The organism is Pandoraea sp. NE5 (assembly GCF_024363545.1).
GTDB lineage: Bacteria > Pseudomonadota > Gammaproteobacteria > Burkholderiales > Burkholderiaceae > Pandoraea > Pandoraea cepalis.
In genome coordinates, this window is record NZ_AP025517.1 from 1,139,073 (window position 1) to 1,195,466 (window position 56,394).

The following is a 56,394-nucleotide window of genomic DNA, read 5'->3' on the forward strand; positions in this document are numbered from 1 at the left end:
CGATCGGATTCAATCCGTTTTGACTCGCCGGCGCCCGCTTTGGCTTGCGTGCGTGTCGCGCGCCGGTCCATAACCGCCGATTTTACTGCTTCTGCTTGCGCGGACGGATGTAACCCGTCTTCGCTTCCTGCGTCTTGCCGTTGAGCACCAGCGAATCTTCCGGCGTATCCTTCCACACCGTGGTGCCGGCAGCAATCGTCGTGCCGCGCCGCACCGTCACCGGCGCCACGAGCTGCGTGTCCGAGCCGATGAAGACGTCGTCCTCGATCACCGTGCGATGCTTGTTGGCGCCATCGTAATTGCAAGTGATGGTGCCCGCGCCGATGTTGACCCGCGCGCCCACCGTCGAGTCGCCGACATAGGCCAGATGGTTGGCCTTCGAGCCCTTCGCGAGCGACGCATTCTTCACTTCCACGAAGTTGCCGATGTGCACTTCGTCGGCCAGATCTGCGCCCGGTCGCAGACGTGCATACGGCCCCACGTGCGCGTCGGCGCCCACCACGGCGCCGTCCAGATGACTGAACGCCTCGATGTGCGTGCCCGCGCCGATGGTGCTGTTGCGAATCACGCAGTTCGGACCGATGGTCGCGCCATCGCCAATCGTCACTCTGCCTTCGAACACGCAATTCACATCGATCGAGACGTCGGTGCCGCACGCGATCTCGCCGCGCAGGTCGAAGCGCGCCGGATCGATCAGGGTCACGCCCGCCGCCAGCAGCGCGCCCGCCGCATTGCGCTGGTAGTCACGCTCCAGCTCGGCAAGCTGCGCCTTGTCGTTCACGCCGTTGGGCTCCCACGCGAAGGCCGGCTGCGTGGTGACGACCGGCACGCCGTCCGCGACCGCACACGCGATCACGTCAGTAAGGTAGTACTCGCCTTGCGCGTTCTGATTCTTCAAACCGGCCAGCCAGCCCTTGAGTGCGCGCGTCGGCGCCACGATGATGCCGGTGTTGATTTCGCGAATGGCCAGTTCAGCCTCGTTGGCATCTTTCTGTTCGACGATGCGCAGCACGTTGCCCGCCGCGTCGCGCACGATCCGGCCATACCCGGTCGGGTTGTCCAGATCGACGGTGAGCACGCCCAGCTTCTCGCTGCCCGCAGCGTCGAGCAGCCCCTGCAAGGTCTCGGGGCGCGTGAGCGGCACGTCGCCGTAAAGCACCAGCGTCGGCACCGACTCGTCGAGCAGCGACGCCGCTTGCTGCACGGCGTGTCCGGTGCCCAGCTGCTGCGCCTGCTCGGCGAAATGCACACCGTCGCCGGCCACCGCGTCGCGCACGGCCTCGCCACCGTGACCTATCACCACGATGAGCTTGCCCGGCGTGAGCTTGCGTGCGGTCGCAATCACGTGCGACAGAAGCGGCCGGCCGGCCAGCGGCTGCAACACCTTGGGCAGCTTCGAGCGCATGCGCTTACCCATGCCGGCGGCGAGAATCACAATATTCATGGCGTCGTGACGATTCGAGAGTGGAAATCCGTGTGTCGGGGTCGGGCGGCCGCGCCGGTTCGTCCGGCAGGCTGCGTCAGGTTTCAATGCAGCGAGTGGGGTCGCTCGCGATCAGTCGTCGAATTGCGTAATACGGATGATGCCCGCGTCGTTCTCGTCGCCGCACGGCGCTTCGTCGAACGCAATATCGCCGAGCGGATCGGGCTGCCCCGTCGCACGCAGATTCTTGAAGTCATGAAGGTTCGTATCCATCAAATGCGACGGCACCACATTCGACAGCGCACTGAAAATCGATTTGATGCGCCCGGGATGCTGCTTCTCCCACAGGCGAATCAGCGACTTCATCTCGGCGCGCTTCAGGTTCGGCTGGCTGCCACACAGCGTGCACGGAATGATCGGGAACTGCTTGTACTCGGCGTAACGTTCGAGATCCGATTCGCGCACGTAGGCGAGCGGGCGGATCACCACGTTCTTGCCGTCGTCCGACTGCAGCTTCGGCGGCATGCCCTTGAGCTTGCCACCGTAGAACAAATTCAGGAAGACGGTCTCGATGATGTCGTCGCGGTGGTGGCCCAGCGCAACCTTGGTCGCGCCGAGCTCGCCCGCCACGCGATAGAGAATGCCGCGACGCAGGCGCGAGCACAGCGAGCACGTGGTCTTGCCCTCCGGCACCACGCGCTTGACGATCGAGTACGTGTCCTGGTTCTCGATGTGGAAATCCACGCCGATGGAACGGAAGTAGTCGGGCAGCACATGCTCCGGGAAACCCGGCTGCTTCTGGTCGAGGTTGACGGCCACGATCGAGAAGTCGATCGGCGCACGCTCGCGAAGCTTGAGCAGGATGTCGAGCATGGCATAGCTGTCCTTGCCGCCGGACATGCACACCATTACACGATCGCCCTGCTCGATCATGTTGTAGTCGCCAATGGCCTGTCCCGTCAGACGGAACAGCCGCTTCTCGAGCTTGTTGTTCTCGAACGCGAGCTTCTGCGCTTTCTTCACGCTATCGGGGGCGACGGTTCCGGTCGCGACCAGCGGCGCGCTGGTCTCGGGCATGACGGCACTCATGTCAGGCATCCTTCATCTTGAACACTTCGATGCCGACCGAGTGGCAATCGGGATAGACGTCGGGTTTCTCGGTCGACACGCCCACGGCACGCACGCGCGGATGCGCGAGCAGCGCACTCGCGACGTCGTCGCACAGCGTTTCCTGCAGGTGGATATGGCCCAGCCCCACGCGTTTGGCAATGGTCTCGCGCATGAAGTCGTAATCGACCACTTCGTCGAGCTTGTCCGCCAAGGGCGTGCTCTCGGCGAGCGGCACGAACAGTTGCACATTGATCAGCACGCGCTGCTCGCCACGCTTCTCGTAATCGTGCACGCCGATGTTGATGAACACTTCATAGTCGCGCAGGAACATGCGGCGGCAGTCCATCAGGCGAGGGTGAGAAAGAGCGCTATGCATTTTGAAAACTCTTAATGACAATCAACGAGACCGGTCGGCATCGGCCGGCTCGGTCAGAAATTTCACGTCACGCGACGAACTCGCGAGATGTTGCCCACCATCGACATACAACACGGTGCCGGTCACCGCTGGCGCGTCGGCCAGATACGCCACCGCCTGCGCGATGTCCTCCGGCGTCGACGATGCGCCCAACGGCGTGGCCGCATGCGCCGCCGCAAAGCCCGTCGGGGTCTGGTCGACCGACAACAGCGTCACGCCAGGCGCCACGCCGACCACGCGCAAGCGGGGCGCGAACGCCTGGGCAAGCAACGTCGTCGCCACCGCCAGCGCGGCCTTCGACAACGTGTACGACAGGTAATCAGGGTTCGGATTCGCCAGCTTCTGATCCAGCAGATTGACGACGACGCCTCGCCCCGACTCGCCCAATGCGGCATGCATCTCGCGCGCGAGCACGAGCGGTGCGCCCGCATTCACGCGCATGTGGCGCTCCAGCGCCTGATAGCCGAAATCGCCCGCGCTATCGTACTCGAAGCGCGAGGCATTGTTGACAAGGCAGGTGGGCACGCCCAGCGCCTCGCTACACCGGCCGATGAGCCCTGCCGTGGCGGCTTCGTCCGCGAGCGATGCCTGCAACGCGACTGCCCGGCGCCCCAGCGCCTCGATGGCCGCGACGGTCTCGAGCGCCTCGTCATGCGAACGCTCGTAGTGAACGGCCACGTCCCACCCCACACCGGCGAGGCGCAGCGCGATCGCGCGGCCGATCCGGCGCGCGCCGCCCGTCACGAGCGCAACACGCGGCACCGGCGGTACAGCCGGCGGGCAGGCGGCATCACCTGCGGCGGACGTAGGGCGTGGCGTCGATGCAACGGTCATGCGGCGAATTCCTGTCAGAGGGCGGTTGGGTCGATGCACTTCGGACGGCGATGGGCTTGAATCAATGCTCGGTGCCGTCGCGCGCGACGCCCTCGCGCAGCATCCATGCAACGGACATGCATCGCAAACACTGGCGAAAACCGCGAAAAAACGACTGAAAATTGACGAAAACCGGCAAAAATTACCCAGAAATCGTCCGCAGACGCGTCAATGCCAACCAAAGCAGCCAGCCGACACTGTCTCCGCTACAATGCCCGCATGAATCAGGCCGCACCGAAACCCCATAGTTTACCCGTTCCCGAGCCAGACGCGCTCGAACACTCGCGCCGCCTCACGGCCTATCTTGCCGACGCCATCGACGCGGCCGGCGGCTGGCTGCCGTTCGATCGCTTCATGGAACTGGCGCTATATGCGCCCGGCCTCGGTTATTACGCTGCCGGTGCCGCGAAATTCGGGCGCCTGGCCGCCGACGGAAGTGACTTCGTCACCGCGCCGGAGCTCACGCCGTTCTTCGCGCGCACGCTGGCCCGCCAGATCGGTGAGATCTTCGAACAAACGGGCGACGCGCAAGTGCTGGAATTCGGCGCGGGGTCCGGACGTCTTGCGGCCGACCTGCTGCTCGCGCTCGACGCCGAAGGCACGCCCTGCGAGCGCTACTCGATCATGGAACTCTCCGGCGAGCTGCGAGCGCGCCAGCGCGAGACCATCGCCAACGCCGCGCCACATCTGCTCGATCGCGTCACGTGGCTTGATAGGTTGCCCGACGCCTTCCACGGCGTGATGCTCGGCAACGAAGTGCTCGACGCCATGCCGGTGCGCCTATGGACACGCCGCCCGGACGACGCCGGGCAGCCGGTCTGGTTCGAACGCGGCGTAGTGCGTACGCAAGACGGTTTCGCCTGGGAAGCTCGTCGCCATACCGGCCCATTGCCGCAGGCCCTCGACGCGCTGGCCGATCTGCCGCCGACGCAGGAATATCGGACGGAGACCCACGAAGCCGCCTCGGCTTTCGTGCGCAGCGTGGCCCCCCTGCTCGCGCGCGGCGTCTTGCTGCTCGTCGACTACGGCTTCCCCGCGCGCGAGTACTATCATCCGCAGCGCGCAGACGGCACCCTGATGTGCCACTACCGCCACCACGCGCACGACGATCCGTTCTATTACCCCGGCTTGCAGGACATCACGGCTCACGTGGAGTTTTCAGGGATTGCCGATGCCGGCGTCGAAGCCGGTCTCGATCTGCTGGGCTTCACCTCGCAAGCCCGATTCCTGATGAACGCCGGCATCATCGAGCTGATGAGCGCGCTCGATCCGTCCGATCCGAAGGTGTTCCTGCCGGCGGCCGCCGCCGCGCAGAAGCTGCTCTCGGAAGCCGAGATGGGCGAACTCTTCAAGGTCATCGCGTTCGGTCGCGGCATGGACGAGTGGGCGGGCCTGCTCGGCTTCGCCACCGGCGACCGCAGCCACGCCCTCTGACCCCCCTTCACCGCGAGGCCACCCCGATATGTTTCGCTGGATGTTCACGATCTTCATCGCGATCTGCATCCTCTCGGCGGCCTCGCCGTGGCTTACCAAGCTCGGCATCGGTCGATTGCCCGGGGATCTGCGCCTTCGCTGGCGCGGCCGCGAGATGGTGTTCCCGTTCGCCTCGACCGTCGTGCTCTCGCTCGTCTTCAATCTGCTGATTCGCCTGCTGTAGCCAGCGGCGGCGACGCAACACCTGTTGCAACGTCCGTCAGCCCCACACGCGCCTCGCGGTTCCCCCCGGCGCCGCCAGCCCCCGCTCCGCGCGGCCCCCCCCCGCGGCCCCGATTCGCGGCCGATCGCCGGCCCGACGCATGTCCGCGTGCGTCGCCGTCACAGCGGCGCGCCGGACGGCAGCCATCGCTAGGGTTAACTACGATTTGATCATTTGTTGCAAAAAATTTACCATGCAACAAATGATTCAATCATGAATCAAAGTGAGGCCATTTCAGGAGCAGGACATGATCAAGATGCGATTGACCGGGATGATGTTGGGCGTAGCGATGGGTGTCGCCACGGGAGCGGCGCTGGCGCAGCCCGCTTCGGCGACGCTGCAGAAGATCGAGAGCAGCGGCGTGATCTCGATTGGGCATCGCGAGTCGTCGATTCCGTTTTCGTACTACGACAACAATCACAACGTCATCGGTTATTCGCAGGACCTGTGCAACAAGGTCGTCGATGCGGTCAAGACGCGCCTGAAGAAACCTGACCTGCAAGTGCGCTTCATCCCCGTCACTTCGCAAAACCGCATCGCCCTCGTGCAGAACGGCACCGTCGATATCGAGTGCGGCGTGACGACGAACCTGAAGGCGCGTCAGGCGCAGGTCGATTTCTCGAACACCTTCTTCGTCGCGGGCACGCGGTTGCTCGTGAACAAGCACTCGGGCATCAAGGACTTCCCGGATCTGGCGGGCAAGCCGGTCGTGACCAATGCGGGCACGACCTCAGAGCGCATCCTGAACAGGATGAACAACGAGAAGAAGATGAACATGAGCGTGATCTCGGGCAAGGACTATGGGGAATCCTTCACCATGCTCCAGGGCGGTCGCGTGCAGGCGTTCATGATGGACGACGTGCTGCTCGCCGGCGCGCGCACGATGGGCCGCAACCCCGACGACTGGGTCGTCACGGGCACACCGCAATCGTTCGAGGCCTACGGTTTCATGACGAGACACGGCGATACCGAGTTCAAGAAACTCGTCGACGACACGCTCGCCGGCGTGATGAAGAGCGGCGAGATCAACACGATGTACAAGAAGTGGTTCGAATCGCCGGTGCCGCCGAAGCAGATCAACTTCAACTTCGCGATGAGCGAACAGCTCAAGCAGCTCTACGCGAATCCGAACGACAAGGCGTTCGAGTAAGCGACCTTCGTAGGTCGCGGGCATGCGCAGACGCGAACGTCTCGCATGCCCCCAGCGACTCAGTTCCCCTCGCCCCCGAGCCCCGCCGCCTCGACCGCATCGATTCTTGCGGCCTGCACGGCGTCGCGAATCTTCACAGGATTGTCGGCATACCGTCGCGCCACCGCGCCCGCATCGATGCTGCGCGCCGCGCCAAGCGCCGCCATCAACCGATCGCGTTGCGGATAGGGTGCCGTGGCGAAATCCCCGCCGCGCCCACGCGCATCGGCTTCGCAGGCCTGAAGTATCTCCACGAACCGGTCGGGCTTGCGCAGGGCGTCGCACCGCTCAAGCAGACGCACGAGCGCCGCCGCGCCAAACTTCGGACTTGCGTGGATGTTGCCATGCTCGCGTGCCACGACCTGCGCCAGCTCACGGCAATCGACCGGCACGCGCAAACGCGCGCACAACGGCTTGAGCAAGTCGACACTGCGCCCCTCATGCCCGATGTGACGCGGCAACACGTCGTCAGGCGTGGTGCCTTTGCCGAGATCGTGCGTGAGGGCGGCGAAGCGTACCGGCAGCGAATAGCCCTGCGTCGCGGCGTAGTCGAGCACCATCATCACATGCACGCCGGTGTCCACTTCGGGATGGAAGTCGGCGCGCTGCGGCACCCCCCATAGCCGGGCCACCTCGGGCAGAACGCGATCGATCGCGCCACACGCGCGCAAGACATCGAACATGCGCGACGGCCGATGCTCCATCAGCCCGCGTGAAATTTCCTGCCAGACCCGCTCGGCCACCAGCGCATCGACCTCGCCGTTGGCCGTCATCTCGCGCATGAGCATGAGCGTCTCGTCGGCCACCGAAAAATCCGTGAAGCGCGCGGCAAAACGGGCGCACCGAAGAATCCGCACGGGATCTTCCGCGAAGGCCTCGCCGACATGGCGAAACAGCCTCGCTTCCAGATCGCGCCGGCCGCCATAGGGATCGACCAGTTGATCCGACAGACTGCCGTCGGGCATGACCTCGCGCGCCATCGCATTGATGGTGAAATCGCGTCGCACGAGGTCTTCTTCGAGAGTGACTTCGGGGGCGAAGTAGAACGAAAATCCGTGATAGCCGCGCGCCGTCTTGCGCTCGGTGCGGGCGAGCGCGTACTCGGCCTGCGTCTTGGGATGCAGAAACACCGGGAAGTCGCGGCCCACCGGTTTGAAGCCCTGCCGCACCATCTCCTCGGGCGTCGCACCCACCACCACGTAGTCCCGATCCTTGACCGGCAAACCCAGCATGGCGTCGCGAATCGCGCCGCCAACCGCGTAAATCTTCATGGACGCGCTTCGTAGTAAGCCACACGCTGCGTCTCGCCGCGTCCCGCAGCCACCCACGCCTGCACGGCCGCCAATTCGCGAATGCGATCGACATACGCCTGCGCGCGCGCCGACAACGCCGGCTCGAACGTTGCGAAACGCATCACCACAGGGGCGTAGAACGCATCGGCAATGGTGAAGTCGCCAAACAGGAACGGGCCGTCGTAGCGCGCGAGGCAATCCTCCCAGATCGCTTCGATACGACGGACATCGGCAAGCACTTCATCCGTCGCGGCTGCCCCCGGCCAATGCACGCCGACGTTCATCCACATATGCGTGCGCAGGGCGGTGAATCCGCTGTGCATTTCGGCACAAACGCTGCGCGCATGGGCTCGCGCTTCACGCGACTTCGGCCATAGCGGCAGATGCGGATAGCTCTCTGCCAGGTACTCGCAGATGGCCAACGAGTCCCAGACGGTAATGCCGTTGTCGATCAGGCACGGGACTTTACCGGTGGGCGAATAACGCAGAATCTGTTCACGCGAGTCGGGCTGCGCGAGCCAGACGTTGCATTCTTCGAAGGCGATGCCGAAGTGCTTGAGCACGACCCACGGACGCATCGACCACGACGAGTACCTCTTGTTGGCAATGATCAGTTGCATGAAGACGTTCCTTGCGCGCATGACGCATCGGGGAGTGACGCGCCGGATTGAAAAGAGTGAGGTGTCAGCGCCCCGCGTAACGCCGGTAGTCAGACAGACGACGCTCCTCGCTATCGCCGTCGAGATAATCGACGGCAATCTCGAGCCCATTCGGCACAAGCCCGAGTTCGGGCGCCAGCGGGCCGCTCATGACGTTATCGACACGCATCGAATCGAGGTTGTCGCGCGTGATGATCGGCTCGCCCGGTAGCCGCTCGAAAAAGGCGGCCTGCAGGCGCGCGGCGCCCTCGGGCAATCGCAGGATCGGCCGCTCGCAGCCGCACGCGGCGCCCGCAAAGCGAACGAGCGCTTCAAGCGTGTAGACCTCCGGTCCGCCCAGTTCGTACGTCTTGCCAAGCGTCGCGTCGTTGTCGATCGCACTCGCGAAGGCCTGCGCCACATCCATCACGTAAATGGGCTGAAAGCGCGCCGTGGCGCACGCGAGCGGCACAACGGGCAAACGCCGCTGCAGCGCCGCGAAGGTATTCAGAAAGTGGTCGCCCGGACCGAATACCACCGACGGACGAAAGATCGTGACGGGAATGCCCGTCGCTCGAATTGCGACTTCGCCGTCGCCCTTCGAGCGCTGGTACATGCTCGGGCCATTCGAATCGGCGCCCAGGGCGCTCATGTGGATGAGCCGCGCGATGCCCCGGTCGCTGCACGCTTGTGCGATCTTGCGCGGCAGCTCGACGTGCGCGCGCGCGAACGCGCGGCCATAGGGCGTGCCACGGTCGCTGTGCAGAATGCCCACGAGATTGATGACCGCGTCGCTGCCCGCGATCACGCGCTCCAGCGCGCGCGGATCGTGCACGTCGCATTCGACGAGTTCCACACCCGGCAGCACGCCGAGCGCCTTGGCGGCGTCGACGCGCCGCGTTGGCAGGCGCACGGCGTATCCCATCGACACCAGCCGGGCCACCAGATGGCTGCCGACGAAGCCGGTGCCACCCACGACACAAACGTTATGGCGCATGCGTCACCTCCGCGACATGACGGTGGGTTCGCGGCTCCGACCGCTGCCGGGTCACTGGGGCAGAATGATGCCGAGCCGCTCCTTGAGCGATTGCGGACGACCCGTGATCAGGGCCGAGTAGTACGTGGTGTTCGACAACACGTTCTCGACATAGGTGCGCGTCTCGTTGAACGGGATCGTCTCGGCGAAGATGGCCCCCTCGACCGGACGATCCAGCGTGGAGCGCCACGTGCGCGGACGTCCCGGGCCGGCGTTGTAACCGGCCGACGCCAGCACCGCCGAGCCGTCGAACTTGTTGTAGATATCCGCCAGATAGCTCGTGCCCAGACGGATATTCGTGTCGATGTCGTGCATCATGCCCGGCTGGTAGTCCATGCCGATCTGCCGCGCGACCATCTTCGCGGTGGCCGGCATGATCTGCATCAGACCGCCTGCCCCGACCGACGAGCGGGCATTGATGATGAAGCGCGACTCCTGCCGGATCAGACCGTAGGCCCACGCTTCGTCAAGATCGACGGCCGCGGCCAGCGGCTCCACCTTGTCGCGGAACGGCATCAGGTAGCGCAACGTGAAGTCGTGCTCGACCTTCGTGCGATCGGCCGTGTTGACCGTGCGGTCGAACAGTTCGATCTGGTTGGCGTACTGTGCGGCGGCGAGCAACTGGCGGTCGGTCATGTTGCGCAGTTCCCAATTCCACTCGCGATTGCCTTCGAAACGCAAACCGAGATCGTAGAACTTCGCGGCGCGCCGGAATCCGGCGTTCGCCTGGTTCGCATCGACCTCGGCCTGGGTGACGGTCGTGCGCGGTGGCAGCGACGTCTTGTTGCCCAGTTCCTCGTTCGCCAGTTGTCCGTAGAAGTTGGGCTGCATGGCGATCTTCTGGAATTGCGCGCGCGCGGCATCGCCCTTCCCGGCTTCGCGCAGCGCACGGCCGTACCAGTAAGTCCAGACACCGTCGTCGCGCAACGCCGCCGGCATCGCTTCAATGCCGGTGCGCACGAGATTCCAGTCGCCCGCGCGCAGCGCCGCACGAATCTTCCACTCCTGCGCCGTCACCGAGAGCTTGGCGTTTCCGGCCTGACGGTACCAGGTGATCGCCATCGGATTCTGCGACAACGCCCCGCGCATGCCGATGCTGCCCCAGCCGATGGCGCGCTCGTCCGGCGACAGACTGCCCGCGACGCTGGAGAAACTGCTCGCCGCCAGCATGGCGTCGCTGCGGGCCATGCGCACGACGGCGAGCAGCGTGAGCTGGCGCGACGCTTCCGAGCCGTCCACCCCACGCGCGAGAATCTGCGCCGGACGCGTGGCGGCCATGTCGAGCAGGCTGTCGTCCGGGCGCGTGGCGCCCAGCGCATCGGCGATCTGCTTGCCGAGCGAGGTGTAGTTTTCCTCGTAAGCCAGGCGAATCTGGTGCCAGACCTCCTTGCGCGGCAACTGGCCGCTTGCGGCCAGCGTATTGATCATGTCGACGCAACCCTCGCCGTAGTATTTCGGCGTGGTCAGCAGGTCGGTAGCGGCCTGCGTGACATTTTCGCCACGCGCGGCACGCGACATCAGCGCGTAGCATTTGACCTGCGTGTCATCGTCGAGCACGAACTTCGGATATTCGGCATCGAACGTCTGCCAGTCGTGACGCTTGCCCAGCACCAGCAACCAGTCGTTGCGCAGACGGTCGGCGATCGCCTGACCGTCATACGTGCGCAAGAAGGCGCGGATATCATCGTCCGGCGCATCGATGAGCGCCTTGCCCGAGCGGTCGAACATGCGCGGCTTGATCTGGAAGTACTGGACGTAAGACGGCACGTCGTAGCCGGAGAGCATGGCTGCGAGCGCCGTGGCGCGCGGCGCGTCGTTGGCGCGAGCCGCTTCGCGCAGTTGCACGAAGATGTCGTCGGGCGAGCGCTGCGAGAGCAGGTCGGCAGATGCCGTTGAACGGCTTGCCGCCGAATGCGCCTTGGCGCGACCGGTTGCCTGGGTCGTGCTGCAGGCAACGAGCGTGGCAGCGGTCAGGGCCAGCGCAACGGCGCGATATACTCGGGTCAAACGATCTGACATCTTCGGGGGAGCGTCGGGTAAAAAGTGAATCCAAGCATAGCACGGGACCCCGCCCAATCGGCGGCCCAAACGTCCGGAAATGGGACCGAATCGGTCGCCGGAAAGGCACGTTTGCGCAAGGCCTTGCTCGACACGCGCACCACGCTCGCCGGACGCGCCGCACGCGACGCCGCACTCGCCGCCCGGCTGGCCGACGAGCTGACGCGTCGCGCGCCGCGCTGTGTCGGCTTCTACTGGCCGATTCAGGGCGAATTCGACGCCCGCGAAGTCATCTCGGCATGGCTCACGCAGGCGTCGCCCAAGGGGTTGCGCCTGGCCGCACTGCCGGTCGTGACCGCCCCGGCCGCGCCGCTCGTCTTTCACCGCTGGACCCCCGATACCCGCATGACGGAAGGCCGCTACCGCATTCCCGTCCCGCTCGAGGCCGACGTGCTCGTGCCCGACCTGCTGTTGATTCCCTGCGTGGGCTTTACGCGCGACGGCCTGCGACTCGGTTACGGCGGGGGTTTCTACGACCGCACCCTGCATTCGATGTCCCCGGCGCCGCAAACGCTCGGCATCGCTTACGACGCACTCGAAATCGACGGTCTCACGGCCGAAGCCCACGATCTGGCGCTCGACGTCATCGTGACCGAATCGACCACCTTCGCGCGCGCCGACACCCCCGCTCGCGAATCCAGTCCCCCCTCGCCATGACAACGCTCAAGATCCTGCCGCTCGGCGACAGCGCGCTCGTGTGCGAAGCGGGCACCTCGCCCACGCTCGCGTCCCAACGCCGCGTCTGGCACGCGGCGGCCCTCGCGAAGGATTGGCCTCACGTGCGCGACGTCGTGCCCGGCATGAACAACCTCACGCTGGTGTTCGACCCGTTGGCCACCGATATCGACGTGCTGAGCGAGCGCCTGCGTGACGCCTGGCAGACGCAGCCCGTCGCCGGGGAAGTCGGACGCGACATCGAGATCCCCGTGCACTACGGCGGCAAGCACGGCCCAGACCTTGCCGACGTGGCGAAGCACGCACGTCTGCAACCGAAGACGGTCGTGCAACGTCATACCGCACCGGAATACATCGTCTACTTCCTGGGTTTCCAGCCGGGCTTCGCCTATCTGGGCGGGCTCGATGAGTCGATTGCCACGCCACGCCGCGCCGAGCCTCGCCTGTCGGTACCGGCGGGGTCGGTCGGCATTGGCGGCAACCAGACCGGCATCTATCCGCTCGCCTCCCCCGGCGGCTGGCAAATCATCGGCCACACGTCCAGCGCGCTGTTCGACCCCACCGCGACACCGCCCGCCTTGCTGGCGCCGGGCGACCGTGTGCGCTTCACCATCGCGAGTCTCGACCTGTGATCGATATCCTGCGTGCCGGCCTGCTCACCACGGTCCAGGATCTGGGCCGCGCCCGTCTGCGTGAATTCGGCATTGCCAGCGGCGGCGCCGTCGATGCGCTGGCCTGCACCGTCGCCAACCGCCTCGCGGGCAACGACCCCAACGCCGCCACGCTGGAAATCACGATGGGGGCGTGCGTGCTGCGCTTTGCGAGCGCGACCCTCGTGGCGCTGGCCGGTGCCGATTGCCATGCCGATCTCGACGGCGTCCCCGTGTGGTCATGGTGGCGCGTCCCCGTCGCGCGCGGTCAGACATTGACGTTGCGCCCGGCACGCTTCGGCATGCGCACTTATCTGGCCGTGGCGGGCGGCGTCGATGTCCCCGAGACACTCGGCTCGCGCAGCACCGATCTGGCGGCCGGCTTCGGCGGCTTCGAGGGCCGTGCCCTGCGCGACGGCGACCGCATCGCCATCGGGCAACCCAGCGCCGCCGCGCGCAAGGCCGCGCCGTTGGGGGTACGTCCGCCGGTGTGGTTGTCCGATCCGCTGGCGCACCGCGTGCGGGTGCTGCCCGGTCCGGAATACGACGACTTCATGGCCGCCTCGCACAAGGGCTTCTGGGAGAATCCCTGGCACGTCACGCCCAACAGCAACCGCATGGGCTACCGGCTGTCGGGCCCGGAGCCGCTCGCGCGCAAGAAGAATCGCAGCCACGATCTGCTCTCGCACGGTGTGGTGCCGGGGGTGATTCAGGTGCCGCCGTCGGGGCAGCCGATCATTCTGATGGCCGACGCCCAGACCACCGGCGGCTACCCGAAGATCGGCGTCGTGATCAGCGCCGATCTGTGGCGGCTCGGACAGGCGCGGCTCGGCAGCACATTGTATTTTTCGGAATGCAGCGGCGCCGAGGCGCGCGAAGCGCTGCACGAACAGCGGCGCTATCTGGCCCAGATCGAGCGCGCGCTCGCGTGGCACGATCACGGCATTCTGACGACATCGCGGCGGCCGGCCATCTCGCGCAAGGCCTGACGCCACGCCCGCCCATCGTCGTCCCCCGCAGGAGAATCCCGGATGAAAATCGATCTTAACGTCGACCTCGGAGAAGGTTGCAACTACGACGAAGCACTCCTCGCCCAGGTCAGCTCGGCCAATGTGGCGTGTGGCTGGCACGCGGGCGACGCGGGCACGATGCAGCAGGTGGTGCGCTGGGCGCTGGCGTGCGGCGTGGCCATCGGCGCGCACCCGAGCTTTCCCGACCGCGAAAATTTCGGCCGCACGGAAATGCAGCTTCCGCTCGACGACATCCGCGCGGGCATGCTGTATCAGATCGGCGCCCTCGCCGCGATCGTGCGCGCCCAAGGCGGCTGGCTCTCGCACGTCAAGCCGCACGGCGCGCTCTACAATCAGGCGGCGCGTGACCCGGCACTGGCCGAGACGATCGTCGAAGCCATTCGCGCGTTCGACACCGACCTGGCGATTTTCGGGCTGGCGGGCGGCGAGTTGGTGAAGGCGGCGCGGGCTGCCGGCATGCAGGCCGTCGATGAAGTCTTCGCCGACCGGGGCTATAACCCGGACGGCTCGCTGGTCAAACGTGGCACGCCTGGCGCGTTGATCGAGCGCGAGGAAGATGCGCTCGCCCAAACGCTGATGATGGTGCGCGAGCAACGCGTGCGCGCCATCGACGGCACGCTCGTGCCGATTCGGGCGCAAACCGTCTGTCTGCACGGTGACGGCGAACACGCACTCGATTTCGCACGGCGCATTCGCGGCTTCCTGCTCGACGAGGGCATCGACGTCGCGCCGGTTCATCTGACCTGACTTCGCCGCCATCCCAAGTCAAAAAACGCCGTCCGAGGGTAGTTCAGATCCCCCGGACGGCGTTTTCATGTCGATGCCGGCAAGCATCGGCACCTGCGCGGCACAGCGTTAGCGCCAATTGCGTCGATTTTGCTGATCGCCGCTTGATCTCCGTTATTGGCCGAGCGTCGGCATGACGAGCGACGACGCGGCATTCGCCGGGCGTCCCTCCGACCAGCGACGCGTGACCACCTTCGAGCGCGTGTAGAAGCGCACCGACTCGGGTCCGTAGATGTGCTGGTCGCCGAACAGCGAATTGCGCCATCCGCCAAACGAGAAGTACGACACCGGCACCGGAATTGGCACGTTCACGCCGACCATGCCGACTTCGATCTCGTCTTCGAAGCGCCGCGCGGCACCGCCCGACGTCGTAAACACCGCCGTGCCGTTGGCGTACGGATTACGGTTGATGAGCGCGATCGCTTCTTCCAGCGTCTTCACACGCACCACGGCCAGCACTGGCCCGAAAATCTCGTGGCGATAAATCGACATCTCCGGCGTCACGTTGTCGAACAGGCACGGGCCGATGAAGAAGCCGTCGTCGCGCTGCGCGACCTTGAGGCCACGGCCGTCCACCACGAGCTTCGCACCTTCGCCGACACCGGCATCGACATAGCCGCGCACCTTGTCGCAATGCGCGCGGGTAATCAGCGGCCCCATCTGCGCGACGGGGTCGGCACCGTCGCCGACCGGCAGCGACGTCGCGGCTTGCGCCAGACGTGCCACCAACGCATCCGCCACGTCGCCGACGGCCACGGCCACCGAGATGGCCATGCAACGCTCCCCCGCCGAACCGTACGCGGCGCCGATCAGCGCATCGACGGTGAAATCGAGGTCGGCGTCCGGCATCACCACGCCATGGTTCTTCGCGCCGCCGAGCGCCTGCACGCGCTTGCCGTGCGCCGACGCCGTGCTGTAGATGTATTGCGCGATCGGCGTCGAGCCGACGAACGACACGGCGTTCACGTCCGGATGCGTGAGCAGCGCATCGACCGCCGCCTTGTCGCCGTTCACGACGTTGAGAACACCGTCGGGCAGCCCGGCGTCCTTGGCCAGGCGCGCGAGCAACAGCGCCGCCGAGGGCACCTTCTCCGACGGCTTGAGCACGAAGGTGTTGCCGCAGGCCACGGCCATCGGGAACATCCACAACGGCACCATCGCGGGGAAGTTGAACGGCGTGATGCCTGCGCAGACGCCGACCGGCTGGTGAATCGAATACGTGTCCACGCCCGTGCCCACCTGTGGCGCGATCTCGCCCTTGAGCAACTGCGGAATGCCCATGGCGAACTCGACCACTTCGATACCGCGCGTGACTTCGCCGCGGGCGTCGTCGAGCGTCTTGCCATGTTCCTGCGTGATCAGTTGCACAAGTGCTTCGCGATGCGTTTCGAGCAGCTCGCGGTACTTCATCATCACGCGGGCGCGCTTCATCGGCGGCGTGGCACGCCAGCCGGGCAAGGCGGCGCGTGCGGCCGCCACGGCGCCCGCGACATCCGTCGCGCCGCCCAGGGCTACCTGGCGGATAACTTCGCCGGTGGCCGGGTTCGTCACTTCGCCGAAGCGGCGATCGGCTTCTCCAGACGCGACGCTTGCGCCGCCAATCCAATGCTCGATACGTTCGGTGCTCACTCGTTGATTCATGTCGATGTCCGTGAAATCGCTGTCGGTGGGCGAGCGTCCGCCCGAGGCGGGCGTTCGCCCTGACTGTCTGAAGGATGGCGGGGCGTCGCGCGGCGGCCGCCCAGCCTTGCTGTGGATGTCGCTTACGCCGTCTCGCGAATGGCTTCCGACACGATGCCGAACAACTCGTCGATCTGCGCTTCGCTGATGATGAGCGGCGGCGAGAACGCCAGGATGTCGCCCGTGTAACGCACCAGTGCTCCCTTCTCGAAGCACTTGACGAAGATTTCATGCGCGCGTGCGCCCGGCTTGCCGTCGCGGTTGGACAGCTCGATGCCGCCGACCATGCCGAGGTTCCGGATGTCGATGACGTTCGGCAGATCGCGCAGACCGTGAATGACCTTCTCGAAATGCGGCGCAAGCGTTGCGGCGCGTTCGAACAGGCCTTCACTCTTGTACAGATCGAGCGCGGCGCACGCCGCGGCCGCGGCCAGCGGATGACCCGAGTAGGTATAGCCGTGGAAGAACTCGATCGCGCCCGAGTTACCGGCGTCGACGATGGTGTCGTGCACGCCCGTCTTCACCGCGACGGCGCCCATCGGAACGGCGGCATTGTTCACGCCCTTGGCCATCGTCATGATGTCCGGCGTCACGCCGAAATACTGAGCGGCGAACGGCTTGCCCAGGCGGCCAAGTCCGGTGATGACTTCGTCGAAAATCAGCAGAATGCCGTGCTTGTCGCAGATCTCGCGCAGCTTTTGCAGATAGCCGTGAGGCGGCACCAGCACCCCGGTCGAACCGGCGAGCGGCTCGACGATCACGGCGGCGATGGTCGACGCGTCGTGCAGCGTCACCAAACGTTCGAGTTCGTCGGCCAGATGGGCGCCCCAGGCCGGCTGCCCCTTCGTGAAGGCCGCCTCCTTGATGTTGAGCGTGTGCGGCAGATGGTCGACCGCCGGCAGCAGTTGCCCCGAATAGGCCTTGCGGTTCGGCGAGATGCCGCCGACCGAAATCCCGCCGAAGCCCACACCGTGATAACCGCGCTCGCGACCGATGAGCCGTGTGCGCTGGCCTTCGCCGCGCGCACGATGGTAGGCCAGGGCGATCTTCAGGGCGGTGTCGACCGACTCCGAGCCCGAGTTCGTGAAGAAAATGCGATCGAGCCCCTGCGGCGTGATCGCGGCGATCTTGCTCGCGGCCTCGAACGCCTTCGGGTGTCCCATCTGGAACGTCGGTGCAAAGTCCATCTCACCGGCCTGCTGGCGGATCGCCTCGACAATCTCGGTGCGACAGTGGCCGGCGTTCACACACCACAGACCGGCGGTACCGTCGAGAATCTTGCGATTGTCCGACGACGTGTAATACATGCCCTCGGCCTTCACCAACAGGCGCGGCGAGCTTTTGAACTGACGGTTGTTGGTGAACGGCATCCAGAACGCCGTCATGTCGAGATTCAGGTCTTTCATGTTCATCGCGGGGTCTCCCCAGAGCTTGGCTCGATCAGAATGTCCCGCGCTCGGCACGACGGCGCGCCACGGGTGGATGGGATCGATCCTACGAGAGACGAACCGATACAGACATGTACAGTCACTCGCAAAATGTATATTCTGTATTGGTCAATCGCCTCAACTGTATTGGCAACAGCCGATGCCCCGATACCATGGTCCAACCGCTTGCCTTTTCCCTGAACCGCGCCCAACCGGAAGCACTCGTCGATCAGATCGTGCGGGAGGTCGAGCGAGCGTTACAGCGTCAGACGCTGCACGGCGGCATGCGCATGCCGTCGATCCGGTCACTGGCCAAGGCGCACGGCATCAGCACGTTCACGGTGGTCGAGGCGTATGACCGGCTCGTCGCGCGCGGCACGCTCGTGGCCCGGCGCGGCGCGGGCTTCTTCGTCGCGGGGGCGGCCGACGCGCGAGACACGGGGCTGACCAGCCCCGGCGGGGCGCTGGCGGTGAGCACCACGGCCAGCGAAGTCACCAATGCGTGGCTGCTTTCCGAGATCTTCGCGGACGACGCGATCGCGGTGAAGAGCGGCTGCGGATGGTTGCCTGACAGCTGGCTCGACGAAGACGGGCTGCATGGCGCGCTGCGTTCGCTCTCGAAGGGGCCGGGCGCGCATTTCGCGCACTACGGACATCCGCGGGGGTATGGGCCGTTGCGTCAGTGGCTGGCGCGGCGCCTCGGCGAGTTGTCCATCGACGTGCCGCCCGAGCACATCGTGCTCACGCATGGCGCGACGCAGGCGCTCGATCTGGTGGTGCGCACGCTGCTCAAGCCGGGCGATACGGTATTGGTCGAGGCACCGGCGTACTGCAATCTGCTGGCGGTGTTGCGTCTGGCGGGCCTCAACGTCGTGGGCATTCCACGCACCGAGGCCGGTCTGGATCTCGCCGCGCTGGAGCAGGCGGCGCAGACGCACCGTCCGCGCGCGCTGTTCGTGAATCCAGCGTTGCAGAATCCGTTGGGCACCTCGCTCACCCCGGCGGCGGCGCATCGCATCTTGCAGTGTGCCGAGCAGCATGGTTTCTGGATCGTCGAAGACGACATCTATCGGGAACTGGCGCCGGCGGGCACACCGTCACTGGCGGCGATGGATGGCCTGTCGCGCGTGATCTATGTGTCGAGCTTTTCGAAGACGATATCGCCGTCGGTCCGTGTGGGCTATCTGGCGTGTTCGCGCGATCTCGCGCATGAGATCGCGCGCAGCAAGATGGTGGCGGGCCTCACGTCCTCGGAGATCAACGAGCGCATCGTGCATGCGATTCTCACCGAGGGACGTCACCGAAAGCATATCGAAAGACTGTCGGACCGGCTGACGCGTTCGCGCGCGCGTCTCATCACGCAGTTGCAGTCGCACGGGGTGACACTGCTGGCGCAGCCGGAAGGCGGGATGTTTGTGTGCGGCAGCTTGCCGGAGACGGCACAACCGGCGCGCGAACTGGCCGAAGCGGCGCTGTCTGAGAGCATCATGTTGGCACCGGGCGAGTTCTTCCTGGCGCACAACGAGCCCTGCCGCTGGTTCCGCTTCAACGTCGCCTATTCGGACGACGCACGCCTGTTCCGCTTTCTCGATCGGGCAGCGACGGGGAAGTTGGCGGCTTGACGCCATGTGTCGGCCGATGCGATCTGCTTGGCGAGACCGCCGACATGCCGTCGACATCCAACCGACCAAGGTTCGCCAGCAACGTCAGCTTCGCCGTTACTTGGCAGACTTGGCAGCGCTCTCGACGAAGGCGGCAGTGTACGTCTTCGACAAGTCGATGTCGGCCGCTTTCACCGCTGGCATAATCGCGGACAGCACCTTCAGCACAGCTTGCGGTCCGCCCGCAGGCATACGCCCGTCGCTCGTGAACATAGGCAAAAATGACTTCATGGCAGCGACATACAGTGTCCTTTTGCCATTGTAGTAATTACGCGGCAACAGATCGACGATTTGCTCGGCACTGTGAGCATGCAGGTATCGCAGTGCGCCGACAATCGCTTTGACCAGCCGCCCCGTCTCGTCCCGATGTGCATCGACCCAAGCCGTGGGCATGTAAATACATGCCGCAGGATAGATGTCGCCGAGGGCATCACGCGTGCCCGCTTCGGTGCGCAGATCCACCAGCACCTTGGCCTCGCCCGTCGATAGCAGTTCAACCGCGGTGGGATCGGTCGTCATACCGGCGACGATCAGATGTTGTCGCATGGCAGAAATGAAAGTCTTGCCGGCATCGACCGGCACCAGACGATAATCATCTCTATCAAGACCCACTTTGCTTGCCAGATATTGGGTCAGGAAATCGGTCGACGAACCGAGCCCGGTCACGCCTAGCGACTTTCCCTGAAAGTCGATCAGCGAGCCAATCGTTTCCTGCTGGGTGGTTGAAACCAGCTCTACCTCGCCAGGCACGTTTGAGAACTGCACCACGGATTCGACTTCGGTCCCCTTGCTTTGCAAATCGATGGTGTGGTCGTAGAAACCCGCCACGCCCTGCACCGAGCCGGCAATCATCTCGTTCTCGGCATTGACCCCGGCCGGCTCCGTGACGACGGCGACATCCAGCCCCTGCTTTGCGAAGTAGCCAAGTCGCGTCGCCAACAACACCGGCAAATAGATGATCTTGTCCTCGCCGCCGACCATGATCGTGATCTTCTCGGCGGCGTGGACGACGCTCGCGAGCGAACAGAATCCGGCCATCATGACCGTCGTGACGGCAATACGCCTCAAAGTGCTCATGCTTGTTCCCGTGTACGCTGTATAAAGTCAGGCGGCATTGCTGCGAGGCATGCCGTCTATATCCTGAGGCGCGCTACGTTACGTTTGCCGGCAATCGGACAACGGCACTGAGTCCGACGCCGCCCGGCCGGCTCGACAACTCGACGACACCGCCGCAAGCCTTTGCTGCCTCGTTGACAATGGCGAGGCCGAGCCCGAACCCATTGTTGTCGGAAACGTTACCGCGGCTGAAGCGCTCGAAGACGTGCGGCTTGAGTGCGTCCGATATGCCCGGCCCCGTGTCGTCGACCTGCAGAATGGCGTCCGCACCCGCAAGCCCTGCATGGACGGTCACATTGCCTCCGCGCGGCGTATAGCGCACCGCGTTATCCACCAGATTGAAAAGTAGCGCGTGGACCAGCGCTGGATAAGACTTCACGCAAACGTCTGTACTGCTCGAACTCAAGCCGAGATCGATACCCCTGTCATCCGCCAGCAGCGACAGGTCAACCAGTACCTGCTGCGTCAATTCGAGCAGATTCACGTTCTGACGCGGCAGATGGGTGCCGCGAGCGGCTTCCGCGTGAGAGAGGCTCAGCAACTGGTTGATGAGATCCTTGAGACGCCGGGTGCATGCACGCACGGCGCGAAGGGTTTCCTTCAACTCGGGATCGACGGCAAGGTGGGTGGCGTAGTCGAGTTGGGTGCTGACAAGCGCGACCGGCGTGCGCAGCTGGTGCGCCGCGTCTGCGACAAACCTTTTCTGTATGTTGACCTGTGCGGTCAGACGCGTTGCGTATTGGTTGATCGTCTCGACGATGGGTTGCAGCTCGCCTTGCAACTGCACTGTTTCCAGCGGCGTCAGATCGTCCGTTTCGCGCGCTTCCAAATCTCTGCGAAGCAACAAAAGCGGCCTCAGTTCGAGCGTCAATCCGACGATCATGAGCGCCAGCGCCACCGCGAGCAGCACCGACTCCTGGATAAGGACAGGCCGCCATAGCGTGGCGATCAGACGATGGAAGGCGTTGTGGCTCTCGGCTACGCTCACCGACACGGATGTCGTGTGTCCGTTCCGGTACACGCGGCGCATCAGCGTCACCATGCGCAGGTCATTGCCGCGATACTGAATATCGCTATAAGAAGGGGCGCCATTATCCGGCGCAGCGCCTTGGGGCAGATCCGGCCAGCCGGCGAGCAGTTCGCCGGGGGTTGCGCGCACCTGGAAATAGACGCGATCCTGCGCCCGTGAAGCGAACATTCGGAGTGCTGCCGGCGGTGTTTCTGCGCTCAATCGTTCGTCCTGCCAGCGCACCTGCCCGGCCATCACCTCGGCGGACGCCAGCAGCCGGCGGTCCTGAACCAGGCGCGCGGTACTGCGCGCATTCTCCAACGACAGCCCCGCCATCAACGCCAATACCAGTGTCATGGGCACCAGAACCCACAGCAGCAGGCGAACGCGCAACTGGTTCATGTCGTTGCGCCGGCATCGCGCAACAAGTAGCCCAAGCCGCGCAGGGTGAGGATACGTGCCTGGGAGCCCGCAAGCTTGCGGCGCAGACGGTGCACGTAGGTCTCGATGGCGTTTTCGCTCGCCTCGCTGCCTAGATCGAATACCTTGACCATCAACTGCGCCTTCGTGACCGTCTTGCCCTGGCGCAGCATCAGCGTTTCAAGCACATCGTGCTCGCGCAGTGTCAGCTCGAGCGGCAGGCCCGCTGCCCGGAACTCGTGGGTATCCAGATCGAACTGCAAATCGGCGCATTGCACGATCGATTGGCTGCTACGCCCCCGCCTCCGAATCAGCGCCTTGATGCGCGCAACGAGTTCCCTCAGTTCGAACGGCTTGTCCACATAGTCATCCGCACCGTGATCCAGACAGTCGACCTTGGCGTCAACCGATGCGTTGGCCGTCACGACCAGCACCGGCATATCGTTGCGCCGCCGACGGATGTTGCGCAACACGCTGCGCCCATCCATGCCCGGCAGACGAAGGTCGAGCAACAACAAATCGTACTGCGACTGCTCGATGTGATGAATCGCTGTCGAGCCGTCATGCACGCACTCGACAGTAAAGCGCTCTGCCTGCAATGCCTTGCTGAGCCAGAGCGCAAATTCCAGGTTGTCTTCTACAAGTAGTAGTTTCATCGAGCTATTAAACAGTCCACGCAGAAACTGTGTCGGCAATCCGCCTCCGGTTGCGCAAAACAAGCGACAGGACAGCGGCGGGTCGCACGTAGCGGGACGAAACGTCGCCTGCAGAGATCACGAATCTCGCAAAGGACGGTGATCGATGATCCCGGGTTTCTCGGCTCAGGGATATTCGACTGGCCAAGCGACGTCGGACTTCAAGTCGTCTTGGCGAAGCCGCGGCTTGGGCGCGTTTCACCCGAGTGCCGCACTTGCGCCGAATGTTCGTCTCGCACCGTTTCCTCGCGGTCGCTCACGCTGCGCCGATCAGGAGGTATCCGCGCAAGCGCAGACAGCTCCTGTCAGACGTCATTTTTTGCGGAAAGGGGCATTTGGCAGCAAATTACGTGCCCCTTCCGATTCAGGCAATCGGTTATTTCCCTCCCTTGGCTTCGCTCGCCAGCAGCGTATTGGCTTTGATCGCGAAGTCATTTGTGTACGTCGCGTCGAGATTGATCGGCTTAACGATCTTGCCGGCCAGCTTTTCCACGGCGAGGACGGTTTCGGGGCCGCCCTTCGGCATCAGGCCATCCGGCAGAAACTGGCCCTTGTCCTGCTCGAGCGCTTTGATGTATTCCTCCTTGCTCGACAGCTGATTGCTGACGAAATCCTTTGGCAGATGATCTGCGATCTCCGCGGCGCTATGCGTATGGATCCAGTGCATGGTGGCGACCATCGCGTTGACAACGGCCTGCGTTTCAACCGGGTGTGCCTGTACCCACTCGCCTCGCGCAAGCACGCTGGCCGTCGGCCAGTAGCCGCCCAGCCACTTGTTGACGCCCGGGCCGGTGGCAAGATCGATCGCGGAGTAGCCGAGACGCATTTTCTCGACGGCGTTGACGGTCGGTTGAGTCGTCATTCCGCAGACAATTCGGTTGTGCTTGAGCGCACCGATCAGGGTCGGCCCCGCACCAACGCCTACGCGGGTGAAGTCTTTTGACGTCAGGTGGTAGCGGGCGGCAAGGTAGAGCGTCAGGTCGTCGGTTCCCGACCCGACGTCGGTCACGCCCACCACCTTGCCTTTCCAGTCGGCCGGCGTCTTGACGCCAGCGTCAGTCGCACACATTTCTCGCTCGCCTGGCGCGCCGCTGAGCTGGACGATGCCGATCACGTTCTTGCCATGCTGCTGGAAATCGATGGTATGCAGGTACCAGGCCCCCGCCATCTCGACCTGCCCGGACACCACGGCCTCTTCCGCGCCAACACCGCCGGCCGTTTCCGTGCTCAACTGCATGTCAACGCCGTACTTCTTGAAGAAGCCGAGATTCTGCGCGAGTTGGTACGGTAGATAGATCTGCTTGTCGATCCCGCCGATCATCATGCTCACTTTGGGTAGCGTGGCCGCCATGGCGTGACCGCTGAACAGGCCCACGGCGCACAGCACGCCCGCCAAAAGCTTTACTGCGTGTGATTTCTGTTTCATGACTCTCATCTCCTTGGATATTCGGGATTGCGCGAGGCGATCCCTAGTCGGTGGTTTCCACTCGTGTTGCATAAGTTGGGCGGGGTCAAACGCCCGGCATGTTGCTATCGGCACCCGTTGGCGGCTGCCAGGAAAGCAGTCGCTTTTCCAGCATGGCCATCAACACTTCCGCGCTGAGCGCGACGACACCGATGATCAGCATCGCGCCGAAGACACCATTGGCGTCGAACGTGTTCTGGGCCGTCGCGATCACCAGGCCCAGGCCTTGCTGCGCGCCCAGAAATTCACCGACGATGGCCCCGATGATCGAGAAACCCAAGGCGACGTGCAGGCTCGCGATAATCCACGTCATCGCGGACGGGAAGACGACGTTCGCGATGACATCGAAGCGCGATCCGCCCAGAATGCGCACGTTGGCGATCAGGTTGCGATCGACGCTGCGCACGCCCTGGAACGCGTTGAAGAACACGACAAAGAACACGAGGACGGCGGCCAGCACCACCTTCGACGGCATGCCGAGCCCCAGCCACATGACGAGCACCGAGCCCAACACGATCCGCGGCAGCGCGTTGACGATCTTGATGAATGGGCCGACCACGTCTGCCAGATACGGGATCTCGCCCAACAGCACGCCGAACAGGATGCCGGACGTCACGCCTGCAATAAAGCCGAGGAGCGACTCTTCGATCGTGACCCAGATCTGCAGCCAAATAGAGCCGTAAGCTGTCCCGCTGCGCGCCCATTCAATGAGTCGAGCGACGATCCCGCTCGGCGATCCGAAGAAGAATGGGTCGATGACTCCCCAGGATGAAAACAGCTGCCAGCCGCCGACCAACAGTACGAACAGGGTTGCGCGCCCCAACCAAACCAGGTTCTTGCGGCGCTGTGCCTTGCGTCGCGCGGCGGCCGCCACCGTCACCGAATCGCTTCCTGCCAACGCGCCGTTAAGCTTTGCACTTGAGTTCGAGCTGGTCATGCCGAGGCCCCCCTGACCTTCGCTGCGGAGGTCGTTCGGGAATAGGCTTGCTCGACTTCCTCGCGCAGCGAATCCCAGATTTGTTGATAAAGATCGAGAAACCGCGGATGGAAGCGGATCTCCTGCACTTCGCCGCGCGGCCTCGGCAGGTCGATGTCGAACACCGCCTTGACGGTGGCAGGCCCTGCGGTCATCACCACGACGCGATCGGCGAGGGCGATCGCCTCCTCAAGGTCGTGCGTCACGAACAGGACCGAAGGTCGGGTGCGCTCCCACAGCGTCAGCAATTCGTTGGACATGATGGCCCGCGTTTGCACATCAAGCGCAGAGAACGGCTCATCCATGAGAAGCATGGAGGGTTTGTTGATGAGTGCGGCGGCAAGGCTGACGCGCTTGCGCATGCCCCCGGACAGCTGATACGGGAAGTAGTCTTCGAAGCCCGACAGACCGACGATCCGCAGCCACTCACGCCCCTCGTCCATCGCGGCCGCTTTCGGGACGCCACGAAACGACGGCCCGAGCGCCACATTCTTCAGGATCGACTTCCAGGGAAGGAGTGCGTCGTTCTGGAAGACGAAGCCGGCACCGCCGGAAATTCCGTCGACGGCCTGGCCAGATACCTTGACAACGCCGGCGCTGGGTCGATACAACCCTGCCGCCAGCGTCAAGGTTGTGGACTTTCCGCATCCGGTCGGCCCCACCACCGCGCAGAACATGCCCGGCTCGATGACGAGGCTGACATCGCGCAACACCGTCTTTTCCGTGCCGTCTCGCGTGGGAAATCGCTTCGTCACCCCGGAGAACTGAATACCTCCTTGCCCTGCTGAATTCTCTACCATCGCAAACCTTATATCGTGTACCCATCGACATCCGACCGCATGGTGGACGCCGATGAGTGAATTGCAAAAATCACACACTGCCCACATCGAGTTCTCTTCGAACCCGTATCGGGCTACCCCGTCAGTGACCCATTACCGATAAGCAGGAAAGGGCTCGTGAATAAAGCTTCACTGAAACTTCCGAGTAAATGGTCACCTCCACAAAAAATAGGAGTCCTATATACGTTCGACTACACAACACTCGAAAGAGAAATCCCCTTGCGTCATGCGGCTTTCGGGACAGCGCGAAGCGTAGCAAGTACGGGAAGCGATAGCGGCAAGCCGCATTTGCTTCGATATTTCATGCCAATCCGCTCGCCAACGTCGGATCAGAAATGCCAGATGCCGCCGGCCTCGATACGTTTTGCCGTCGCGGCAGACAGTCCCGTCGAGTTCTGGAACGTCTTTTGCCCCCACATCACCTCGATGCCCACGTCGACGGTGCGGAATGGTCGATAAATCAGGTTGAGGTGAACGGTCTTGGTAGTGACGGCGTTCTGCGGATCGGCGGGCAGGAACGACGCCAATCGCTGGTGGTTGTATCCGAATCCAATGTTCGAACGCAGCTTGTCGGTCCACCAATGCTGGAAGAACAGGCCTCCCCCAAGCTCGGGCTGGATCTGGACATCCGTGGCCCCTGTGGGGTTGGCGGCCGTTCCGTTGTTGATCGCGAGCACGGAAGCCGTGTTGGCACCGAAATCGTCCGGAATGTATCGGCCCAATGCGCCGTACCAGACCTGGCCGCCGAAATTGTCACGACCATATCCGCCGCCCGCCTTGGGCAGATTGAATGTCGCACCCATCAGCATCGCGCCCGCAAGCTTTGTCGTGCGCGATCCATTCTGGTCGGTAAAGCCGAGCTCACGGGCAATCCCTGAAACCTGAAAGTGGCCCCAGGCGGCTTCGCGCTCGTACTTCACGCTCAGATCCGGGAACGGGTTCGATTTCGTCACGGCCTCGATGTTGCCGCGCGTATCCTGGTAGCCGGTCTGCGGGTTTTCCAGTGCGAACGACACGGCACTGCCTTTGCCGAGCGGCAGCGTGTAACGGACTTGCGGCGTGCGCGCGGCCGGGAGGCCTGCCTGTCCGGCGTTGTCGAATGTCTCCACCGCGTCCGGGTCGTCGATGAAGTTCGAATTCGCCATACCGACGAGGAACCCGCCAATCGTGCCGTAAGCGGTGACCACGCGGGCACCCCAGCTATTGTTCTGCAATGCCTGGTTGTTGTCGCCACCCGAGACGAAGCCGTAGAAGTCGAGTCCGAAATTGGTGGTGATGTTGCCGTACGGGCTTGGCGTGCTGCTCCCCACGACCAGTCGTGAAACCTTGTCCTGGAAATGGAAGGTACGTGCCGATTGCGCTCGGGCGTTGCTGCCGGCAGGATCCAGATTGCCTATCGCAAACTTTGGCCCGAGATTTTCGGTGGGATCGTAAATGCCCTGAAAATTGATGAAGCCGCCAATACTGAGCGAGGTGTCGGTGCCCGGGACGATGAACGACCCCGGCATGGCCCCGCGACGGATGTACTGGTCCGAAATGCTCATCTGCTCGGCCTTCGTCGGCGGCAGACTCTCGGTCGGCGCTTGCGCCACGGACACCGCGACGGGATTCTTGGCTGTCTGGCTCTGCGCCATTTTCAACTGATCGAGCCGTACCGACAGATCGTGAATCTCCGCCTGAAGCTTGCTCATGTCATCGGCATGTGCTGCCGGCATCGCGCCGAGACCTGCAATTGCGCAGCACAGGACTTTCGCCGACAACGACTTGTCCAATTTCGAACGACGTTCTCGCCTCTTAGGTAACTTCGCCCACCGTTTCATCCGCTGTCTCCTGCATCTGATTGTTGTTCATGCAAACCCGCTCAAGGAAGCATCGTGAGCAGTGAACGAATCTTAGGGAGGACTAGCTGTCAACTGGCTGACGCTGGCGGGACTGAATTGACGGTGTTTACCCGGGGCGGCGGGGAAGTGGGCGGCGTAGGGTCTGCGGTCTAAGTCCCCTGCAGGAATTGCCTCGGAGGAGACGCGTCGGTCCGTTCGAGCAAGGCGAACCGGAGGCGCGCGTTGAGCAGGGCCGCCGGAAGTGTGCTGGCACCCGCGCCCGAGTCCACCACCACGGGAATCCGCGTCGCGTTGAAACCCACGGCAATGGCCATCACGCCATGAACGTTGGGCAATGACGTGCCATCGGCGATTCGAAATCGCTCGTTGGCCGCCGGATCGAACTGCTCGCTGACGAAGAAGCAGTCGTCATTTAAATTAAGGACCGAGACCTTGCTATCGGCCAGATCAAGATGACGGACACAGTGAGGTCTCGGTGTGGTGACGATAGGTGCGATCCGTGAAGTATCGATGGAACGCGAACCGTTCGAAATCGGCAGATTCCGAAATGTCGTTTGCCTGATCGTCACCACTGCAGCGTCATTTGACGCCGACCATCCCTGGCCGCCGCAAACGTCTCACGCCTACGCCACGCCCATCACCCCAAACCGCTCCCGATACGCCACCGGCGTCACGCCGTACTGGCGTTGAAACGCGCGGCGCAGGTTTTGTTCGTCGCCGAAGCCCACGCGCGCGGCGATGCGCTTGAGCGGCGCATCCGAATCGAGCAAGGCAAACCGGGCCGCCTCCAAGCGCATGCGCTCGACCGCCTTGGCCGGCGTCGACCCCGTCCGCGCGAGATAACTCCGCGCAAACGTGCGCGCGCTCATGTTCGCCTGCTCGGCCAGCCGCACCACCGACAGATCGCCATCGAGCCGTTCGGACATCCACGCATGCAAATCGCCGAACGGCGCTCCCGCCGCGACCTGCGCCTGCAATGGCGGGCTGAACTGCGATTGCCCCCCAGCACGCTTGAGGAACACCACCAGCCGACGCGCCGCCTGCAACGCGATATCCGCCCCCAAATCGTCCTCGACCAACGCCAACCCCAGGTCGATCCCCGCCGTAATGCCCGCCGAGGTCCAGACCGGATCCTCACGCACATAAATCGGATCCGACTCGACCCGCGCCTTCGGATAACACGCCTGCAACATCGCCGTGTCGAGCCAGTGCGTCGTCGCGCGACGTCCATCCAACAACCCCGCCGCCCCCAGAATGAACGCCCCCACACACACCGAACACACACGCCGCACACGCGGCGCGTAGGCGCGCAACCACTCGCCCACCTCACCCGGCACCGCCGGACGATGCGCCACCGCGCCGCCCACCGCGATCAATGTGTCGACGGACATCGTTTCGAGCGCGCGCATCGGCTCGGTGTGCAGCGTGATACCCGAGCCCGTCTCCACCGGCCCACCATGCTCGGACACCACCACGGTGCGATACGGTGTCGCTTGCCCCAACGCCGCGAAGTTGCGAATGACGGCGTGAAACGCGTCGAGCGGTCCGGCCAGATCCAGCAACACGAACGGCGGCACGATGAGAAAGGCAACGAGACGAGGTGGGTTCATGATCGCGAGAATGTCGGAGCGTCAGGCCGTCGCGGGCACCGCACGGCGCTTCGCGTCGACGGCATACCACACCGTCGCCAGCGCCGCGAGCGCCAGCAACGGGAAGGTCGCCTGGTTGATGGTGGCCCAGCCGAAGCGAGCGAGCAGTTGCCCCGCGAACAGACTCGCGAGCGCCGTCCCGGCGAAGGTGATGAATTCGTTGGCGGCCTGCGCGCGCGCACGCTCCGCCGAACGATACGACATCGTGAGCAACGTCGTGCCGCCCACGAACATGAAGTTCCATCCCACGCCGAGCAACGCCAACGCCGCATAGAAGTACGGCAGGCTCGTCGACGCGAGCGCCACGACACCGCACAGGGCGCTCATCGCAATGCCCGCCAGCAACACCGGCACCACGCCCCAGCGCTTGACGAGATGCCCCGAGAAGAACGACGGCGCATACATCCCCACCAAGTGCCACTCGATGATGTGCGCGCCGTCGTCGATGCTGTGCCCACACGTCACCGCCGCGATGGGCGTCGCCGTCATGACGAACATCATCACCATGAAGCCGATCAGGTTGTTCGCCAGCGCCGCCACATAAATCGGCTGACGCATGATCTCGCCGAGCGGCCTGGCCGGTAATGCATCCGCGTCGCCGGTGGCACTGGCAGCCGCATGCACCGGTAAATCGCGCAGCAATCCGACGAGCAACGCCAACGATATCGCCGAGAGAATCGCCACGACGAGATACGATCCCGCGAACGTCACCGGCGCGAGCCAGTTTTTACTGCCTGCCGCGAGCGCCGGTCCGATCACCGCCGCCAGCACGCCACCGGTGAGCACGATGGAAATCGCGCGTGGCTTGTCGTCGAGCGGCACGACGTCGGCCGCTGCCAGCCGGTAATAGCGCGCGAACGCCTGAAACACCCCCACACACGCCGTACCCGCGCAGAACATCGCAAAGTGACGCTCGTAGATCGCCATGACCGACACCAGCCCGCCGACCGTGCCGAACAATGCGCCCAGCGCGAAGCCGAGACGCTGACCGATACGCTGGATCAACATCGACGCAAAGATCGTGGTGATGGCGGACGCCACGGTAATCAGCGAAAACGGCAGCGTCGCATAACCTTTGTCGGACGCCAGCATGTAACCGACAAGCCCCGTCAACGTCAGGTCGACGGACATCGCCGCCGTGAATAACGCCTGGCACGCGGCCAGCACCGCGGCATAGCGGCGGCCCATCGAACGATCGGGGCGCCCGGAACGCTTCGGGCGCCCGCTGGGTTCGGAATCCGTGGGGCGCGCGGCGCGCCCGGCAATGGCATCGGTCATGAGCGTGTTGTCGAACAAGTCGGAGAGTCGTCGGGAGCCCTCATCTTGCCGTCGACCGGTTTGGCACGAATGCCAATCATGCATCAAAAAATGCCACCTCGTCGTCAGGCGTCTCGGGCGCCAAGCAGTCGTCCTGGCCGGCGACCTTCCTGGTGGTCATGCCACCGAATCGCGCCAACTCGGTGCGCACCAACTCAGCGCGCAGCCGCACCACACTGCTTCGTTCGGAAGACGACACGCCGATGAACCCCTGCGCAGAGTCCCATGCGTACGACATGATCGACCCTGACGATTCGACGCGCAGACGCCGCCCTCGCGGGCCTGCGCGCGCTTAGCGACGTTCGACGCTTTTGCTTGCGCGACCGTGCACCGTTACCTCGCATGCCCAATCCCGCCCATCGCTGGCACGGCCCTTGCGTTACTCCTCCGGTACCGGATCGACCGGTCTAACCAGGAAAGGGGAAGACGTACCATGAAACGACGCACGCTACTCCAGATGGCGGCCCTCTCGGGCGCCGCATCGCTGACGGGCATGGCGCCCAACTTGTTCGCGCAGAGCAAGTCGCCCATCAAGGTCGGCATCCTGCACTCGCTCTCGGGCACGATGGCCATCTCGGAGACGTCGCTCAAGGATGTCGCGCTCATGACGATCGCCGACATCAACGCCAAGGGTGGCGTGATGGGCCGCCCGCTCGAAGCCGTGGTGGTCGACCCGGCGTCGAACTGGCCGCTCTTCGCGGAAAAGGCGCGTCAGTTGCTCACCAAGGACAAGGTCGCCGCCGTGTTCGGCTGCTGGACGTCGGTGTCGCGCAAGTCGGTGCTGCCCGTCTTCGAAGAACTCAACGGCCTGCTCTATTACCCGGTGCAGTACGAAGGCGAAGAGATGTCGAAGAACGTCTTCTACACGGGCGCGGCGCCGAACCAGCAGGCGATCCCGGCCGTGGAATACGTGATGAGCAAGGAAGGCGGCGGCGCCAAGCGCTTCTTCCTGCTCGGCACCGACTACGTCTATCCGCGCACGACCAACAAGATCCTGCGCGCCTTCCTGCATTCGAAGGGCGTCGCCGACAAGGACATTCAGGAGGTCTACACGCCGTTCGGCCACAGTGATTACCAGACCATCGTCGCCAACATCAAGCAGTTCGCCCAGGGCGGCAAGACCACGGTCATCTCGACCATCAACGGCGACTCGAACGTACCGTTCTACAAGGAACTCGGCAACCAGGGCCTGAAGGCCACCGACGTGCCGGTGGTGGCCTTCTCCGTCGGTGAAGAGGAACTGCGCGGCATCGACACGAAGCCGCTCGTCGGGCACCTCGCGGCATGGAACTACTTCATGTCGGTGAAGAACCCGACCAACGACGCGTTCAAGAAGGAGTGGTTCGCCTACGTCAAGGCCAAGGGCCTGCCCGGCGGCGACAAGCGCGTCACGAACGATCCGATGGAAGCCACGTTCGTCGGCATGCATATGTGGAAGCAGGCCGTCGAGAAAGCGGGCAGCGTCGACGTCGACAAGGTACGCACCGCGATGATCGGCCAGTCCTTCAAGTCGCCGGACGGCTTCGACATGGTCATGGACGGCAATCACCACCTGCACAAGCCGGTGATGATCGGCGAGATTCGCCCGGACGGGCAGTTCAACGTCGTGTGGAAAACCAAGACCACGGTGCGTGCGCAGCCGTGGAGCCCGTACATCGCGGGTAATGAAGGCAAGCCCGACAAGGTCTGACCCTCCTTCCATTCCCTGCGCCGGCGCCGGATCGATGGCCGCCGGCGCGCGCAGAGGTTTTGATGATAACGATAAGACGCTGGACCGCTGCCGCCCTTGTCCTGCTCTCGCTGGGCGCCGCGCTGACCACTCCCTCCCTGGCCCATGCCGCCGTCTCGAGCGCCGACCTCACGGCGCTGGCCGGCGACGACTTCGACGCCAAGTCGCAGGCCATCGATCATCTTGCGTCCGACGACTCGCCGCAGGCCGCCGCACTCCTCAAGGCGCTGGCCGACGACACGGTCGTGACCGTGGGCGATCGCCTCGCCATCCAGGACGGCGAGAAGACCCTCGATCCGATCACGGGCGCCCCGATCAAGGGCGACAACGCGGGATCGATCACGCTCAACAACGTGCTGCGCGCCAAGGTCGCTACGGCCGCCGCCGCCGGCGCCTTGCGCTCGCCCGATCACGACGCCCGGGCGCAAGCCATCGACACGATGCTGCAAAACCCGTCGCCCGCATTCAAGACGCTCATCGAACAGGCGCGCCAGAAGGAGACCGATCCGACGCTGCGCAAACGGCTCGACCAGCTCTGGGCACAGACGGCATTGCACGACACCGACGCGAAGAAGCGTCGTGAAGCCATCGATCTGATCGCCGCGGCGGGCGACCCTCAGATGCGCGATCTGCTGCTGCCCATCGTCGCGAAGCAAGCGGACGGCACCTATGCCGAACCCGACGCCAGCGTGCGCAGCGCCGCCGACATCGCCCTGACGAAACTGGCCGCAGCCCAGCGCCGCAGCGAGTTCTTCGGCACGCTTTTCGCCGGTCTGTCGCTCGGCAGTGTGCTGCTGCTCGCCGCGCTCGGCCTGGCCATCACCTATGGCCTGATCGGCGTCATCAACATGGCGCACGGCGAATTCCTGATGGTCGGCGCGTACGCCACGTATGTGGTGCAGACACTCTTTCAGCGCTTCCTGCCGGGGGCGTTCGACGCCTACCTGGTCGCCGCCGTGCCCGCCGCCTTCCTTGTGGCGGCCTTCCTCGGCTTCGTGCTGGAGCGCACCGTCATCAAGCATCTGTACGGCCGCCCGCTCGAAACGCTGCTCACGACGTTCGGTATCAGCCTGCTCATGATCCAGGGCGTGCGCACGCTGTTCGGCGCGCAGAACGTGGAAGTGATCAATCCCTCGTGGATGAGCGGCGGCGTCGCCGTACTGCCCAACCTGATGTTGCCGTATAACCGCATCGCGATCCTGATATTCGCGCTGGTGGTCGTGGCGCTCACCTGGTCGGTGCTCAACCTCACGCGCCTGGGGCTGTTCATTCGCGCCGTCACGCAGAACCGGTCGATGGCCGCCTGCGTCGGCGTGAAGACGGGACGCGTCGACAGCTATGCCTTCGCGTTTGGCGCGGGCATTGCCGGACTGGGCGGATGCGCGCTCTCGCAGATCGGCAACGTCGGCCCGGACCTCGGGCAGAGTTACATCATCGACTCGTTCATGGCCGTGGTGCTGGGCGGCGTGGGACAACTGGCCGGGACCATCGTCGGTGCGTTCGGCCTGGGCATCGCCAACAAGCTGCTCGAACCGGTGTGGGGTGCCGTGCTCGCCAAGATCGCCGTGCTGATCCTGATCGTGCTGTTCATCCAGAAACGCCCGCAGGGCATGTTTGCGCTCAAAGGGCGCAGCGCGGAGGCCTGAATGCAGACGTCGAACTTCCTGCCCGAAGGGATCGCCCCTTCGATCTCGCTGGACGTGCCGCCGCGCGCCCGGCTCCTGCCGAAGCATGTCGCGCCCTTGCTGTTCGCGTTCGTGCTGGCGGTGACGATTCTCGTGCCGGTTTGCGCCCTGGTGCTGCCGGCCACGCACCCGTTGCATCTGTCGGCCTACGCGATGACGCTCGTGGGCAAGATCATGTGCTACGCAATTGCGGCGCTCGCGCTCGATCTGGTGTGGGGCTATTGCGGCATCCTGAGCCTGGGCCACGGCCTGTTCTTCGCGCTCGGCGGGTATGCCATGGGGATGTACCTGATGCGCGGCATCGGGCGCGACGGCGTGTATCACAGCAACTTGCCCGACTTCATGGTGTTTCTCGACTGGAAGTCGCTCCCCTGGTACTGGACCGGCACCGAGCATTTCGCCTGGGCGATGTTTCTCGTCGTGGCACTGCCCGGCGTGGTCGCGTGGCTCTTCGGGTATCTGGCCTTCCGCTCACGCGTGAAGGGGGTGTACCTGTCGATCATCACGCAGGCGCTCACGTTCGCCGCCATGCTGCTTTTCTATCGCAACGAAACCGGCTTCGGCGGCAACAACGGCTTCACCGACTTCAAGCGCATTCTCGGCTACTCGATCACGTCGGCAACCACGCGCACGGTGTTGTTCCTCGTGACGTTCGTCGTACTGATCGGTGCCTTCGTGCTGTGCCGCGCGCTGGTCGTCTCGAAGTTCGGCCGTGTGGTCACGGCCATTCGCGACGGCGAATCGCGCGCCATGTTCCTCGGCTACCGGCCGCTGAGCTACAAGCTGTTCGTGTGGACGTTGTCCGCCATGCTGTGCGGCATTGCGGGCGCGCTTTACGTGCCGCAGGTCGGCATCATCAACCCGAGCGAGATGGCGCCGGTCAACTCCATCGAGATGGCCATCTGGGTCGCCATCGGCGGACGCGGCTCGCTCGTGGGCGCGATTGCCGGTGCGTTCCTCGTCAACGGTGCGAAGAGCTTCTTCACGGCGTACTTCGCCGAGTACTGGCTGTTCTTCCTCGGCGCGATGTTCGTGCTCGTGCCCCTGCTGCTGCCGCAGGGCGTGATCGGCCTCGTCGCACAACTGTCCCGCAAGCGCACGCCACACGCGCCGGCCGCCGCCGAAGGCGATGCGCCGCACCCCGCCACCGGAGACCGCGCATGAGACCCGACATCGACATCAGTTGGCAAATCGCCGACGCCCCCGATGCATCCGTCACCGTCAGCGGCGACCCTACCGGGATGTCGCATCTCGTGGTGCCGGGCGAGATCGACACGTCGCACGGTCTTATCCTCTACCTCGAGAACATCTCCGTATCGTTCGACGGCTTTCGCGCCCTCAACGACCTGTCGCTGGCGATCAAGACCGACGAGCTGCGCTGCATCATTGGCCCGAACGGCGCGGGCAAGACAACGATGATGGACGTCGTGACGGGCAAGACCCGCCCCGACGCCGGCCGCGCCTTCCTCGGCCAGACGCTCGACCTCACCCGGCTCGACGAGCCGGCCATCGCGCAGGCGGGCGTGGGCCGCAAGTTCCAGAAACCGACGGTGTTCGAACATCACAGCGTGTGGGAGAACCTCGAACTCGCGTGTGCGGGCGACAAACGCTGGTTCCGCGCCCTATGGGACATGCTCACGCCGACCATGCGACGCCGCATCGAGGAAGTGCTCACGCTCACGCACCTGGAGCATCAGGCCCATGTGCGTGCGGGACAGTTGTCGCACGGCCAGAAGCAGCGCCTGGAGATCGGCATGTTGCTCATGCAGCAACCGCAACTCCTGCTGCTCGACGAACCCGCCGCCGGCATGACCGACGAAGAGACCGCGCAGCTCGCCGAGTTGCTCAACCGGCTGCGCGGGCATTGTTCGATGATGGTGGTCGAGCACGACATGGCGTTCGTCGCCGCGCTCGCCGGCGAGACGGGACTCGTGACCGTGATGGCCGAAGGGCGGGTGCTGGCGGAAGGCACGCTCGATGTCGTGCAACGCGACGAGCGCGTGATCGAATCGTATCTGGGACGCTGACCATGTTGGAAATTCACGCACTCAATCAGTACTACAGTGGCAGCCACATTCTGCGCAACGTGGAGTTCACCGTGCCCGACGGCCAGCTCACCGTGCTGCTCGGGCGCAACGGCGTGGGCAAGACCACACTGCTCAAGTGCCTCATGGGCGTGGTGCCGGTGAAGTCGGGCAGCATCGCGTGGCGCGGCACTGCCCTGACGTCAGCCCCCCCGTATGCGCGCGTGGCGCATGGGCTGGCGTACGTGCCGCAAGGACGCGAGATCTTCCCGCGTCTCACCGTCGAAGAGAATCTGTTGATCGGTGCGGCGAGCCGTCCCGCGCGCGAGGCCAAGCGCGGCGTGCCCGAGCACATCTACGAACTGTTCCCCGTATTGCGCGATATGAAGCAGCGGCGCGGCGGCGATCTGTCCGGCGGGCAACAACAGCAACTTGCCATTGGACGCGCGCTCATGAGCGACCCGCAACTGCTGATCCTCGACGAGCCGACCGAAGGCATTCAACCGTCGATCATCAAGGACATCGGGACAACATTGCGGCGTCTGGTCGACGAACGCGGCATGACGGTATTGCTGGTCGAGCAGTATTACGACTTTGCCCTGCAACTCGCGGATCACTATCGCGTGATGAGTCGGGGCGCCATCGTGGCGAGCGGCCTCGGCAAGGACATGGAAGCCGACGGCGTACGGCATCAGGTGGCCGTGTGAGACAGAGACGGCAGGTTTCGATGTCGCGCACGGTCGGCGCGTGCTAGATTCGCGCCATCCATTGCCGAACGATTTTCATGAATTCTCCGCACACGCCCAGCGCCGGCTGGCACGCCGCGCTGACGCTCGGCTTCGCCCGTCAGGAAGCGCGCACCGTTCTCGCCACGCGACGCCACCACGGCCCGCTCGTCGTCCAGAAGTCACTTCATCCGGAAGGCCCCGGCATTTGTCATGCCGTTGTCGTACATCCGCCCGGCGGGATTGCGGGCGGCGACACGCTGTCCATCGACGTCGAGGTCGGTCCCAACGCGCACGCCGTATTGACCACGCCGGGGGCGACCAAGTGGTACAAGTCGCAAGGCCGATTCGGGACGCAGGACATCAGCCTCACCGTAAGCGACGGCGCGAAGCTCGACTGGCTGCCGCTCGAGAACATCGTGTTCGAGCATGCGGATGCGCGCCAATGCATCACCGTGAAGCTTGGCGAGAACGCGTCCGTCATCGGCTGGGACGCCACGCTGCTCGGCCGTCAGGCGGCAGGTGAGCAGTGGACGCACGGCCAATGGCGCGCGCGCTTCGAACTGCGCGATGCAACGGATCGTCTGCTGTGGGCGGAACAGGCCGTGCTCGACGCCGACGATGCGCAACGCACCGGCACCACCGCGCTGGCGGGTTTCCCCATCTTCGCCACGCTGTGGGCCGTCGGTGCCGCTTGCACACGCGAGCTGGCCGAGTCGCTCGCCCAAGGCCTGCCGTTCGACGACACGCTGCGCGCGGGGATCACGTGCCTGCCGGGCAACGTGCTCGTGGTGCGCGTGCTCGGACACGATATGGAGACGGTACGGCGATTGCTGGTCTCGCATTGGCTGACGCTGCGCCCGCTCGTTCACGGCGTGCCCGCCGAGCCGCTGCGACTCTGGGCGACGTGAGACGGCTTCCCTCCCGTCACACACACCACACGCACCACACGCACCATAACGGTGACGCGCGCGCTGCCGCGTCATCCTCTCCGGCCCGAATTCGCACCAATGCTGGGCTTCCCTCCCCGTTTTCGCCACTTCCCGTTGTCGTCGCCATTGCTGTCGCCGTTGCCGTCGGCACGGCACGTTGCGCGTGCGTGCGCTCCATCTCATCAGCCCCGTGACCTGAAGCATTGCCGGGCACGATTCCTGCTAGATCACTGTATCGACCGGTCAGACCAGATGTACCGGCCGCCGGAACACTCCTGTTACCGGAATGCTTCGCCCCCCGATCCACGAGGTTGCCTCTATGCTGCCGTTCATTCGTAGTGCCTTCTCTCACGACACCGTTGCCGCCACGCTCGGCGCACGCGCACGGACCCGTCGCGCGTTCACCACGCTGATGCTGGCCGTGAGCGCAATCACCGTCTTCGCCGTGGCCGTGCCACGCAGCGCGCATGCCGACGGACTCGACGACATCATCAAGCGTGGCACCCTGCGCGTAGCCGTGCCGCAAGACTTCCCGCCGTTCGGTTCGATCGGCGCCGACATGAAGCCGGTCGGCTACGACATCGACGCTGCCGCCTTGCTCGCCAAGGGCATGGGCGTGAAGCTGGAACTGGTGCCGGTGACGAGCGCCAACCGCATCCCCTACCTCACGACGAACAAGGCCGACCTGGTGATCTCCAGCCTCGGCAAGAACGCCGAGCGCGAGAAGGTCATCGATTTCTCGCAAGCGTATGCGCCGTTCTACAACGGCGTGTTCGGACCCAAGGATCTCGCGGTGTCCAAGCCCGCCGACCTGTCGGGCAAGACCGTCGGTGTGACGCGCGGCGCCGTCGAAGACCTCGAACTCTCGAAGATCGCCCCGGCCGACGTCACGATCAAGCGCTTCGAAGACAACAACGGCACGATCTCGGCGTTCCTGTCCGGGCAGGTGCAATTGGTCGCCACGGGCAACGTCGTGGCTGCGGCCATTCTCGCCAAGCACCCGCCCAAGTTGCCGGAGCCGAAGTTTCTCATCAAGAACTCGCCGTGCTTCGTCGGCCTGAACAAGAACGAGCCGCGGCTGCTCGCCAAGGTCAACGAGATTCTCGCCGCGGCGAAGAAAGATGGCGCGCTGAGCAACGTCTCGCAGAAGTGGCTCGGCATGCCGCTGCCGACGAATCTCTGATCTTGACATCCCGCCCCTCGCGACTCCTCACCGGCTTCACATGCATTACGTTCTCGATTTTGCCGATCTGCGGCAATACCTGATGCTCTTCGTGCGCGGCGCCGCGCTGACGGTTGTGCTCACGGCCGTGTCCACGGTCGCGGGCGTGAGCCTCGGCGCGCTGTGCGCCGTCGCCCGCGAGGAAGGCGCGGTGTGGCTCAAAGCCATTACCGGGCTGTACGTCGAGCTGATCCGCAACACGCCGTTCATTGTGCAGCTCTTCTTCATCTTCTTCGGACTGCCGAGTCTTGGCATTCATATCGACGAGACGACCGCCGCCGTGCTCGCCATGAGCGTGAACCTGGGCGCGTACGCCACCGAGATCATTCGCGCCGGCATGCGAGCGGTGCCGCGCGGTCTGTCCGAAGCGGGACTGTCGCTCGCCATGACGCGCGGCCAGATCCTGCGTCATGTGATCTTGCCGCAGGCGTTTGCCAAGGTGTTCCCCGCACTCGCCAGCCAGATCGTGATCGTGATGCTGGGGTCGGCCGTCGTCTCGCAGATCTCCGTGCCCGATCTGTCATACGCCGCCAACTTCGTGCAGTCGCGCACGTTCCGGGCGTTCGAGAGCTATCTGATCGTCACCGCCGTGTACCTCGCGCTCGCGATCGCACTGCGCCGTGTGCTGACGCGCTGCGCACGGCGCCTCTTTCGCGGCACGGTCAACGTCAAGGCAGGTGCCCGATGATCGAGTTCTCGACGTGGGACATGTTGCACGGCCTGCTGCTGGCAGCCCGCTGGACGCTCGCCCTGTCGGCCATCGCCTTCGTCTGCGGCGGCGGCGTCGCCCTGATGTTGCTTGTCGTGCGCGTTGGACGCGTTTCCTGGGCAGCACGCGCCGTGGCGCTGTATATCGAAGTGTTCCAGGGCACGCCGCTGCTCATGCAGTTGTTCCTGGTGTTCTTCGGCTTGCCGCTGCTCGGTCTCGACGTCTCGCCCTGGGTCGCGGCGGCCGTGTGCCTCACGCTCTACACGAGCGCCTATCTCACGGAGATTTGGCGCGGTTGCGTCGACGCGATTCCGCACGGCCAATGGGAAGCCTCGTCGAGTCTCGCCATGCGATACGGCGAGCAACTGCGTCACGTGATCTTGCCGCAGGCACTGCGCATTGCCATCGCGCCCACGGTCGGCTTCTCGGTGCAGGTCGTCAAGAGCACGGCGCTCGCGTCGATCATCGGCTTCGACGAACTCACCAAGACCGGCACCATGCTCACCAACGCGACGTTCCAGCCGTTCACCGTGTACGGCCTCGTCGCGCTGCTCTACTTTGCTGCCTGCTATCCGCTGTCGCTGTGGGCGCGTCATCTCGAAAGGAAACTCCATGTCGCTCATTGAAGTCAGGGGCATGCAAAAGCGCTTCGGCGAAACCCCCGTGCTCAAGGGCATCGATCTGGACGTCGAGCGCGGCCAGGTCGTGTCGATCATCGGCAAGAGCGGGTCGGGCAAGAGCACATTGCTGCGCACGCTCAACGGCCTGGAGCGGTTCGACGCGGGCAGTGTCGCCGTGGAGGGCGTGCACGTCGGCGCGCGCGACACCGATCTGCGCGCATTGCGTCTGAAAGTCGGCATGGTGTTCCAGCAGTACAACCTGTTTCCGCATCTGTCGGCCGGCGAGAACGTGATGCTCGCGCAGAAGGTGGTGAAGAAGACGCCGGGCGCCGAAGCGCGCGACGTTGCCCGCGCCATGCTCGATAAGGTGGGACTGGCCGACAAGTTCGACAGCTATCCATCGCAGCTCTCGGGCGGTCAACAGCAGCGTGTGGCGATCGCCCGCTCGCTCGCCATGCGTCCGGCCGTGATGCTGTGCGACGAGATCACCTCGGCACTGGATCCCGAGTTGGTCGCCGAAGTGCTGGGGGTGCTCGAAAACCTCGCCGCCGAAGGCATGACGCTGATTCTCGTCACGCACGAGATGCGCTTCGCCCGTCATGTGTCGGACCGCGTGGTGTTCATGCATCAGGGCAAGATCTGGGAGTCCGGCGCGCCGGAAACCCTCTTCACGCAGCCGTCGACACCAGAATTGCAGCGCTTTCTCTGCCAATGACGACGCCGATGACCGACACCTGCCGCCGCGTCGTTTCGCACAGTTTTGGTGCGTGCCACGCAGGCGGCAAAACCCAGTGGCGCGGACAAGAACGTGCGCCTATGATGTGCGGCAACGGCGACCGCCCCACGACCCTTTCGCATTGACGTTCCCCCCGTTCACGATGAAGCTCACTCCGCGCGAAAAAGACAAGTTGCTCATCTTCACCGCCGCCTTGCTCGCCGAACGTCGGCGTGCGCGCGGGCTGAAACTGAATTACCCGGAGGCCGTGGCCTTCATCAGCGCCGCCCTCATGGAAGGCGCGCGCGACGGACGCACCGTGGCCGACCTGATGCATTACGGCACCACGCTGCTCTCGCGCGACGACGTGATGGAAGGCGTGCCCGAAATGATTCCGGACATTCAGGTCGAAGCCACGTTTCCGGACGGCACCAAGCTCGTCACCGTGCACCACCCGATTCCCTGAAGGACGCACGCGCGGAATGCCGAGCGTACGACGGTGGCCCTCATCGCCGTTCGTTCTCGGTCACCCTTGTCCTTCGCTTCGCATTCGATTCTCTGTCGTCGACAACCCCATCTTAAGGACGTCTCATGTCAGTGGCTCGCCTCCCTATTGCCCGTGATGCCCATGAAGTGACCGTCGCGTACGCGGCGGATGCTTCCCCGGCCCCCGGTCGCACGTACCCTCGCGTCGTGCGTGTGACGACTGGCCTCGCGCTGCTCGCCGCTTCGAGTCTGGCGCTCGCGCACCCCGGTCATCCGGGCCATGACGCGGCGGGCAGTTTCGTCGCAGGTTTCGTGCATCCGCTCACCGGCGCCGATCACCTTTGCGCCATGATCGTGGTTGGTTTGTGGAGTGCGCTCACGTCGAAACGTGTCTGGCTCGCGCCGTTGGCTTTCGTCGCCATGCTTGCTGCAGGCGGGTTGCTCGGCATGGCGTATGGCGTGGGGCTGCCGGGCGTCGAGCCGATGATTGCCGTCTCGCTGCTCGTGCTGGGACTCATGCTCGCGACGCGCGCGAAGCTGCCCGGCGCAGCGGGGGCTGCCGTCGTCGGCGCGTTCGCGATCTTCCATGGGGTGGCTCACGGTGCGGAATTGCCGGTCGAGGCGAGCGCCATGCATTACATGGCCGGCTTTCTGCTCGCGACCGGCGTGCTGCACAGTCTGGGCATCGTGGCCGGCGTTGCGCTGCGTCGCCGTACCGCGTGGTTGCCGCGCGTGCTCGGCGCGGGCGTGCTCGCCTACGGCGCGGCGCTGCTCGTCGCGGCGGCCTGAACGGCCAAGGTTGCGCGCATCCTTCAATTCCTCCAAGAGACGCTCATGATTCCCGGAGAACTGTTGCCCGCCGCAGGTGACGTCACGCTGAACGAGGGTCGCCCGACCCTCAGCGTGAGCGTTGCCAACACCGGCGATCGCCCGATCCAGATCGGCTCGCATTTTCACTTCTACGAAGTCAACGACGCGCTGCAATTCGACCGCGAAGCGACGCGCGGCTTTCGCCTGAACATTGCGTCCGGCACCGCGGTGCGCTTCGAGCCGGGGCAGCAACGCACGGTCGAACTGGTCGCGTTGGCGGGGGACCGCCGCGTCTTCGGCTTCGCGGGTCGCGTGATGGGGGCGCTATGAAGATTTCACGCCGCGCCTATGCGGAAATGTTCGGCCCCACGACGGGCGACCGGCTGCGGCTCGCCGACACGGAACTCATCGTCGAGATCGAGCGCGACTATACGATCTACGGCGAAGAAGTGAAGTTCGGCGGCGGCAAGGTGATTCGCGACGGCATGGGCCAATCGCAGCGCACGCGTGCCGACGTCGTGGATACCGTCATCACCAATGCCGTCATCATCGACCACTGGGGCATCGTCAAAGCCGACATCGGACTCAAGGACGGCCGGATCTGGGGCATCGGCAAGGCGGGCAATCCGGACATCCAGCCCGGCGTGACCATTCCACTGGGCGGCGCGACGGAAGTGATCGCCGGCGAAGGCATGATCGTCACGGCAGGCGGCATCGACTCGCACATCCACTTCATTTGCCCGCAACAGATCGACGAGGCGCTCTCGTCCGGCGTGACCACGCTGCTCGGCGGCGGCACCGGGCCGGCGACCGGCACGAACGCCACCACCTGCACGCCGGGGCCGTGGCACCTGGAGCGCATGCTGCAAGCGGCCGACGGCTGGCCGATCAACCTCGGCTTTCTCGGCAAGGGCAACGTCAGCCAGCCCGCCCCGCTGATGGAGCAGATCGAGGCCGGCGCGATCGGCCTGAAGCTGCACGAAGACTGGGGCTCCACGCCGGCCGCCATCGACGCCTGCCTGTCGGTGGCCGATGCGACCGATACGCAGGTCGCCATCCACACCGACACGCTCAACGAGGGCGGCTTCGTCGAAGCCACCGTTGCGGCCATCAAGGGCCGCACGATCCACACGTACCACACCGAGGGCGCCGGGGGCGGTCACGCACCGGATATTCTCAAAGTGTGCGGCGAGGCGAACGTGCTGCCGTCGTCCACCAACCCGACGCGGCCGTACACCATCAACACGCTCGACGAGCATCTCGACATGTTGATGGTCTGCCATCACCTCGATCCGGCCATCGCGGAAGACATTGCGTTCGCCGAATCGCGCATTCGCCGCGAAACGATTGCCGCCGAAGACATCCTGCATGACCTTGGCGCACTGTCGATGATCTCGTCGGACTCTCAGGCCATGGGGCGCGTCGGCGAGGTCGTCATGCGCACGTGGCAGACGGCGCACAAGATGAAGGTGCAGCGCGGCGCGCTCGGCACCGACTCGGCGCAGGCCGACAACTTCCGCGTCAAGCGCTACGTGGCGAAGTACACGATCAACCCGGCGATCACACACGGCATGGCCCATGAGATCGGCTCGGTGGAGGTCGGCAAATGGGCCGACCTGGTCCTGTGGGAACCGGCGTTCTTCGGCGTGAAGCCGTCGCTGATTCTCAAGGGCGGCATGATTACGTCAGCGCTCATGGGGGACCCGAACGCGTCCATCCCGACGCCTCAGCCGGTGCACTATCGCGAAATGTTCGGCGCGCGCGCCGGGGCGCTGGCGCGCACGTCGCTCACGTTTGTGTCGCAGGCGGCGTACGATGGCGACGTGGCCGGCCGCTATGGACTGGCCAAGCGCATCGTGCCGGTGCGCAATATCCGGCAGGTGACCAAGGCCAACATGATCCACAACGACTGGCTGCCGCATATCAGCGTCGACCCCGAGACCTATCAGGTCATCGCCGACGGGCAGTTGCTGACCTGCGAGCCTGCGAGCGTGCTGCCGATGGCGCAACGTTACTTCCTCTTCTGAGCTATGTCGCAAGCCCCCGAATCGCCCCACCCGGCAGATAACGCCGCCCCTCCCACGACGCTGCGCCGCGTCGAGAAACGCCTCGAGGCCGGACGCCTGGCTGCGCCGCTCATGCGGCGTGCCCCGGCGCTCGTGCTGCCGTTCGATGCGCGCAGCAAGAGCCGCCTGCGCGCCACGCTGGAGACCGGCGAAGACGTCGCCCTGTTCCTGCCGCGTGGCACCGTGCTGCGCGGCGGTGACGGGCTCGTGGCCGACGACGGCGGTCTCATTCGCGTGGAAGCCGCCCCCGAGACGGTGCTGCTCGTCACGGCCGCCACGCCGCTCGCGCTGACCCGCGCGGCATACCATCTCGGCAATCGGCATACGCCTGTCGAAGTGGGCGATGGTTATCTCAAGCTCGAATACGACCCGGTGCTGCGCGACATGTTGCTGCGACTCGACGTCGACGTAGCCGAAGCCTTGATGCCGTTCGAACCCGAAGCGGGTGCCTATGGCGGCGGCCACAAGCATGGTCACGATGCGACCTTCGCCGAAGACATGGCGCTCGCCCAGCGCGTGTTCCATGAGCATCATGGACATTCGCACGAGCATGAGCATGATCACGGGCACGGGCACGGGCACGATCATGACCATGATCGCGGCCATGTTCACGGCCCGGGGTGCCATCACGATCACGCGGCGGTTCACGCGCATGGCCCGGATTGCGCGCACTCGCACGCTCACGACGATCATCACGGCCATGCCCATGTTCACGGCCCCGATTGCGGGCATGACCACTCCCATACGCCGGACAGCACCACTACCGGCAATGCGCCTTTCCCTGTGAGTCCGACCGATGACGGCAAGTCTGGCCAGTCCTCTCGCTGAACCGGTTGCCACCGCGTCGTTGCAGTCACTCGCGGCGCTGCTGCATCTCGCATCGCCGGCGCTGCCCATCGGCGCGTTCAGCTATTCACAAGGGCTCGAAGCCGCGGTGGAACATGGCATCATCCACGATGCCCCGAGCGCCGAGCGCTGGATTGCCAGCCAGCTCGACGGCGTATTCACGACCGGCGAGATGGCCCTGCTCGCCAGACAGTGGCGCCACTGGCAAGCGGGCGATGTCGCGTCGCTCACCCGTGTGAACGAATGGCTACTCGCCACGCGCGAGGCGGCCGAGTTGCGTGCGGAAACCGAGCAGATGGGCTGGTCGCTCACGCAACTGGCGATCTCCCTCGAATGGGGGAATCCGATACAGCGCGAACACCTGTCCTCGCTGCGTCCGATCGCGTTGCCAACGGCCTTCGCCTTTGCGGCGCTGACGCATGGCGCTCCGCTGCTGGATACGCTCGTCGCTTACGCGTTCAGTTGGCTCGAGAATCAGGTGGCCGGCGCGCTCAAAGCCGTGCCGCTCGGACAATTGGCCGCGCAACGGGTCATCGTGGCATTGCGCCCTCGTGTGGTCGATGCCGCGCATCGAGCCGCGTCGTTGCCGGATGACCGGATCAATACCTTTTCCCCGGCGCTCGCCATTCTCGCGTCGCGTCACGAAACACAGTATTCACGCTTGTTCCGTTCGTGAGACGCGATACGTCGCGTCCACGATTTTCGTCATTTCGCTATTTCGCTATTTCGTCACCTCTCCTCTTTTCCGCCACCCACGACATTCGCCATGACGACTTCTGCCAACGCCCGTCGTACCAAGAAGAATCCGCCGCTGCGTGTCGGCATCGGAGGCCCGGTCGGCTCCGGCAAGACCACCCTGACCGAGATGCTCTGCAAAGCCATGCGCGAGCGCTACGATCTCGTCGTCATCACCAACGACATCTATACGAAGGAAGACCAGCGCCTGCTCACGGTTGCCGGTGCGCTGGCGCCCGAGCGCATCCTTGGCGTCGAGACCGGCGGTTGCCCGCACACGGCCATCCGGGAGGATGCATCGATCAACCTAGAGGCCGTCGAGCGCATGCTCGAACGCTTTCCTGACGCCGACGTGGTGTTCATCGAATCAGGCGGCGACAACCTCGCGGCCACATTCAGTCCCGAACTCTCGGATCTCACGATCTACGTGATCGATGTGGCCGGTGGCGAGAAGATCCCCCGCAAGGGCGGCCCCGGCATCACCAAGTCCGATCTCCTCGTCATCAACAAGACCGATCTCGCGCCGTACGTCGGCGCATCGCTGGACATCATGCGTTCGGATACGCAAAAGATGCGCGGCATGCGTCCGTTCGTCATGGGGAACATGAGGGAAGGCAAAGGCCTTCAGGAGATCATCCGTTTTATCGAGGCACGGGGGATGCTGGCTTGATGTCATGCACGAAGCCGCCGGCCGGGGACACGTCAGTCGTGGAATGGGTAGTCCTTGGGCGGCCAGGGACGACTGACGTTGTGTAATGACAGGATGGTGACCGCGTTCTCCTTTAATCGATAGATGAGTTTGTAGCGTTTATGGGGCACCAACACCCGGGTGTTCCCCGCCCTGTGCGGACGCCCAATCGCGGGAAAACACCGCAGATGCCTAAGCGCGCGCTCCACGGACACATTCAGGTTCAAGGCTGCGCTGGGGCTGGTATTCGACAACTGGTTCCAGAGGATGACGCGTTCGCGCAGGGCATATTCCGACCAACGAATCGTCACACTCACAGCGTATCCAACAGCCTCCGGCGATATTCGGCGAACTGGGCGCTGACCACCTCATCGGGTACCGTGCGCCCGGCGTCGGCGTCCCGCAGCCCCAGTAGGATGCCCACAAACTCGTCGACGTGGATCTCGCTGGGGTCATGCGGGAACTCGAAATACGCTTCATTGAGGTCGACGGAGCATCCAGTCTTTACGACTTCGCTGGGCAGCTTGCGGCCGGCGGCCACGTCGGCAAGTCCGCGGATCGTTGCTTCGTAGAGGATCTGCGCCTCGTCTTCAACGCTGAGCGCGTAATGCTCTATGCGCTCAACGGGCTCAACCGGCTCGGACGGATCGGACGGATCGGACGGCTCAAAAGGCGTGGAAGGAATGGCATGCGCCGGCGCTTGGCGCACGGCAAGATCGGCGCTTTGATCGACAATTGGCATCGTGGCTCCTGACAAGGATTTGGGCGGGGGGCCACTCACACGAGTGTGACCAAATTAATCGTCAGGGATGGGGGAGTCAATCGGGTGGGCTTGTTTCTCGGGCGATTCCTAGCCGGATCGCCCGCCTGTCTCAGGTCCGTTTCAGACTACCGCTGCGCCACGGAAAATCCATGCTCCCGCAGCAGTTGCAGCACCCCATGCGGGCCGCCGAGATGGAGCGTGCCGATGGCGACGAAGACCGGCTTGCCCGGGTCCGCCAGAAACAGCATGCGCGCCAGAAAACGCCGATTGCGCGAGTACAGAATGCGCTCGTCGATGGCGTCGGCCAGTGCCACGTTGCGCCGCACTTGCGCCGCCTTGCCCTGAGACCAGTCGAACACCAGCTCGGCATCCCCGGCCCGCCACAGACGGTGCAACTCCTCGACCTGCGCCGTGGCGGTCTTGGGTGTGAGCACCAGCTCCTGCGCCAGCAGTTCGTTTTGCTGAGCCGACGTCAGTCCGGTGAAGGCATCCATCTGCTCCGCCAGCGATTCGAGACCGACGATGCGCCCGCGATAGATGTTCTCCAACTGGTTCTCGGTGCCGTACTCCGTTTGCAGATCGGCCCCCATCGAATCCAGCGTCTCGACGAGCAGCGCCGCCAGCCACGGACGCATGTGACGAATCTCGGCCAGCATCGCCGGATTGCCCTTGAGACGCGCGCGCAGCTTACGCCACAGCGCCCCCGGGATAAGCCTCGGCAGACAGGCGCGTGAGCACATGCCGTACTTCTGCACGTCGTCCTGGGACATCGTCAGGTCGTCGGGCGACAACTCGAATGCCACCACCGACGACACGCGCAGCGCATCGACCACGACTTTGCGAAACGGGTAGTCGTCCGGCTTGCCGACGTGCAGGGTGCCCATCACGTAGATGGTCATGTCGCCCTTGCGGGCTTCGTAAAACGGGAGATTGGCGCCGGGCGGCGATTCGCCCGGCTCGGGCACGACCAGCGGCAACGTTCGCGGCGCCACGGCTTGCGGCGTTACGATCGACGCCGCGTCCAGCGTGATGGCGAACGTCATCAGCAGGCAACCGAGCAGCCAGCCGGCCAATGCAGCGCCCCGACTCACATGCGTCGCGCGTGGTGGTCCACCCAATCTCGTCATCCCTCAATGTCTTCAACCCGATGGCACGCCACCAGACGCCCGTCGAGCTTGCGCAGTTGCGGCACTTCTTCGCGGCAACGGTCTATCGCGTACGGACAGCGCGGTGCAAACGCACACCCCGGCGGTGGCCGCAGCGGCGAGGGCAACTCGCCGGTCAGCGCCATCTTCACGCGCCGCTCGGCGGCCTTGATCGCCGGCGTCGCCGACATCAGCGCCTTGGTGTACGGATGCAGCGGCTTGCCGAACACGGCGGCCTTGGGGCCGTGTTCGGCCGCGCGGCCGAGATACATCACCATGACGTCGTCGGCCACATGCTCGACCACGGCGAGATTATGCGACACGAATACGTAACTCGTCGCGTATCGGTCCTGCAAATCCATGAAAAGATTCAGGATCTGTGCCTGAATTGAGACATCCAGGGCCGAAACCGGCTCGTCCGCGACCACGATGGCCGGCGACAGGATCATCGCCCGGGCAATCGCCACCCGCTGCCGCTGCCCGCCAGAGAACATGTGCGGATAGCGCGCCACATGTTCCGGACGCAGCCCCACCGTGCGCATCATCGCCGCGATCGTCTCGCCGCGTTCGGCACGGCTCGCCGAGGTGTTGATGGACAGCGGCTCGTCGAGCGCCTGCCCCACCGTCTTGCGAGGGTTGAGCGACGCATACGGGTTCTGGAACACCATCTGGATCCGCGTGCGCAGCGGCGCCAGCGCCCCCGCCGACGCCGCCGTGGTCTCGGTCGCGTCGACCACGAGTCTGCCGGACGTCGGTGCTTCGATCAACGTCAGCACCCGCGCCAGCGTCGATTTGCCGCACCCCGACTCACCGACCACGGCCAGCGTACGACCGGCGGCCAGCGAGAACGACACGCCGTTGAGTGCCTTGACCGTGGCCTGTGGGCGCATGAAGCCACGATTGACGGCGTAGAAGCGCGTCAAATCGTGCGCGGCGAGCACCACGCGGCTGCCGCCGCGGTCAGCTTCATGTGCGTCCGGGGCCTGCGGCACTCCCGGAGGTGTCGCGAAAACAGTTTCACTCATTGCGCACCTCCTGTCGTGCGTTCTTCCGCCAACGCATGCGGCAGCGGCTTGAAGCATCGCACCTGGGGCGAGCCCGAAGCGTTCGGCCCGACGTAGGGCTGCAACGCCGGGGGCACCGTGCGGCAATGGTCGTCGGCATACGGACAACGCGGCGAAAGCAGACAGCCCGTCGGCCGATCGTCGCGCCCCGGCACCATGCCCGGCAACGTACGCAGTCGCCGCACGCCCCGGTTGTGCTCGGGAATCGCTGCGAGCAACGCCTCCGTGTAGGGATGATGCGGGGCATCGAACAGCGCCGGCACCTGCTGGTTTTCGATCACCTGCCCCGCATACATGACGGCCACCCGGTGCGCGACTTCGGCCACGACGGCGAGATCATGGGAGATCAGCACGAGCGCCATGCCGTGATCCTTCTGCAATTGCAGCAGCAAGGCCATGATCTGCGCCTGGATGGTGACGTCGAGCGCGGTGGTCGGCTCGTCGGCAATGAGCAGCTTCGGGCGACAGGCAATCGCCATCGCAATCATCACCCGCTGGTTCATTCCGCCGGAGAGCTGATGCGGATACGCGCCGACCCGGTTCGCGGCATCGGGAATTTCGACCTGCTCCAGCAACTCGACGACGCGATTGTGCAACGCACGTCCGCGCAGCCCCATGTGGCGGCGCAACACCTCGGCGATCTGATAGCCAACGGTGTAGCTCGGATTCAGGCTGGAAAGCGCGTCCTGAAAGATCATCGACACGTCGCGGCCGACGATGCCGCGCCGCTCGCGCGACGACGCGCGCAGCAGATCGCGTCCGTCGAAGCGTACTTCATCGGCACGTACGCGGCCTGGCGCGTCGACCAGCCCCATGAGCGCGAGCATCGTCACACTCTTGCCCGAACCGGATTCGCCGACCACGCCAAGAATCTCACCCTGGCCGACATCGAGGTCAATGCCCTCGACCGCGCGTGCGCCGTCGAAGTCGACCGAAAGATTTCGAATGGAGAGCAGGCTCATGCGATTCGCTTCAATTTGGGGTCAAGTGCGTCGCGCAGGCCGTCGCCGACCAGGTTGATGGCGAGCACCGAGATGACGATCGCAAGTCCCGGCAGCGTCACAATCCACCAGGCACTTTCCATGTAGTCGCGTGCGGAGGCAAGCATCGAGCCCCACTCGGCGAGCGGCGGTTGCACGCCCAGGCCAAGAAAGCCGAGCGCCGCCGCATCGAGAATGGCCACCGAGAAACTCAGCGTGGCCTGCACGATGAGCGGCGCCGCGCAGTTCGGCAACACCGTCGAGAACATCAGTCGCAGCGTGCCCGCCCCGGCCATGCGCGAGGCAATGACATATTCGCGCTGCAACTCGCCAATCGCCGCTGCGCGCGTCAAACGCACATACGCCGGCAACGTCACGATCGCGATGGCGATGGTCGTGTTGGCGAGGCCCGGGCCGATCACGGCGACCACGGCCACGGCCAGCAACAGCGACGGCAACGCCATCATCATGTCCATCAACCGCATGATCGGCGTGTCGAGCCAGCGTGGGAAGAATGCCGCCAGCAGCCCCAGCAGAATGCCCGGAATCAGCGAGAGCACCACCGACGACAGACCGATCCAGAACGACAGGCGTGCGCCATAGATCAGACGCGAAAGAATGTCGCGGCCGGCCTCGTCGGTCCCGAGCAGGAACTGAAGCTTGCCGCCGTCGAACCAGGCGGGCGGAATCTTCACGAAGTCGCGATATTGCTCGATGGGGCTGTGCGGCGCGATCCATGGCGCGAAGATCGCCGCCACGAACATCGACAACAGCACGATGGCCGCGGCCGTTGCACCACGGTTCGCGGTGAAGCTGCGCAGGAACTCCCGGAACAACCGCGCACGAGGTGTGGCCGTCACGGCGGCGGGGGGCGGCAGCGTAGCCGGTGTATCGCTCATGATTGACGTCCCTCAGTGCCGGATGCGCGGGTTGACGACGCCATAGAGCACGTCGACCAGCAGGTTGACCAGGATCACGCCCGTTGCGATGAGCAAAATGCCGCCCTGCACCACCGGATAGTCGCGTCGCAGAATGGCATCGATCAGCCATTTGCCGATGCCGGGCCACGAGAACACGTTCTCGGTCAGCACCGCACCGGCGAGCAGCGCGCCGACTTGCAGACCAATCACGGTGATGACCGGAATCAGCGCATTGCGCAACGCATGCACGACGATCACGCGCCACGGGGAGAGTCCCTTCGCACGCGCCGTACGGATGTAGTCCTCGCGAAGCACTTCGAGCATGGCCGAGCGCGTCATGCGGGCAATCACCGCGAGCGGCACGGTGCCGAGCACAATGGTGGGCAGAATCAGATGACTCACCGCGGAACTGAACGCCCCTTCGTCGCCCGAGAGCAATGTGTCGATGAGCATGAAGCCGGTGACGTGCGGCACATCGTACTCCACGCCAATGCGGCCGGAGACGGGCGTCCATTGCAGGTAGACGGAGAAGAACATGATGAGCAGCAGGCCCCACCAGAAAATCGGCATGGAGTAGCCCGTGAGGGCCGCGCCCATCGTGGTGTGGTCGAGCATTTTGCCGCGCCGCAGCGACGCCGCCACGCCGGCGGGCAAGCCGACTGCGAGCGCGAAGATCATTGCGCACAGGGCAAGTTCGAGCGTCGCGGGAAAGCGGGCGAAGAACTCGTGAAGCACCCCCTCGTTGGTGACGATGGAGCGCCCGAGGTCGCCTTGCGCCGCGTGCTTCAGATAGACGAAATATTGCGTGGTGAGCGGCTGATCGAGACCCAGGCGCTTCATCGCCTCGGCGTGCATGACCGGGTCGAGATTTCGCTCGCCCACGAGCACTTCGATCGGATCGCCGGGAATCAGGTGAATGAGCGCGAACGCCAGGACGGTGATGCCGATGAACGTCGGGATCACCATGCCCAGTCGTCTCATGACGAATCTCAGCATAGGAGGTTTCCGTGGGGGCTTCGCGCACCGCCCATCCCCTGTGCGGGGACGGATGGCGCTATGCCGCGTGAATCAATCATGGACGATCCTTTGTCCTGTTGCGGCAGGCGGACTCGGGCGCGGCGGCCGAGTCTGCCTGCGTGATACCGGGATGACGACGGACGGCGACAGATAGCGACCGACACCCGGCGTCAGCCGGATGCGGTCATCAACGCGCCCGCCGGGTGCCTTACTCCAGCGATACGCCAATGAAGCTGTTGCGGCCGAACGGGCTCAGCTTGAAGCCCTTCACGTTCGTGGCCATCGGCTTGTACTGCGTGGAGTGCGCGATGGGCGAGAACGGCAGTTGTTGCGCGAAGATCTCCTGTGCCTGCGTGTAGAGCTTCGTGCGCAAGGCGACGTCCGTGGTCTGGCGTGCTTGCTTGATGAGATCGTCGAACGGCTTGTAGCACCACTTCGAGAAGTTGTTGCCGTTGACCGAATCGCAGCCGAGCAACACGCCGAGCCAATTGTCCGGGTCGCCGTTGTCGCCGGTCCAGCCAATGAGCAACGCGTCGTGCTCACCCGCCTTGGCGCGCTTGATGTACTCACCCCACTCGTACGTGACGATATTGGCCTTCACGCCGATCTTTGCCCAGTCGGCCTGAATCATCTCGGCCATGAGCTTGCCGTTCGGGTTATACGGACGTTGCACCGGCATGGCCCACAGCGTGATTTCCATGTTCTTCACGCCCGCCTTCTCAAGCAGCGCACGGGCTTTCTCCGGGTCGTAGCCAGCCGACTTGATGTTCTTGTCGTAGGACCACTGCGTCGGCGGCATCGGTGCGCCGTTCGACAACTGTCCGGCCGAGCCATAGACGGACTGGAGAATCGCCTTCTTGTTGATCGCCATGTCGAGTGCCTGGCGCACTTCCACACGATCGAGCGGCTTCTTCTGCACGTTGTACGCCACGTAGCCGAGGTTGAAGCCGACCTGGTCCGGCATCTTGAGCTTCGACGCCTTGCCCTGCGCCGCGATCTCGGCCTTGATCGCATCGACATCGGCCGGGCGCGGGTAGGTCGTGATCTGGCATTCGTTGCGCTTGAGCTTCTGAATGCGAACGTTGGCGTCGGTCGTGATCGCGAAGATCAGCTTGCTGACCTTCGGCGGCAGACTCGTGTTCCAGTATTCCTTGTTGCCATCGAAGCGCAGCGTGGCATCTTTCGTATAGCTGCGGAAGATGAACGGCCCGGTACCGACCGGCTTGAGCGCGATATCGCGAGCGTTGTTCGCCGCGAGCAGCTTGTCGGCGTACTCCTTCGAGAGGATCGATGCGAACGGCATCGCCAGGTTCTGAAGGAACGGGGCGTCGACCTTCTTCAGCACGAAGCGAACGGTGTACGGATCAACGACCTCGATGTGGTCGATATCAGCCTGCAGACCCATGTCGACGAAATACGGAAACTCCGTCGGATAGGCCTTGCGGAAGGGCATGTCGCGATCGCCCATGCGATCGAAGGTGAACTTCACATCCTCGGCATTGAAATCGCGCGTGGGTTTGAAGTACTCCGTGGTGTGGAACTTGACGCCCTTGCGCAGATGGAATGTGTAGATCTTGTTGTCCGGCGAGATGTCCCACGACTCCGCGAGTGAGGGCATCACGCCCGTCTCGCCCGGCTTGAACGCGATCAGGCGATTGTAGATGGCGTCGGCAGGATCGAAATCGGTGCCGGTAGTGAGCTGGCCCGGATCGAAGCCGACCGGGCTGCCCTCGGAGCAGTACACGAGGGTCTTGTTCGGGATTTCGACAGCTGCGGCGGGCCGGATCACGGCCACACCGGCAAGCAACGTCGCAGCCAAAAGCAAACGCAGGGTGTGAGTCTGTTTCATAGGCTCCTCGGGATCGGGTGTGATGCCCGGCAACGGTCTGTCGCCGAGCCTACCGGGGATATTACTGAAGCTTCCCCCGTGCCACAACACGCCAAATCCCTAGCAAACCGCCTATTTGTGGTGTTTTTGATTAGGAAATCACTGAATTGTGATTAGAATTGACTTCCCATCCGCCCACCGTTCGGCCAACGATTTCGCGACGCGTTACAGACCGAGTCGCTGCCACATCGCCTTGGTGGCCGACGCCGCGTTGAGGGTATAGAAGTGCAATCCGGGCACGCCCTGCGCGAGCAGCCGTTCGCATAGCGCCGTCACCACATCGAGCCCGAAGGCGCGGATCGAGTCGCGATCGTCGCCAAAGCCTTCGAGACGCTTGGCAATCCATCGCGGCACTTCAGCACCGCACATCTCCGAGAAGCGCATCATTTGCGAATAGTTCGTGATCGGCATGATCCCCGGCACGATCGGCACGTCGACACCGAGACGCGATGCATCGTCGACGAAACGGAAATAGGCATCCGCATTGAAGAAGTATTGCGTGATGGCCGCATTCGCCCCCGCCTTCACCTTGTGGGCGAAATGCTCGAGGTCCAGGCGCGGCGACTTCGCCTGCGGATGGTACTCCGGGTAGGCCGCCACCTCGATGTGGAACCATTCGCCGGTTTCGGCACGAATGAACTCGACCAGCTCCGACGCGTAACGAAACTCGCCGATCTCCCCCATTCCCGACGGCAGATCGCCGCGCAGCGCCACGATGTGGCGGATGCCGTGTTGGCGATACGTCTGCAGAATCTCGCGGATGTTGTCCTTGGTCGAACCGACGCAAGAAAGGTGGGGGGCCGCCTCCACGCCTTCGCGTTGGATTTCGACAACCGTATCGAGCGTACCCTGCTGCGTGGAGCCGCCGGCACCGAACGTCACCGAGACAAACTTGGGGCCGAGCGGGAAGAGTTGCTGGCGCGTGGCGCGCAGCTTCTCCGCGCCCTCCGCCGTCTTGGGCGGGAAGAATTCGAAACTGAAGGAAGGTTGCGTCATGATCGTTCTATTATCGAGAGAGTCGTTCATGCCGCGCGCGTCGCGTGCACGAAGAACTCCCGGTTGCCGTCACCGCCAGCGATAGGACTGTCGAGCCATGCGGCTACCGTCAGTCCCAACGTCTCACAGGCGGCGCGGATTTTTGTCTCCACTTGCGCATACTGCGCGGCATCTCGCACCAGGCCGCCGCGGCCAATGTGCTCACGCCCCACTTCGAACTGCGGTTTGACCAGCATCAGCAAATCGCCGGTCGCGCCCAGCAGCGGCGCCACGGCCGGCAACACCAGTGTGAGCGAAATGAACGACACATCCCCGACGATCAGGTCAAAGCCTGCCTCGGGAACAGCCGCCATCGTCGACGCCGGTTCGCCCTGTGCGCCGCCCTCCGCCGCCTGCTGTGCCAGACGCGCATCGAGCGTCTCACGCGACAGATGCCGCGCGTTGATCCCTTCGAGCGACACGAGCCGCGGCTCGCGCGCCAGTCGTCGATGCAGTTGCCCGTGACCGACGTCGACCCCGACCACCCGCGCCGCCCCCGCCTGCAAGAGGCAGTCGGCAAAACCGCCGGTCGACAACCCGACGTCGAGCGCGACGCGGCCGGTGACGTCGAGCCGCGTTTGCGCCAGCGCGCCCGCCAGCTTCAACCCGCCTCGCGACACGTA

55 protein-coding genes and 1 pseudogene (1 of these 56 cut by a window edge) are annotated in these 56,394 nt (G+C 64.4%); 25 read left to right on the forward strand and 31 right to left on the reverse strand.

Annotated features, from left to right (window positions below; all coding sequences use genetic code 11):
* Window positions 1-82: 82 nt before the first annotated feature.
* The 4 genes from glmU to PanNE5_RS05345 all read right to left on the reverse strand — a co-directional run bounded on the left by glmU (window position 83) and on the right by PanNE5_RS05345 (window position 3,782).
* Window positions 83-1,444, reverse strand: a complete 1,362-nt coding sequence (gene glmU, locus PanNE5_RS05330; RefSeq protein WP_017235741.1) for a bifunctional UDP-N-acetylglucosamine diphosphorylase/glucosamine-1-phosphate N-acetyltransferase GlmU — start codon at window positions 1,442-1,444, stop codon at window positions 83-85.
* A 111-nt stretch (window positions 1,445-1,555) separates the two neighbouring features.
* Window positions 1,556-2,500 (reverse strand): tRNA 2-thiocytidine(32) synthetase TtcA, encoded by a 945-nt coding sequence (ttcA, locus tag PanNE5_RS05335; protein ID WP_051060353.1) that lies wholly within the window; start codon window positions 2,498-2,500, stop codon window positions 1,556-1,558.
* Window positions 2,501-2,513: 13 nt separating this feature from the next.
* Window positions 2,514-2,909, reverse strand: coding sequence for a dihydroneopterin aldolase (locus PanNE5_RS05340; RefSeq protein WP_026132324.1), 396 nt, complete (start codon window positions 2,907-2,909; stop codon window positions 2,514-2,516).
* A 21-nt stretch (window positions 2,910-2,930) separates the two neighbouring features.
* Window positions 2,931-3,782, reverse strand: coding sequence for an SDR family oxidoreductase (locus tag PanNE5_RS05345; protein WP_261939368.1), 852 nt, complete (start codon window positions 3,780-3,782; stop codon window positions 2,931-2,933).
* A gap of 258 nt (window positions 3,783-4,040) precedes the next feature.
* On the opposite strand from PanNE5_RS05345, the gene PanNE5_RS05350 reads away from it, so the two are divergent.
* The 3 genes from PanNE5_RS05350 (at window position 4,041) to PanNE5_RS05360 (ending at window position 6,667) form a co-directional block, all read left to right on the forward strand.
* A complete protein-coding gene (locus tag PanNE5_RS05350; RefSeq protein WP_017235746.1) occupies window positions 4,041-5,255 on the forward strand; it encodes a class I SAM-dependent methyltransferase in 1,215 nt (404 codons plus the stop codon).
* 28 nt (window positions 5,256-5,283) lie between these two features.
* The gene (locus PanNE5_RS05355; protein ID WP_017235747.1) at window positions 5,284-5,478 is read left to right on the forward strand and encodes a DUF2905 domain-containing protein; all 195 of its coding nucleotides are present in this window, start codon (window positions 5,284-5,286) and stop codon (window positions 5,476-5,478) included.
* Window positions 5,479-5,773: 295 nt separating this feature from the next.
* On the forward strand, window positions 5,774-6,667 hold the full coding sequence (locus PanNE5_RS05360) for a glutamate/aspartate ABC transporter substrate-binding protein (RefSeq protein ID WP_261939806.1): 894 nt from the start codon (window positions 5,774-5,776) through the stop codon (window positions 6,665-6,667).
* A gap of 59 nt (window positions 6,668-6,726) precedes the next feature.
* On the opposite strand, the gene PanNE5_RS05365 is transcribed toward PanNE5_RS05360, so the two are convergent.
* From PanNE5_RS05365 to PanNE5_RS05380, 4 genes are all read right to left on the reverse strand, one after another.
* A complete protein-coding gene (locus PanNE5_RS05365) occupies window positions 6,727-7,977 on the reverse strand; it encodes a multifunctional CCA addition/repair protein (protein WP_017234047.1) in 1,251 nt (416 codons plus the stop codon).
* A complete protein-coding gene (locus PanNE5_RS05370) occupies window positions 7,974-8,618 on the reverse strand; it encodes a glutathione S-transferase family protein (protein ID WP_017234046.1) in 645 nt (214 codons plus the stop codon). Before PanNE5_RS05370 ends, PanNE5_RS05365 begins: the two co-directional genes overlap by 4 nt.
* Before the next feature lie 64 nt (window positions 8,619-8,682).
* Window positions 8,683-9,633, reverse strand: a complete 951-nt coding sequence (locus PanNE5_RS05375; RefSeq protein ID WP_017234045.1) for a complex I NDUFA9 subunit family protein — start codon at window positions 9,631-9,633, stop codon at window positions 8,683-8,685.
* Between the two features lie 51 nt (window positions 9,634-9,684).
* The gene (locus PanNE5_RS05380) at window positions 9,685-11,691 is read right to left on the reverse strand and encodes a lytic transglycosylase domain-containing protein (RefSeq protein WP_017234044.1); all 2,007 of its coding nucleotides are present in this window, start codon (window positions 11,689-11,691) and stop codon (window positions 9,685-9,687) included.
* 24 nt (window positions 11,692-11,715) lie between these two features.
* Between PanNE5_RS05380 and PanNE5_RS05385 the strand changes: the two genes are divergently transcribed.
* Genes PanNE5_RS05385 through pxpA form a run of 4 tightly spaced genes read left to right on the forward strand, consistent with a single transcriptional unit; the run spans window position 11,716 to window position 14,833 of the window.
* The gene (locus PanNE5_RS05385) at window positions 11,716-12,387 is read left to right on the forward strand and encodes a 5-formyltetrahydrofolate cyclo-ligase (protein ID WP_410007560.1); all 672 of its coding nucleotides are present in this window, start codon (window positions 11,716-11,718) and stop codon (window positions 12,385-12,387) included.
* Window positions 12,384-13,037: a 5-oxoprolinase subunit PxpB gene (pxpB, locus tag PanNE5_RS05390; protein WP_017234042.1), complete on the forward strand. Its 654-nt coding sequence runs from the start codon at window positions 12,384-12,386 to the stop codon at window positions 13,035-13,037. Before PanNE5_RS05385 ends, pxpB begins: the two co-directional genes overlap by 4 nt.
* Window positions 13,034-14,044 carry a biotin-dependent carboxyltransferase family protein gene (locus tag PanNE5_RS05395; RefSeq protein WP_261939370.1) on the forward strand — a complete coding sequence of 337 codons (1,011 nt, stop codon included), beginning with the start codon at window positions 13,034-13,036 and terminating at the stop codon, window positions 14,042-14,044. The genes pxpB and PanNE5_RS05395 overlap by 4 nt, the downstream gene beginning before the upstream one ends.
* A 42-nt stretch (window positions 14,045-14,086) precedes the next feature.
* Window positions 14,087-14,833 (forward strand): 5-oxoprolinase subunit PxpA, encoded by a 747-nt coding sequence (pxpA, locus tag PanNE5_RS05400; protein ID WP_261939371.1) that lies wholly within the window; start codon window positions 14,087-14,089, stop codon window positions 14,831-14,833.
* Window positions 14,834-14,986: 153 nt separating this feature from the next.
* On the opposite strand, the gene PanNE5_RS05405 is transcribed toward pxpA, so the two are convergent.
* Entirely contained in the window at window positions 14,987-16,513 is a 1,527-nt protein-coding gene (locus PanNE5_RS05405) for a CoA-acylating methylmalonate-semialdehyde dehydrogenase (RefSeq protein ID WP_017234039.1), read from the reverse strand.
* Window positions 16,514-16,635: 122 nt separating this feature from the next.
* Entirely contained in the window at window positions 16,636-17,964 is a 1,329-nt protein-coding gene (locus PanNE5_RS05410; protein ID WP_017234038.1) for an aspartate aminotransferase family protein, read from the reverse strand.
* A 188-nt stretch (window positions 17,965-18,152) separates the two neighbouring features.
* Between PanNE5_RS05410 and PanNE5_RS05415 the strand changes: the two genes are divergently transcribed.
* Window positions 18,153-19,601 carry a PLP-dependent aminotransferase family protein gene (locus PanNE5_RS05415; protein ID WP_261939372.1) on the forward strand — a complete coding sequence of 483 codons (1,449 nt, stop codon included), beginning with the start codon at window positions 18,153-18,155 and terminating at the stop codon, window positions 19,599-19,601.
* Between the two features lie 96 nt (window positions 19,602-19,697).
* Here PanNE5_RS05415 and PanNE5_RS05420 read toward each other — a convergent pair whose 3' ends face one another.
* The 11 genes from PanNE5_RS05420 to PanNE5_RS05470 form a co-directional block, all read right to left on the reverse strand.
* A complete protein-coding gene (locus PanNE5_RS05420) occupies window positions 19,698-20,717 on the reverse strand; it encodes an ABC transporter substrate-binding protein (protein WP_261939373.1) in 1,020 nt (339 codons plus the stop codon).
* Between the two features lie 73 nt (window positions 20,718-20,790).
* Window positions 20,791-22,167 carry a sensor histidine kinase gene (locus PanNE5_RS05425; RefSeq protein WP_261939374.1) on the reverse strand — a complete coding sequence of 459 codons (1,377 nt, stop codon included), beginning with the start codon at window positions 22,165-22,167 and terminating at the stop codon, window positions 20,791-20,793.
* Complete coding sequence (locus PanNE5_RS05430; RefSeq protein WP_130024602.1) at window positions 22,164-22,841, reverse strand: response regulator; 678 nt, start codon at window positions 22,839-22,841, stop codon at window positions 22,164-22,166. Before PanNE5_RS05430 ends, PanNE5_RS05425 begins: the two co-directional genes overlap by 4 nt.
* Before the next feature lie 415 nt (window positions 22,842-23,256).
* Entirely contained in the window at window positions 23,257-24,306 is a 1,050-nt protein-coding gene (locus PanNE5_RS05435; RefSeq protein ID WP_261939375.1) for an ABC transporter substrate-binding protein, read from the reverse strand.
* A gap of 85 nt (window positions 24,307-24,391) precedes the next feature.
* Window positions 24,392-25,282, reverse strand: a complete 891-nt coding sequence (locus PanNE5_RS05440) for an ABC transporter permease (RefSeq protein ID WP_261939376.1) — start codon at window positions 25,280-25,282, stop codon at window positions 24,392-24,394.
* Entirely contained in the window at window positions 25,279-26,121 is an 843-nt protein-coding gene (locus tag PanNE5_RS05445) for an ABC transporter ATP-binding protein (protein WP_410007581.1), read from the reverse strand. The genes PanNE5_RS05440 and PanNE5_RS05445 overlap by 4 nt, the downstream gene beginning before the upstream one ends.
* Window positions 26,122-26,489: 368 nt before the next feature.
* Complete coding sequence (locus PanNE5_RS05450) at window positions 26,490-27,851, reverse strand: porin (RefSeq protein ID WP_261939377.1); 1,362 nt, start codon at window positions 27,849-27,851, stop codon at window positions 26,490-26,492.
* Between the two features lie 299 nt (window positions 27,852-28,150).
* Window positions 28,151-28,573, reverse strand: a complete 423-nt coding sequence (locus tag PanNE5_RS05455) for a hypothetical protein (RefSeq protein WP_261939378.1) — start codon at window positions 28,571-28,573, stop codon at window positions 28,151-28,153.
* Window positions 28,574-28,624: 51 nt separating this feature from the next.
* Window positions 28,625-29,611 (reverse strand): GlxA family transcriptional regulator, encoded by a 987-nt coding sequence (locus PanNE5_RS05460; RefSeq protein WP_017234036.1) that lies wholly within the window; start codon window positions 29,609-29,611, stop codon window positions 28,625-28,627.
* Between the two features lie 21 nt (window positions 29,612-29,632).
* Entirely contained in the window at window positions 29,633-30,838 is a 1,206-nt protein-coding gene (locus tag PanNE5_RS05465) for an MFS transporter (protein ID WP_261939808.1), read from the reverse strand.
* Between the two features lie 166 nt (window positions 30,839-31,004).
* Window positions 31,005-31,205 (reverse strand): hypothetical protein, encoded by a 201-nt coding sequence (locus tag PanNE5_RS05470; protein WP_017234034.1) that lies wholly within the window; start codon window positions 31,203-31,205, stop codon window positions 31,005-31,007.
* 255 nt (window positions 31,206-31,460) lie between these two features.
* Here PanNE5_RS05470 and urtA point away from each other — a divergent pair, with 255 nt between their 5' ends.
* The 17 genes and pseudogenes from urtA (at window position 31,461) to ureG (ending at window position 46,941) form a co-directional block, all read left to right on the forward strand.
* The gene (gene urtA, locus PanNE5_RS05475; protein ID WP_369751579.1) at window positions 31,461-32,657 is read left to right on the forward strand and encodes an urea ABC transporter substrate-binding protein; all 1,197 of its coding nucleotides are present in this window, start codon (window positions 31,461-31,463) and stop codon (window positions 32,655-32,657) included.
* 62 nt (window positions 32,658-32,719) lie between these two features.
* A complete protein-coding gene (gene urtB, locus PanNE5_RS05480; protein WP_017234032.1) occupies window positions 32,720-34,342 on the forward strand; it encodes an urea ABC transporter permease subunit UrtB in 1,623 nt (540 codons plus the stop codon).
* The gene (gene urtC / locus PanNE5_RS05485; protein ID WP_017234031.1) at window positions 34,343-35,545 is read left to right on the forward strand and encodes an urea ABC transporter permease subunit UrtC; all 1,203 of its coding nucleotides are present in this window, start codon (window positions 34,343-34,345) and stop codon (window positions 35,543-35,545) included.
* A gap of 77 nt (window positions 35,546-35,622) precedes the next feature.
* On the forward strand, window positions 35,623-36,408 hold the full coding sequence (urtD, locus tag PanNE5_RS05490; protein WP_232424620.1) for an urea ABC transporter ATP-binding protein UrtD: 786 nt from the start codon (window positions 35,623-35,625) through the stop codon (window positions 36,406-36,408).
* 2 nt (window positions 36,409-36,410) lie between these two features.
* On the forward strand, window positions 36,411-37,112 hold the full coding sequence (gene urtE / locus PanNE5_RS05495; protein ID WP_017234029.1) for an urea ABC transporter ATP-binding subunit UrtE: 702 nt from the start codon (window positions 36,411-36,413) through the stop codon (window positions 37,110-37,112).
* 77 nt (window positions 37,113-37,189) lie between these two features.
* Window positions 37,190-38,041, forward strand: coding sequence for an urease accessory protein UreD (locus PanNE5_RS05500; RefSeq protein ID WP_261939379.1), 852 nt, complete (start codon window positions 37,190-37,192; stop codon window positions 38,039-38,041).
* Between the two features lie 433 nt (window positions 38,042-38,474).
* Complete coding sequence (locus PanNE5_RS05505) at window positions 38,475-39,245, forward strand: transporter substrate-binding domain-containing protein (RefSeq protein ID WP_039830361.1); 771 nt, start codon at window positions 38,475-38,477, stop codon at window positions 39,243-39,245.
* A 40-nt stretch (window positions 39,246-39,285) separates the two neighbouring features.
* On the forward strand, window positions 39,286-39,972 hold the full coding sequence (locus PanNE5_RS05510; protein WP_017234026.1) for an amino acid ABC transporter permease: 687 nt from the start codon (window positions 39,286-39,288) through the stop codon (window positions 39,970-39,972).
* Window positions 39,969-40,619, forward strand: coding sequence for an amino acid ABC transporter permease (locus tag PanNE5_RS05515; RefSeq protein WP_017234025.1), 651 nt, complete (start codon window positions 39,969-39,971; stop codon window positions 40,617-40,619). The genes PanNE5_RS05510 and PanNE5_RS05515 overlap by 4 nt, the downstream gene beginning before the upstream one ends.
* Window positions 40,606-41,328, forward strand: coding sequence for an amino acid ABC transporter ATP-binding protein (locus tag PanNE5_RS05520; protein WP_017234024.1), 723 nt, complete (start codon window positions 40,606-40,608; stop codon window positions 41,326-41,328). Before PanNE5_RS05515 ends, PanNE5_RS05520 begins: the two co-directional genes overlap by 14 nt.
* Window positions 41,329-41,491: 163 nt before the next feature.
* The gene (locus PanNE5_RS05525) at window positions 41,492-41,794 is read left to right on the forward strand and encodes an urease subunit gamma (protein WP_017234023.1); all 303 of its coding nucleotides are present in this window, start codon (window positions 41,492-41,494) and stop codon (window positions 41,792-41,794) included.
* Window positions 41,795-42,027: 233 nt separating this feature from the next.
* Entirely contained in the window at window positions 42,028-42,603 is a 576-nt protein-coding gene (locus PanNE5_RS05530; RefSeq protein WP_261939809.1) for a HupE/UreJ family protein, read from the forward strand.
* Between the two features lie 45 nt (window positions 42,604-42,648).
* On the forward strand, window positions 42,649-42,954 hold the full coding sequence (locus PanNE5_RS05535; protein WP_017234021.1) for an urease subunit beta: 306 nt from the start codon (window positions 42,649-42,651) through the stop codon (window positions 42,952-42,954).
* Window positions 42,951-44,651, forward strand: coding sequence for an urease subunit alpha (gene ureC, locus PanNE5_RS05540; RefSeq protein WP_017234020.1), 1,701 nt, complete (start codon window positions 42,951-42,953; stop codon window positions 44,649-44,651). The genes PanNE5_RS05535 and ureC overlap by 4 nt, the downstream gene beginning before the upstream one ends.
* A gap of 60 nt (window positions 44,652-44,711) precedes the next feature.
* Window positions 44,712-45,392: pseudogene (gene ureE, locus PanNE5_RS05545) on the forward strand (urease accessory protein UreE); the annotation flags it as partial.
* Between the two features lie 94 nt (window positions 45,393-45,486).
* Window positions 45,487-46,212 (forward strand): urease accessory protein UreF, encoded by a 726-nt coding sequence (locus PanNE5_RS05550; RefSeq protein WP_017234018.1) that lies wholly within the window; start codon window positions 45,487-45,489, stop codon window positions 46,210-46,212.
* A 90-nt stretch (window positions 46,213-46,302) separates the two neighbouring features.
* Entirely contained in the window at window positions 46,303-46,941 is a 639-nt protein-coding gene (gene ureG / locus PanNE5_RS05555) for an urease accessory protein UreG (RefSeq protein ID WP_017234017.1), read from the forward strand.
* Window positions 46,942-46,973: 32 nt separating this feature from the next.
* On the opposite strand, the gene PanNE5_RS05560 is transcribed toward ureG, so the two are convergent.
* The 10 genes from PanNE5_RS05560 to PanNE5_RS05605 all read right to left on the reverse strand — a co-directional run.
* A complete protein-coding gene (locus PanNE5_RS05560; RefSeq protein WP_261939380.1) occupies window positions 46,974-47,276 on the reverse strand; it encodes a type II toxin-antitoxin system RelE/ParE family toxin in 303 nt (100 codons plus the stop codon).
* Window positions 47,273-47,701, reverse strand: coding sequence for a hypothetical protein (locus PanNE5_RS05565; RefSeq protein WP_261939381.1), 429 nt, complete (start codon window positions 47,699-47,701; stop codon window positions 47,273-47,275). Before PanNE5_RS05565 ends, PanNE5_RS05560 begins: the two co-directional genes overlap by 4 nt.
* 146 nt (window positions 47,702-47,847) lie before the next feature.
* Window positions 47,848-48,813, reverse strand: coding sequence for a TraB/GumN family protein (locus tag PanNE5_RS05570; protein ID WP_150562112.1), 966 nt, complete (start codon window positions 48,811-48,813; stop codon window positions 47,848-47,850).
* Between the two features lie 32 nt (window positions 48,814-48,845).
* A complete protein-coding gene (locus tag PanNE5_RS05575; protein ID WP_261939382.1) occupies window positions 48,846-49,892 on the reverse strand; it encodes a dipeptide ABC transporter ATP-binding protein in 1,047 nt (348 codons plus the stop codon).
* A complete protein-coding gene (locus PanNE5_RS05580) occupies window positions 49,889-50,893 on the reverse strand; it encodes an ABC transporter ATP-binding protein (RefSeq protein WP_261939383.1) in 1,005 nt (334 codons plus the stop codon). The genes PanNE5_RS05575 and PanNE5_RS05580 overlap by 4 nt, the downstream gene beginning before the upstream one ends.
* Window positions 50,890-51,810, reverse strand: coding sequence for an ABC transporter permease subunit (locus PanNE5_RS05585; protein ID WP_017234012.1), 921 nt, complete (start codon window positions 51,808-51,810; stop codon window positions 50,890-50,892). Before PanNE5_RS05585 ends, PanNE5_RS05580 begins: the two co-directional genes overlap by 4 nt.
* Before the next feature lie 12 nt (window positions 51,811-51,822).
* A complete protein-coding gene (locus tag PanNE5_RS05590) occupies window positions 51,823-52,827 on the reverse strand; it encodes an ABC transporter permease subunit (protein ID WP_017234011.1) in 1,005 nt (334 codons plus the stop codon).
* 229 nt (window positions 52,828-53,056) lie between these two features.
* Entirely contained in the window at window positions 53,057-54,697 is a 1,641-nt protein-coding gene (locus PanNE5_RS05595) for an ABC transporter substrate-binding protein (protein ID WP_017234010.1), read from the reverse strand.
* Window positions 54,698-54,901: 204 nt separating this feature from the next.
* Window positions 54,902-55,732 (reverse strand): methylenetetrahydrofolate reductase [NAD(P)H], encoded by an 831-nt coding sequence (gene metF / locus PanNE5_RS05600; RefSeq protein ID WP_017234009.1) that lies wholly within the window; start codon window positions 55,730-55,732, stop codon window positions 54,902-54,904.
* Window positions 55,733-55,758: 26 nt separating this feature from the next.
* Window positions 55,759-56,394, reverse strand: the 3' portion of a protein-coding gene (locus PanNE5_RS05605; protein WP_261939384.1) for a TlyA family RNA methyltransferase. 204 nt of this gene lie beyond the right edge of the window; the window shows 636 of its 840 coding nt (coding positions 205-840); the start codon falls outside the window, past its right edge; its stop codon occupies window positions 55,759-55,761.

Excerpts from the sequence above, each read along its gene's own strand:
- PanNE5_RS05510 (WP_017234026.1), top strand. The coding sequence starts at position 39,286 with ATGCATTACGTTCTCGATTTTGCCGATCTGCGGCAATACCTGATGCTC.
- PanNE5_RS05340 (WP_026132324.1), bottom strand. The coding sequence starts at position 2,909 with ATGCATAGCGCTCTTTCTCACCCTCGCCTGATGGACTGCCGCCGCATG.
- urtA (WP_369751579.1), top strand. The coding sequence starts at position 31,461 with ATGGCGCCCAACTTGTTCGCGCAGAGCAAGTCGCCCATCAAGGTCGGC.
- PanNE5_RS05595 (WP_017234010.1), bottom strand. The coding sequence starts at position 54,697 with ATGAAACAGACTCACACCCTGCGTTTGCTTTTGGCTGCGACGTTGCTT.
- urtC (WP_017234031.1), top strand. The coding sequence starts at position 34,343 with ATGCAGACGTCGAACTTCCTGCCCGAAGGGATCGCCCCTTCGATCTCG.
- PanNE5_RS05460 (WP_017234036.1), bottom strand. The coding sequence starts at position 29,611 with ATGAACCCACCTCGTCTCGTTGCCTTTCTCATCGTGCCGCCGTTCGTG.
- PanNE5_RS05590 (WP_017234011.1), bottom strand. The coding sequence starts at position 52,827 with ATGCTGAGATTCGTCATGAGACGACTGGGCATGGTGATCCCGACGTTC.
- ureC (WP_017234020.1), top strand. The coding sequence starts at position 42,951 with ATGAAGATTTCACGCCGCGCCTATGCGGAAATGTTCGGCCCCACGACG.
- PanNE5_RS05415 (WP_261939372.1), top strand. The coding sequence starts at position 18,153 with ATGGTCCAACCGCTTGCCTTTTCCCTGAACCGCGCCCAACCGGAAGCA.
- PanNE5_RS05500 (WP_261939379.1), top strand. The coding sequence starts at position 37,190 with ATGAATTCTCCGCACACGCCCAGCGCCGGCTGGCACGCCGCGCTGACG.
- PanNE5_RS05355 (WP_017235747.1), top strand. The coding sequence starts at position 5,284 with ATGTTTCGCTGGATGTTCACGATCTTCATCGCGATCTGCATCCTCTCG.
- ureG (WP_017234017.1), top strand. The coding sequence starts at position 46,303 with ATGACGACTTCTGCCAACGCCCGTCGTACCAAGAAGAATCCGCCGCTG.
- PanNE5_RS05580 (WP_261939383.1), bottom strand. The coding sequence starts at position 50,893 with ATGAGCCTGCTCTCCATTCGAAATCTTTCGGTCGACTTCGACGGCGCA.
- PanNE5_RS05520 (WP_017234024.1), top strand. The coding sequence starts at position 40,606 with ATGTCGCTCATTGAAGTCAGGGGCATGCAAAAGCGCTTCGGCGAAACC.
- PanNE5_RS05365 (WP_017234047.1), bottom strand. The coding sequence starts at position 7,977 with ATGAAGATTTACGCGGTTGGCGGCGCGATTCGCGACGCCATGCTGGGT.
- PanNE5_RS05550 (WP_017234018.1), top strand. The coding sequence starts at position 45,487 with ATGACGGCAAGTCTGGCCAGTCCTCTCGCTGAACCGGTTGCCACCGCG.
- urtE (WP_017234029.1), top strand. The coding sequence starts at position 36,411 with ATGTTGGAAATTCACGCACTCAATCAGTACTACAGTGGCAGCCACATT.
- PanNE5_RS05445 (WP_410007581.1), bottom strand. The coding sequence starts at position 26,121 with ATGGTAGAGAATTCAGCAGGGCAAGGAGGTATTCAGTTCTCCGGGGTG.
- PanNE5_RS05515 (WP_017234025.1), top strand. The coding sequence starts at position 39,969 with ATGATCGAGTTCTCGACGTGGGACATGTTGCACGGCCTGCTGCTGGCA.
- PanNE5_RS05505 (WP_039830361.1), top strand. The coding sequence starts at position 38,475 with ATGCTGGCCGTGAGCGCAATCACCGTCTTCGCCGTGGCCGTGCCACGC.
- PanNE5_RS05375 (WP_017234045.1), bottom strand. The coding sequence starts at position 9,633 with ATGCGCCATAACGTTTGTGTCGTGGGTGGCACCGGCTTCGTCGGCAGC.
- PanNE5_RS05435 (WP_261939375.1), bottom strand. The coding sequence starts at position 24,306 with ATGAAACAGAAATCACACGCAGTAAAGCTTTTGGCGGGCGTGCTGTGC.
- PanNE5_RS05380 (WP_017234044.1), bottom strand. The coding sequence starts at position 11,691 with ATGTCAGATCGTTTGACCCGAGTATATCGCGCCGTTGCGCTGGCCCTG.
- PanNE5_RS05585 (WP_017234012.1), bottom strand. The coding sequence starts at position 51,810 with ATGAGCGATACACCGGCTACGCTGCCGCCCCCCGCCGCCGTGACGGCC.
- PanNE5_RS05535 (WP_017234021.1), top strand. The coding sequence starts at position 42,649 with ATGATTCCCGGAGAACTGTTGCCCGCCGCAGGTGACGTCACGCTGAAC.
- glmU (WP_017235741.1), bottom strand. The coding sequence starts at position 1,444 with ATGAATATTGTGATTCTCGCCGCCGGCATGGGTAAGCGCATGCGCTCG.
- PanNE5_RS05525 (WP_017234023.1), top strand. The coding sequence starts at position 41,492 with ATGAAGCTCACTCCGCGCGAAAAAGACAAGTTGCTCATCTTCACCGCC.
- PanNE5_RS05430 (WP_130024602.1), bottom strand. The coding sequence starts at position 22,841 with ATGAAACTACTACTTGTAGAAGACAACCTGGAATTTGCGCTCTGGCTC.
- PanNE5_RS05450 (WP_261939377.1), bottom strand. The coding sequence starts at position 27,851 with ATGAGCAAGCTTCAGGCGGAGATTCACGATCTGTCGGTACGGCTCGAT.
- PanNE5_RS05360 (WP_261939806.1), top strand. The coding sequence starts at position 5,774 with ATGCGATTGACCGGGATGATGTTGGGCGTAGCGATGGGTGTCGCCACG.
- PanNE5_RS05370 (WP_017234046.1), bottom strand. The coding sequence starts at position 8,618 with ATGCAACTGATCATTGCCAACAAGAGGTACTCGTCGTGGTCGATGCGT.
- PanNE5_RS05410 (WP_017234038.1), bottom strand. The coding sequence starts at position 17,964 with ATGAACATGAAAGACCTGAATCTCGACATGACGGCGTTCTGGATGCCG.
- PanNE5_RS05565 (WP_261939381.1), bottom strand. The coding sequence starts at position 47,701 with ATGCCAATTGTCGATCAAAGCGCCGATCTTGCCGTGCGCCAAGCGCCG.
- PanNE5_RS05425 (WP_261939374.1), bottom strand. The coding sequence starts at position 22,167 with ATGAACCAGTTGCGCGTTCGCCTGCTGCTGTGGGTTCTGGTGCCCATG.
- pxpB (WP_017234042.1), top strand. The coding sequence starts at position 12,384 with ATGACAACGCTCAAGATCCTGCCGCTCGGCGACAGCGCGCTCGTGTGC.
- PanNE5_RS05420 (WP_261939373.1), bottom strand. The coding sequence starts at position 20,717 with ATGAGCACTTTGAGGCGTATTGCCGTCACGACGGTCATGATGGCCGGA.
- PanNE5_RS05465 (WP_261939808.1), bottom strand. The coding sequence starts at position 30,838 with ATGGGCCGCCGCTATGCCGCGGTGCTGGCCGCGTGCCAGGCGTTATTC.
- urtD (WP_232424620.1), top strand. The coding sequence starts at position 35,623 with ATGTCGCATCTCGTGGTGCCGGGCGAGATCGACACGTCGCACGGTCTT.
- PanNE5_RS05440 (WP_261939376.1), bottom strand. The coding sequence starts at position 25,282 with ATGACCAGCTCGAACTCAAGTGCAAAGCTTAACGGCGCGTTGGCAGGA.
- PanNE5_RS05405 (WP_017234039.1), bottom strand. The coding sequence starts at position 16,513 with ATGAATCAACGAGTGAGCACCGAACGTATCGAGCATTGGATTGGCGGC.
- PanNE5_RS05470 (WP_017234034.1), bottom strand. The coding sequence starts at position 31,205 with ATGTCGTACGCATGGGACTCTGCGCAGGGGTTCATCGGCGTGTCGTCT.
- PanNE5_RS05345 (WP_261939368.1), bottom strand. The coding sequence starts at position 3,782 with ATGACCGTTGCATCGACGCCACGCCCTACGTCCGCCGCAGGTGATGCC.
- metF (WP_017234009.1), bottom strand. The coding sequence starts at position 55,732 with ATGACGCAACCTTCCTTCAGTTTCGAATTCTTCCCGCCCAAGACGGCG.
- urtB (WP_017234032.1), top strand. The coding sequence starts at position 32,720 with ATGATAACGATAAGACGCTGGACCGCTGCCGCCCTTGTCCTGCTCTCG.
- PanNE5_RS05350 (WP_017235746.1), top strand. The coding sequence starts at position 4,041 with ATGAATCAGGCCGCACCGAAACCCCATAGTTTACCCGTTCCCGAGCCA.
- pxpA (WP_261939371.1), top strand. The coding sequence starts at position 14,087 with ATGAAAATCGATCTTAACGTCGACCTCGGAGAAGGTTGCAACTACGAC.
- PanNE5_RS05575 (WP_261939382.1), bottom strand. The coding sequence starts at position 49,892 with ATGAGTGAAACTGTTTTCGCGACACCTCCGGGAGTGCCGCAGGCCCCG.
- ttcA (WP_051060353.1), bottom strand. The coding sequence starts at position 2,500 with ATGCCCGAGACCAGCGCGCCGCTGGTCGCGACCGGAACCGTCGCCCCC.